The organism is Laceyella putida, assembly GCF_042665195.1.
Taxonomy (GTDB): domain Bacteria; phylum Bacillota; class Bacilli; order Thermoactinomycetales; family Thermoactinomycetaceae; genus Laceyella; species Laceyella putida.
Genome location: NZ_JBHTBW010000080.1, coordinates 1 through 57671 on the forward strand (window position 1 = coordinate 1; position 57671 = coordinate 57671).

Annotated in this window: 37 protein-coding genes (1 of these 37 running past the window's edge); 9 read left to right on the top strand and 28 right to left on the bottom strand. The window is 49.3% G+C overall.

The annotated features are described in order from the left end of the window. Positions 1-131 precede the first annotated feature (131 nt). From ACFQNG_RS18715 to ACFQNG_RS18725, 3 genes are read left to right on the top strand one after another with little or no spacing between them, the layout of a single operon-like run. Entirely contained in the window at positions 132-419 is a 288-nt protein-coding gene (locus ACFQNG_RS18715; protein ID WP_379867432.1) for a transposase, read from the top strand. 11 nt (positions 420-430) lie between these two features. Then, complete coding sequence (locus ACFQNG_RS18720; RefSeq protein WP_379867433.1) at positions 431-1114, top strand: transposase; 684 nt, start codon at positions 431-433, stop codon at positions 1112-1114. Next, the gene (locus ACFQNG_RS18725) at positions 1090-1275 is read left to right on the top strand and encodes an integrase core domain-containing protein (protein WP_379867471.1); all 186 of its coding nucleotides are present in this window, start codon (positions 1090-1092) and stop codon (positions 1273-1275) included. The genes ACFQNG_RS18720 and ACFQNG_RS18725 overlap by 25 nt, the downstream gene beginning before the upstream one ends. A 719-nt stretch (positions 1276-1994) precedes the next feature. Here ACFQNG_RS18725 and ACFQNG_RS18730 read toward each other — a convergent pair. The 13 genes from ACFQNG_RS18730 to ACFQNG_RS18790 form a co-directional block, all read right to left on the bottom strand. Further along, positions 1995-2219: a hypothetical protein gene (locus ACFQNG_RS18730; RefSeq protein WP_379867434.1), complete on the bottom strand. Its 225-nt coding sequence runs from the start codon at positions 2217-2219 to the stop codon at positions 1995-1997. Between the two features lie 1306 nt (positions 2220-3525). Continuing rightward, positions 3526-6099 (bottom strand): FtsX-like permease family protein, encoded by a 2574-nt coding sequence (locus ACFQNG_RS18735; RefSeq protein WP_379867435.1) that lies wholly within the window; start codon positions 6097-6099, stop codon positions 3526-3528. 13 nt (positions 6100-6112) lie between these two features. Continuing rightward, positions 6113-6859, bottom strand: coding sequence for an ABC transporter ATP-binding protein (locus ACFQNG_RS18740; protein ID WP_379867436.1), 747 nt, complete (start codon positions 6857-6859; stop codon positions 6113-6115). Positions 6860-7100: 241 nt separating this feature from the next. Next, complete coding sequence (locus ACFQNG_RS18745) at positions 7101-7472, bottom strand: ATP-binding cassette domain-containing protein (protein WP_379867437.1); 372 nt, start codon at positions 7470-7472, stop codon at positions 7101-7103. 542 nt (positions 7473-8014) lie between these two features. Beyond that, positions 8015-8215, bottom strand: coding sequence for a YlzJ-like family protein (locus tag ACFQNG_RS18750; RefSeq protein ID WP_379867438.1), 201 nt, complete (start codon positions 8213-8215; stop codon positions 8015-8017). Continuing rightward, a complete protein-coding gene (locus ACFQNG_RS18755; protein ID WP_379867439.1) occupies positions 8212-8976 on the bottom strand; it encodes a ClpP family protease in 765 nt (254 codons plus the stop codon). Before ACFQNG_RS18755 ends, ACFQNG_RS18750 begins: the two co-directional genes overlap by 4 nt. Positions 8977-9309: 333 nt before the next feature. Further along, positions 9310-9444, bottom strand: a complete 135-nt coding sequence (locus tag ACFQNG_RS18760) for a hypothetical protein (RefSeq protein WP_379867440.1) — start codon at positions 9442-9444, stop codon at positions 9310-9312. A gap of 107 nt (positions 9445-9551) precedes the next feature. Continuing rightward, a complete protein-coding gene (gene dhaM, locus ACFQNG_RS18765) occupies positions 9552-9944 on the bottom strand; it encodes a dihydroxyacetone kinase phosphoryl donor subunit DhaM (RefSeq protein WP_379867472.1) in 393 nt (130 codons plus the stop codon). 5 nt (positions 9945-9949) lie between these two features. Further along, positions 9950-10576 (bottom strand): dihydroxyacetone kinase subunit DhaL, encoded by a 627-nt coding sequence (gene dhaL, locus ACFQNG_RS18770; RefSeq protein ID WP_379867441.1) that lies wholly within the window; start codon positions 10574-10576, stop codon positions 9950-9952. Between the two features lie 68 nt (positions 10577-10644). Beyond that, complete coding sequence (gene dhaK / locus ACFQNG_RS18775) at positions 10645-11640, bottom strand: dihydroxyacetone kinase subunit DhaK (protein WP_379867442.1); 996 nt, start codon at positions 11638-11640, stop codon at positions 10645-10647. Positions 11641-12170: 530 nt separating this feature from the next. Continuing rightward, positions 12171-13334: a Ger(x)C family spore germination protein gene (locus tag ACFQNG_RS18780; RefSeq protein WP_379867443.1), complete on the bottom strand. Its 1164-nt coding sequence runs from the start codon at positions 13332-13334 to the stop codon at positions 12171-12173. Next, positions 13318-14424, bottom strand: a complete 1107-nt coding sequence (locus ACFQNG_RS18785; protein WP_379867444.1) for a GerAB/ArcD/ProY family transporter — start codon at positions 14422-14424, stop codon at positions 13318-13320. The genes ACFQNG_RS18780 and ACFQNG_RS18785 overlap by 17 nt, the downstream gene beginning before the upstream one ends. Before the next feature lie 8 nt (positions 14425-14432). Further along, positions 14433-16058, bottom strand: a complete 1626-nt coding sequence (locus ACFQNG_RS18790; RefSeq protein WP_379867445.1) for a spore germination protein — start codon at positions 16056-16058, stop codon at positions 14433-14435. A 485-nt stretch (positions 16059-16543) separates the two neighbouring features. Here ACFQNG_RS18790 and ACFQNG_RS18795 point away from each other — a divergent pair, with 485 nt between their 5' ends. Then, positions 16544-17020 (top strand): GNAT family N-acetyltransferase, encoded by a 477-nt coding sequence (locus ACFQNG_RS18795; protein WP_379867446.1) that lies wholly within the window; start codon positions 16544-16546, stop codon positions 17018-17020. Between the two features lie 92 nt (positions 17021-17112). On the opposite strand, the gene asnB is transcribed toward ACFQNG_RS18795, so the two are convergent. Further along, positions 17113-18939 (bottom strand): asparagine synthase (glutamine-hydrolyzing), encoded by a 1827-nt coding sequence (gene asnB, locus ACFQNG_RS18800; protein WP_379867447.1) that lies wholly within the window; start codon positions 18937-18939, stop codon positions 17113-17115. A 178-nt stretch (positions 18940-19117) separates the two neighbouring features. Between asnB and ACFQNG_RS18805 the strand changes: the two genes are divergently transcribed. Further along, positions 19118-19714: a TetR/AcrR family transcriptional regulator gene (locus tag ACFQNG_RS18805; protein ID WP_379867448.1), complete on the top strand. Its 597-nt coding sequence runs from the start codon at positions 19118-19120 to the stop codon at positions 19712-19714. A gap of 251 nt (positions 19715-19965) precedes the next feature. Here the strand turns inward: ACFQNG_RS18805 and thrS are convergent, their stop codons facing one another. The 8 genes from thrS to ACFQNG_RS18845 form a co-directional block, all read right to left on the bottom strand. Then, positions 19966-21912 (bottom strand): threonine--tRNA ligase, encoded by a 1947-nt coding sequence (thrS, locus tag ACFQNG_RS18810; protein WP_379867449.1) that lies wholly within the window; start codon positions 21910-21912, stop codon positions 19966-19968. A gap of 461 nt (positions 21913-22373) precedes the next feature. Beyond that, positions 22374-23606 carry an MFS transporter gene (locus ACFQNG_RS18815; protein WP_379867450.1) on the bottom strand — a complete coding sequence of 411 codons (1233 nt, stop codon included), beginning with the start codon at positions 23604-23606 and terminating at the stop codon, positions 22374-22376. Positions 23607-23681: 75 nt separating this feature from the next. After that, positions 23682-24668 carry an acetylxylan esterase gene (locus ACFQNG_RS18820; protein ID WP_379867451.1) on the bottom strand — a complete coding sequence of 329 codons (987 nt, stop codon included), beginning with the start codon at positions 24666-24668 and terminating at the stop codon, positions 23682-23684. Positions 24669-24826: 158 nt separating this feature from the next. Further along, positions 24827-35422 (bottom strand): non-ribosomal peptide synthetase, encoded by a 10596-nt coding sequence (locus ACFQNG_RS18825; RefSeq protein WP_379867452.1) that lies wholly within the window; start codon positions 35420-35422, stop codon positions 24827-24829. A 108-nt stretch (positions 35423-35530) separates the two neighbouring features. Continuing rightward, positions 35531-45640, bottom strand: a complete 10110-nt coding sequence (locus tag ACFQNG_RS18830) for a non-ribosomal peptide synthetase (protein ID WP_379867453.1) — start codon at positions 45638-45640, stop codon at positions 35531-35533. Positions 45641-46301: 661 nt separating this feature from the next. After that, positions 46302-47528: an aminopeptidase gene (locus tag ACFQNG_RS18835; RefSeq protein WP_379867454.1), complete on the bottom strand. Its 1227-nt coding sequence runs from the start codon at positions 47526-47528 to the stop codon at positions 46302-46304. A 159-nt stretch (positions 47529-47687) separates the two neighbouring features. Continuing rightward, positions 47688-48494, bottom strand: a complete 807-nt coding sequence (locus ACFQNG_RS18840) for an SPFH domain-containing protein (RefSeq protein ID WP_379867455.1) — start codon at positions 48492-48494, stop codon at positions 47688-47690. A 475-nt stretch (positions 48495-48969) separates the two neighbouring features. Further along, positions 48970-49146: a hypothetical protein gene (locus ACFQNG_RS18845; protein WP_379867456.1), complete on the bottom strand. Its 177-nt coding sequence runs from the start codon at positions 49144-49146 to the stop codon at positions 48970-48972. 113 nt (positions 49147-49259) lie between these two features. On the opposite strand from ACFQNG_RS18845, the gene ACFQNG_RS18850 reads away from it, so the two are divergent. Beyond that, positions 49260-50057, top strand: a complete 798-nt coding sequence (locus ACFQNG_RS18850; protein ID WP_379867457.1) for an alpha/beta fold hydrolase — start codon at positions 49260-49262, stop codon at positions 50055-50057. A 369-nt stretch (positions 50058-50426) separates the two neighbouring features. After that, positions 50427-51203 (top strand): enoyl-ACP reductase FabI, encoded by a 777-nt coding sequence (gene fabI / locus ACFQNG_RS18855; RefSeq protein WP_379867458.1) that lies wholly within the window; start codon positions 50427-50429, stop codon positions 51201-51203. Positions 51204-51517: 314 nt separating this feature from the next. Here fabI and ACFQNG_RS18860 read toward each other — a convergent pair whose 3' ends face one another. The 6 genes from ACFQNG_RS18860 to ACFQNG_RS18885 form a co-directional block, all read right to left on the bottom strand. After that, positions 51518-52357, bottom strand: coding sequence for a hypothetical protein (locus tag ACFQNG_RS18860; protein WP_379867459.1), 840 nt, complete (start codon positions 52355-52357; stop codon positions 51518-51520). 13 nt (positions 52358-52370) lie between these two features. Beyond that, positions 52371-52622 (bottom strand): glutaredoxin family protein, encoded by a 252-nt coding sequence (locus ACFQNG_RS18865; RefSeq protein ID WP_379867460.1) that lies wholly within the window; start codon positions 52620-52622, stop codon positions 52371-52373. Positions 52623-52647: 25 nt separating this feature from the next. Beyond that, positions 52648-55053: a heavy metal translocating P-type ATPase gene (locus tag ACFQNG_RS18870; protein ID WP_379867461.1), complete on the bottom strand. Its 2406-nt coding sequence runs from the start codon at positions 55051-55053 to the stop codon at positions 52648-52650. Positions 55054-55141: 88 nt separating this feature from the next. After that, entirely contained in the window at positions 55142-55342 is a 201-nt protein-coding gene (locus ACFQNG_RS18875; RefSeq protein WP_379867462.1) for a cation transporter, read from the bottom strand. Between the two features lie 15 nt (positions 55343-55357). Then, on the bottom strand, positions 55358-55687 hold the full coding sequence (locus ACFQNG_RS18880) for a metal-sensitive transcriptional regulator (protein ID WP_379867473.1): 330 nt from the start codon (positions 55685-55687) through the stop codon (positions 55358-55360). A 313-nt stretch (positions 55688-56000) separates the two neighbouring features. Continuing rightward, positions 56001-56222 (bottom strand): hypothetical protein, encoded by a 222-nt coding sequence (locus ACFQNG_RS18885; RefSeq protein WP_379867463.1) that lies wholly within the window; start codon positions 56220-56222, stop codon positions 56001-56003. Positions 56223-56347: 125 nt separating this feature from the next. Here ACFQNG_RS18885 and ACFQNG_RS18890 point away from each other — a divergent pair, with 125 nt between their 5' ends. Both ACFQNG_RS18890 and ACFQNG_RS18895 read left to right on the top strand, forming a co-directional pair. Then, the gene (locus ACFQNG_RS18890; RefSeq protein ID WP_379867464.1) at positions 56348-57358 is read left to right on the top strand and encodes a Gfo/Idh/MocA family protein; all 1011 of its coding nucleotides are present in this window, start codon (positions 56348-56350) and stop codon (positions 57356-57358) included. 13 nt (positions 57359-57371) lie between these two features. Continuing rightward, positions 57372-57671, top strand: partial view of an aldo/keto reductase gene (locus ACFQNG_RS18895; RefSeq protein ID WP_379867465.1) — the beginning only. Its footprint extends 630 nt past the window's final position; only the first 300 of its 930 coding nucleotides appear in the window; its start codon is at positions 57372-57374; its stop codon lies beyond the right edge, outside the window.

The following is a 57671-nucleotide window of genomic DNA, read 5'->3' on the forward strand; positions in this document are numbered from 1 at the left end:
TTTTTTCAGCAAGTGAGGGTTTTTCTTTTTTACTAGGTCACGCAAAATAGCTAGTTCTAAAGCCTATACTGAACCCCTGAGACCCCAGACAAAAGCTAAGTTATAATTAGGGGGCGAAAGGGGCGTTTTTTATGGGGAGAAGAAAGTGGACGGCCGAACAGAAGATGGAGATTGTATTGGCTGGCATGGCATCTGGAGCTAACATCTCTGCTGTATGCAGAGAATATGGAATATTGCAACCTCAGTATTACAAATGGAAAGAGGCGTTTCTTCAAGGAGGGCTTTCAGCCCTGGCAACAAGTCCATCTAAGCGGGAACAAGAATTAGAGAAAGAATTGAAAGAAGCCAAGGCATTGCTTGATGAACAAGCAATGCAGATTGAGATCCTTAGAAAAAAGACCAATTGGGGCCGAAGGTAAGTTTAAGAGAGTTGGCACGGACCTTGGTGGATGAAGGGTATTCGGTCCCACAAATTACAAATGCCCTTCAAATCAACCGTACCTATGGATATGCCTTACTTAAGAAAGAAAAACCAAAGAAACGAGAAAAGGCAGACGAAGCATCGCTTCGTCAAAAGATTTTAGAGTTGTGTGGCGAGTTTCCTACGAATGGATATCGCCGTATTCGAGTATGGATAAAAAAGCGATTTCAACTCCAGGTTAATGGCAAACGTGTTTACCGAATGATGAAGGAGTTGAATGTACTAGTTAAGACCAAGCGTTTTGAAGCCAAACGAAAAAAGCAACCAGGAAAGATTCCCGTCACTCGCTCCAATGAGCATTTTCAAGTAGATATGACAAAAGTCTGGTGTGGCAGAGATGGCTGGGGGTATTTGTTTGCGGTGATCGATGCATTTGACAGAGAAATCGTAGGCTATTCTTTCTCTCGGTTCTGCAGAACCGAGGATCTTCTTATGGCTGTAAACCAATCTTTGAATTACCGTTTTCCTGAAGGGGTAAAAGGCAAAGGGCTAAGCATACGGAGTGATAACGGCTGTCAAATGACCAGCCGACGTTATGTAAAAGCGCTGAAAGATGCTGGAATTAAGCAAGAAAGAACGGGTTACAAAATCCTGACGCTGATGCTTACATTGAGCGTTGGTTTCGTACGCTAAAAGAGGAAACGGTTTGGCTCCAAGAATATGGATCATTCCTGGAAGCTAAACAGGACATTGATCATTACATAGCCTTTTACAATGATGAAAGACCTCACTCTGCGCTTGGATATCTGTCGCCGCGAGAATTTCGTCAATCTGTAACTTCAACCGTTGCATAATTGTCTGGACATATGGGGTTCATTAAGAGCCTGCTCTCCGAGCAGCTTTTTAAGTTGTTCATTCTCTTGAGCTAGGGTTTTGGCCTCTAAAGAGCTGACAGAATCTAGAGAAACTTCACCAAACTGACCTTCGTTATATTCACGACAGCGCCTCTTTTATGACTTGTAATTTAAACTCCTGAGAGTACCGATTTCTTTTCATTTTTCTCATCCCCCATCACTAGTAGTGTAATCCACTTACACTCTTAGTGTCCAAAGTCATTAGAGGGCTAAAGAGAATGCTCTTTAAAAGAGATATTATCTGGGGATAGTTCAATGGCTCTTTTCGCATGGTAACAGTCCTACATTGTAAGCCCCATCAATATGGCAAAGAGGTAAACACATCAGATGCGAAGCGTTACAATAAAAATATGATCCTTCATTATTAACCATTAAACTAGATATAAAAGCATAATATTCTATACTGTTTGTGTCAAATGTTAGTTCAAAAATCACATCTAGAAATTCTTCTTGATCTATTTCTTTTATTAATCCATACGCTTCGCTATATTTTCCAATCCAATTAAATGACTAAACTTATCCTTCATAAATTTCTTTTCCTTTCCTTATGAACGAGCAACCTAAAAAATATAAAATCCATTCAATAAAAAAGAACACTCCCATCAAAAATAAACTGGTTATAATAATGAGCCGGATTGCGTTGTTGATGATGTCACCCATTAAAGACGGGAGTCTGTTTTCCTGTAAGGGGAATCAGTATTCCTAAAAATAAGAACTACTTGATTATCTGTAGAATTACCATTGTATCCCCAACTAAAACTTTCATTTTCAATATCCAATAATTCCAGCCTGTTAATCATTTCGATAATGTCATCGGAAGATAATTCCACTTCGATTATTTCCTGTTCATTGAACTGAAAAGCCGACCCTGTAACTTCTCTCAATCTACTTCCTCCTTAGGTTTATCTGATTAATGAAAAAGGGAGACAATTGTTTTGATAAGATAAATCCCACCAAGAATCGTGAAGAGCATAAGGATAACGTCAATGATCTTGACCGACGTTTTTATCCGTTTTTTCTGATGTGGTCTTTGTTTAAGAAAATTATTCTAACCGCTTTTTTGTTTTTTCCGGAGTGGAGTTCAAACGATTTTTCTCCCAAACGAAGGTCATAAAAAAGATTAAGGATTTTTTTTATGTCTTCCGTTTTCAAATCGAGATGGATGATTTTTAGGTTTTTCTCTTCACTTGTTTTTATGTTGCAGATCGCAGTTTCCCCTCCCTCTCCTTATACATTTCATTTGAATCCAACAAAATTACAATTTCTAATTAAAAGCAGTTTTTGTATTTAATATGGGTTGGGCTCTTCATTATATTCCTTAGATTAGATCATGTCTAAGCGAAAGGACCACTCACGCTTCTTTTATAAAGGGAGTGGCCCAACCTGTTAAATCCCGTTTTTTTATGAATGACAACAAAAGCAAAGCTATGATAATGATGAAATCCTTAAGGGCGGTTTTCCAAAGCCAAGCAGTTCCCTGAATGTTTGGTCAAATAGATAATCAAATACGGGTAATAATAAAATGAAGAGGATTATCAAAACTCTTTTCATCTTCATTTATATCCGCTCCATTTCCAACTGATTCAATGATAGGGGCTCAATCCATCGGATCGTGCCCTAATACAAAACGAATGATAAATAGGGAACATCATTTGATTATCTTCTTCTGAACCAACGCAAAACTCCCCAATTGATGTGACGAATGTACAAGATCCTTAAAGAGTTAATATTCAAACTAAGTTTATTCAACAAACATGTTCTAATGTTATTTTATCAGATGAATATGACAACATTTGAAAACACAAATAAAATGACAGAAAATGCAACCAAACAATTAGCTTAAATGAGAACGGGCAAGAAGCAACTCAGCTTCCTGCCCGTTTTACGGTTTTCAATACCCTCAATATCCTTTGTGTCATCCTTTGATACCAAGGGGGCTGATTTGCTTCGACTGTTAACACACTTGCTGCTCAAAAATGTTGATGTTACTGCCTGTTATCTCATGTTCAGAAACTCCTATCTTTATGGACACGAGTCATAAACCCTTATCATTACTGGTGTTTACATTTTTTCTATCGTGCTGCTTTTGGCCGTATCTCGAATATCCCCCCTTATAGTCCGATATTACATCGAAGTGACCCGATTTATTCGACCGTCTCGCCCCTGATTTAAGTCATCAATAGATCTTTATCACACAATCTCTTTGATAACCTGCACACTCAGTAATCGTTTCGCCCACAGGTTGGCAATCCCCGCGGCAACGATTCCCAATGTAATGGACGAAAGGAAAATGACCAACAAAACGGCCCAAGGAATAACCAAACGACTGAACTCCATTGTGTTTAAAAGTATGTAGGCCAGAAGGATCCCTCCACTGATTCCCATAACCCCACTGCCAATCCCCAAATACATGCCTTCCATGCAAGTAATTCCAAACAGTTGACTAGGTGTAGTTCCAATGGCCTTTAAAATCCCCATTTCCACCCGGCGGTCATATAGACTGGAGAGAATAGCATTCACCAATCCGATTCCAGATATCCCCATGATAATGGCGATTAGCGCTTTAATCAGTAAAAGTTGTTGCCGGAACATATTCTTCTGTTCATTAAGTGCTTTAGTAAAACTCAAGTATTCCGCACCCGGTTGCTTGCTCAAAATATGTTTGACCTGATCCTCCACCTTTACCGAGGAGGGGGTGGAATCCAAATCGATATGGAACTCATTGTACCCTTTTGCTCCAGTCAAACGCATGCCCCAATCGTGATCTACAAGAACGAAAGGAACCCCTACGCTTTTGGGATATTTTTCCAAAATCCCTATGATTTTTATTTCAGCTTTATACCCGCTCAATCGGCTTTGAACCTGAATCAAATCCCCCGCTTTGAGCCCTAGGTATCCTGCCATTTCCTTTGTCATAATGCCTTGACCAGGCCTTAGATTCGGCATTGGTTGACCGGAATCTTTCAGCTTTAAGCCAAGTAAGCGGGTCAAAGGTTTCTCATCAATCGGCCAAATTTCGATACTGTCAATCGTGACCGGATCATCTTTCCGTTGATCGACAAATTGAATCCAAATGGGGTCCATCTTGTTTTTATTATAGTTTATGAGCTTGGCTGGAGTCTGGGACACACGCGCAAGCTGATCCACTCCAGGAAATTGTTTAATCTGTTCTCCCACTTTTTGCGGCAAAAGCGTGCTTTCATCACTTCCGGACAGTCGAACGAGCAAATCGGAGGGGAATTGCTCCTTCATTTTGCTCTCCAGGGTAGACATGGAAGATTGGATAAAAACATAGGCCGCCACCCCAATTGCCAGTCCAAGGGCTAGAGTCATGACAGCAAAACCGGATCGATCTCGATAACGGATAATGTTTCGTGCGGCGATCCTGGTCAGGATGATTGGCTTTGTGATAAGGGAAAGGAACTGAGTGGACAGGCTGACCAGATTGGAAATGGACAATAAAAAGCCAACACTCATCAGTATCGAACTAGTTCCACTGACAATCAGCCCCATACTTTCTGATCTTGGAACAAACTGACTACTCATTCCCAAAAGGATTCCCAATCCCAGCAAAAGGAATCCAAACAAATTTTTCTTTTGTTTGGCGAGAATAGTCCCATTTGTCTCTGGTCGCAACACTTGCGCCGGTGGAACATTTTTGGCCTTTAACGCAGGAAAAATAGAACCCATCACGGACAAAAGCATTCCAAAAACTCCTACAGCAACCAGCGTAGCTCCCTGGATTTCCACTTGCGTCTGTTTTATTTCCAGCCATCGATTGATGACAGCCAAAGCTTGGGAACTGAGCAAACATCCCACCACAAGGCCGGCAACTGTTCCAAGAAGGCCAATCATTAGTGCCTCGTTGATAATGATGGAAAAAATAGAACCGGAATTCATTCCAATTGCACGAAGCGAAGCCCACTGCTTCATTCGCGTGCGAACCGACAAGTTAAAACTTCCCAAAACCAGCACCGAACTCACCAGAAGGGCAATAAACCCTAACCCGTAAGTGAGCGGGCGAAACACATTCATTTTTTCATAGGATTTATCTACGTAAGTGCGGGCATCCACTCTCACCTTTGGAAAATCGTTTTTTAGTTCGGTCAACAAGTACGATTTGTAAAGCGGATCTTTGTTTAGTAAGGTTACCTGGATCAAATTGGATTGTCCCTGATGATGAAACACCTCTTGCAACCATTCGAGCGGAAAAAAAGACATGTTTCCGCTACGGCTGACGGGTGTTCCCAAAATCCCCACCACTCGCACGGTCTTGTTTCCATAGGGAGGAAACGAAAATGATATGAGATTTCCAACTCCGATTTTTTTACGGGTCGCATAAGCGGAAGAAAGGGCGACCTCCGCACCTTGCTTGGGATATCTTCCTTGTTCGAGCGGATATAGCTTCATCTCAGGTGAATTCTCTTCCACTCCCCAACTAGTTGGCTGATTCAGCACTTCTTTTGGGATCTCTTTGAGATAAGGAATATACACTTTGGAATAAACGGCCTGATTCGCTTTTTGTTTAAAACTTTCAAGTTTTTCATTACTAATATAACTTCCGTTGCTTGTATAACCGAATTGGATGTCATATTTCCCATATCTTTTCTCTATTTGTACGGTTAAAGATTGCTGGGCCGAATGGTTCGCGACCAAAAGGGCGGTAGCCAGCGCCACACCCAACGCTACACCCATGCTGGTCAATAAATTGCGACCGGTATGGCTCTTGAGGTATTTCCAAGCGATAGACAGAGCCAGTTTCATCAAATCATCTCCTCTAACGTAAACGATGAACCAAAATTCGTTGCAGTTGCTCTACATTTTTTTCGATGTCCGAGTGGGAATCTAAATGAATTTCATTTTGAATCATCCCGTCCGCGAGAATGATTACCCGATCGGAATAGGCAGCAATGAACGGGTCATGGGTGACCACAATGCAAGTCTGTTCCAAATCGCCGCACATTTTTTTGAGCAGTTGAATCACATCCCGACTCGTCTCAGAGTCCAACGCCCCTGTTGGCTCATCTGCTAACAGGATCGAAGGTTCCGTAATCAAGGCACGAGCAATGGCAACCCGTTGCTGCTGTCCCCCAGAAAGCTGGGAAGGAAAGTGATGCCTTCTCTCCTTCAGCCCCACCAATTCAAGGAGTGATTGTGCTTTCTGCTGAGCGATCCGCGCGTTTTTTTTGTCAATTAACAGGGGCAAGGTAACATTTTCTTCTGCTGTCAGTACCGGAATCAAGTTGAACTGCTGAAAAACAAACCCAATTTTTTTCCTTCGGTAAATTGCCAACTCTTTTTCCTTCATTTTTGTTATGTTCGTCCCGCTCACAAGGATTTCTCCCGAGGTGGGTTGATCCAACCCGCCCAATAATTGAAGCAATGTAGTTTTTCCAGACCCGCTCGCTCCCATAATCGAGACAAATTCTCCCTTATTCATTTCCAAATTCACTCTGTTAAGTGCCACCACCTGATTTTCCCCTTGTCCAAACACAACGGTGACATCTTTTGCTTTCAGTACCACATCACTCACCCCTCACACAAAAAGTTTCATCTAATACGCGCCGCTTTTGCCCCCGTTTTTAGAGAAGACTGCACTTGCTCCTGATACAGCCGGTTGAAAAAACCACCTTCGTTCAGAAGGGTTTGAAAATCCCCTTCCTCCACAATCTTGCCTTTGCGTAAGACATAAATGCGATCGGCCTCAGTGATGGTGGATAGCCGATGGGCGATCACGATGGAGGTTTTATTTTTTAAAAAAGCTGTTAAAGCACTTTTAACAGCGGACCAGAAATGGCATCCAACGCAGATGTCACTTCATCTAGTATAACAATTTTACTGTCTATTATAAATAATCCATCAAGTGCCACTCTTTGTTTTTCGCCAGTTGATAACTTATACCCTCTTTCCCCGACAACAGTATCATATTGTTTTGGCATTTTCATAATCACATGATGAATTTGTGCCTTCTTTGCTGCTTGGACAATTTCTTCCATTGTTGCGTGGCTTTTTCCGTAAGCGATATTCTCCCTGATGGTGGCGTGAAACAGGTAGGGTTCCTGGGAGATAAATGAAACATGGCGGTGAATCCATTGCAAATCATACTTTCTTTGGTAAGGACAAGGTTTGTTTTCCACTCAAAAGCACTAAAACTCTTCACAACATCGATCACGTGGTGGGCAACAATTACCAAATCCGCAGGCTCTCGAACCTCTAGGACAACAACGAAACCCATTACACTCTTCATCTGGAGGACAACATTGCGCGTCCCGTCTTCCAACAACTTAATTTACTTAGACAGAATAGTTTGTTTACTGCTTCAGACGGGGCGTTTTTTCGTTCTGTGAAAAATCGGGAAAAACAAGTTCGCACTTCACGGCGTCTTTCACTATTTACACAACTCCATACAAATCAAAAGCCTTATCACTTACATGCATAGAACGTATCAATTGGCTAATCTTATTTTTCAGCACACCAAAGAAGAGCCCCGTACTTTTCCACGCTTATAGGTTTGTACTGTTTGTTTGAAGGCACCGTAGCCGACAAGAGGAATATGATAACGACTCCCAACAAATGCGCAACTATATAAAAGCTGACCGCAAGTTGAAAGCCGATTTCCCCATCCTTTAGCGTTTGGGAAAATCGGCTTTCCGAATTAAAGCTCTCATATCGAGATTTTTTACGTAACCCGTTGTCCGGGTTGAAAGCGGGGATCGAGATAGTGGGCGGGATCTGCGCTGAGAAGGCGAACGATGATCTTTTCTTGTTCATTTTCTTTGCGCACCAACATCGTCACGCCATCCACGACCATTTCCTCCAATGGCCTTTGGGACTCGTCCAAAAAAGCGAGTTCCATCGGCATGACAGAATAATAAATCATTGCAGCATCTCCCCTTTGCGCTCGTTGATCATCCGATTCAGCTCCGCCAACGCGTCGGAGATCCCCCCCACCCGGTCAATCAGACCATATTTCACCGCGTCTTTGCCAATGACATTGGTTCCGATATCCCGGGCCAACTCCCCGGTGCGAAACATCAGTTCACGAAACTTTTCTTCCGTGATATTGGAATGATGGGAGACAAAGCGAATCACGCGATCTTGCATCTTCTCCAAATACTCAAACGTCTGCGGCACCCCGATCACCAAGCCGGTCAACCGAACTGGATGCACGGTCATCGTTGCCGTTTCCGCGATAAAAGAGGTGTCAGCTGCCACCGCTATGGGCACGCCAATGCTATGCCCCCCGCCCAATACGATCGAGACGGTCGGTTTGCTCATCGATGCGATCATTTCCGCAATCGCCAACCCCGCCTCCACGTCACCGCCAACCGTATTGAGAATGATGACCATTCCTTCGATCTTCGGATTTTGTTCCACGGCGATGATTTGCGGAATGACGTGCTCATATTTGGTCGTTTTGTTTTGGGGCGGCATGACGAGATGCCCTTCCACTTGCCCGATGATGCTCATGCAAAATACGTTGGATTCCAACTGCGGGACATTGGTTTGTCCCAATTGTTGAATCGCATGAAGCGTAGCATCCCTTTTCTTCTCTTCCACTCCGTCCGCCTGCCGGTCCGGGTTCGGTTCAGGCTGCGGTTCTGCTTGGTCATTCCGTATAAAAATACGATCTTCAGACATGTTTCATCCCTCCAACCTCGTGTCCCTGTTAGTATGGACGAAAGGAAGGGTTCTTATAGCGAACCGAGTTTGAGACTCCACACGGCTGAAGCCGTGGGATTCTTGGATAGTTAATGTCCTCAATCCATTTCTGCTTTGGACAACTTCCAAGTTCAGGGCTGTCTCATCAGCCCATCCCATACAGTTCTACAACATCGTTGCATGTACCCATATGGGCGGCGTACCTATGACCAATACGCTAGGCGGCGTTCGATCCGCAAACTGCAACATCAAAAGATAAAAAATAGTTGCTCTAAGCATCCCCTTTATGGGGATACCGAGCAACGCCGTCTTTCATCCCACGATTGAAACCGTGCTTTCAGCCAGCAAAAATCTGTAATTTTCGGTTCTCTCTAAAAGCTCACCTTCCCATTCATAATGAAGGATATTGGGATATTTCATCGCCTTCAATTTAATCATGTTTAACATCGGCGCCCCCTTCTGAAGATCCTTTTCAGATTGGGCCATCGTTTTCCATTCAATGCGGAACATCTCCCCCTGTGTTCAACAAGCAGGAGACATTCCCCACATCCTCCTTATTCATCTCGGATGACCTTCTGCCATTGCTTCGCCTTTTCCGCCGAGTTTCGCACTTTGTCCAACCCGCTTCCGCATCCCGCCTCCACCACCGCGGCATAAGCCCCTTCAATTAATGGCGCGTCCGCGAATTGGATGCCTTCCCGCTCCGCCAACAATTCCAGCGCCATCTCCGCATGAAGAAGGGCGCTGCCCAAATCAAACAACACCAACACACCTTTGTCAGAGTAGACGGATTCGATGGCTTCCTTTATTTTAAACGCACTCGTCCCCAACTCTCCTTCATCCGTGCCCCCCGCCACGGCAATCGGCACATTCGGCTGAAATTGGCGCAAAAACTGTTTCAGTCCCCGCACGATGTCCGCACTATGGGAGACCAACACAATGCCCACATGGCTCAAACGTCCCCACCTTCTTCCATCACCTGACATAGTGCGTCAAACAAGTGGTAGGAAGAAGCGGCGCCGGGGTCCAGATGGCCAACGGAACGGGCGCCCAAGTAGGACGCGCGCCCCCGTTTCGCTTCCAGCTCTTTGGTGCGCGACAGGGCGTCTTCCGCCTGCCGCCGCACTTCCGCCCACGAGCAGTTCGCTTGCTGCTCCATCTGTCGCGTGACGGGTTCCCATACATCGATCATCGTTTTATCCCCCAGCTGCGCTTTGCCTCTCATTTTCATCCCTTCCGTGGCCTCGCGGAACCCCTGCGCCAACTCAGCCGGGAGTAATCGCTTTTTCCCTTTCCACACTTGGGCCATCTTTAAAAAGGCGGTGCTGTACAGGGGCCCAGAAGCGCCTCCCACTTTAGCGAGCAAAGACATCGCCACCAACTGGCACGTTGCCCCGATATCGGCGGGGGTTGACGCATCGAGCTTCCGCACAACTTCCAACAGCCCGCGCGCCATATTTATGCCATGATCTCCATCGCCAATCGCTTGATCCAACTCTGACAGCTCCAACCGCTTCTCCTGCAACCTCTCACCATATAAGCGAAGCCAAGCGATGAACCGTTCGTGGGTCAACTCCATGTTTTGTTCCCCTTTCCATCTCATCTACACGAACTTGTAGGTTCCCATCAGCCATTGCCTTTTTGTCCTTATCTTTTCCAACCGACTGTATCGGCGGCAGCAGACAACAGTTTCTCCAGCTCGTCATCCAGTTTAAGCAGGGTAACGGAACAACCCGCCATTTCCAATGACGTCATATATTCGCCGACAATCGTATCCACTACCACCAGTTGTTTGTCTTGTAAGAGTGTGGTCACTTTGCGGTTTAAAATATATAGTTCCATCAGCGGAGTGGCTCCCAAACCGTTGATCAAGACCGCAACACGCTCTCCTGCCGTGCACGGCATGTCTTGCAGGATATGGTCAACCAACACGGTGGCCACTTCATCGGCGGAGGCCAAGGGCGATCGCCTAATCCCGGGCTCACCATGAATCCCCATTCCGATTTCCATCTCGCCCTCACCCAAATGAAACCCGGGTTTCCCTACAGCCGGCACGGTACACGGCGTCAACGCCATGCCCATGCTCCGCACTCTTTGGATCACTTTTCGGGCTACGCGTTCCACTTCATCCAATGTCGCACCTGTTTCCGCCATCGCTCCCGCAATCTTGTGCACAAAGACCGTCCCGGCAATGCCGCGTCGCCCTGTGGTATAGGTGCTATTCTCCACGGCGACATCATCATTGACGATCACTTGCCTCACATCAATTCCTTCCATCTCTGCAAGTTCTGCCGCCATCTCAAAGTTCATTACATCGCCAGAATAGTTTTTGATGATCAGGAGGACCCCTTGCCCACTATCCACCGCTTTGATCGCTGCCAGAATCTGATCCGGCGTCGGTGATGTAAACACTTCACCCGCCACAGCCCCATCCAGCAACCCGGGTCCCACAAATCCGGCATGAGCCGGCTCATGCCCGCTCCCCCCGCCGCTGATCAACCCCACTTTGCCGGCAACGGGCGCATCCTTGCGCACCAGCACCCGCGTCTCAGGCACACGGCGCAACCGCATGGGATGGGCCAACACCATGCCTTCGATCATCTCTTCCACCACTTGTTCCGGATGATTGATGATTTTTTTCATCTTCATCTCTCCCCCATAACCATAGATGACTGTATCTTCCCCATTTTCAGGTTATCACACAAATCGCTATTTTAATATATTTTGCAAGCAAGATTCACCCATACCCATTTATCAGATATAAAATCGCCTCCCCAAGTTTCCACTTGAAGAGGCGATTTTATTTCCATTCCTATTCTTCTGCATCAGGTTCGAATCACATCTCTTGCATCAGGCGTTGGATTGCCCTCTCCATTCCCTCATCTAAAATGAGTTTAAGATCATGGGCAATCACATGCGGGCAGAAAATGGGGCACTCTGCATTGGGAAGCAAACAAGATCCCAGACCTCGATCTGGACTCTTGTTTGCTTCATATCCGTTAGGGCGTGTCTGGCAAATCAAGTTGACCAATGGGAGGAGGCGAAAAACCTTTTCCCGATGAGCGCCGATGGACAAGTGAAGCGAATGGGAAAACGGTTTTGGTGCCGCCGACATATTTATCAGACACGCCCTGGTGGGGACCATGCAGGTGTTGATGACGCCGTGGTGCCCTTCACTTTTTCTTCGTCCCTTTCGTCCGATAATCCTTGATGTTGACGTTCACATCCACTTTCACCGCAGCCTTGCTAAACTCCTGGTCCCAATTCTCTTTCACCTTATGCCACACCTCTGGGTATTCGATTCTGAGCCGTTTGCCAAAACCGGCCACATCCGCCTGGTACCGGTGCTGGATTTTTTCCAGCGCCTGGCTGATCATCCGGGAGACTGTCTGTTCCGCCGCCCGCTCCGCCCTTTGCAACACATCCCCCTCAAAGGCGTCCCCCGGCAACAGCCAGTCCTCTTCCAATTGTCCTTCCGCTTTAATCTGGACGTCAAACGAAATGCGCTCCCCCTGCACATGGGGTTGAATCCGGCTCTGAACCCCTGACAAAGCCACCGTAATCACTTGGCCTGTCTTGCGGTCGTTTCCCCGCACCAAATCGGAGGTGACATCGCCCGCCAACCAGTTTACCCCGCCCAATTCATCTTGGTTTAACGTGCCGATCAGTTTGTTTGCCTTGCCCTTGATCACCGCGGCGCCAACGAATTGCATCTGCCCATTCCTCGCACCCACTTCCTGCAACAGAAAACTGGATTCTGCCGCCATGCGGGCGGACGCTTTCTGCAAACTCACCTCGGGCAGGATACTGCTCGTCCGTTCCCTGTTTTTCACCATTTGCACAAGGTGAAAGGCGGGCACCTCTTTCCCCGATTCCAAGATCTCTCGGGCTTTTCCCTTGGCGATGAAAAGCTGGCAACTGTACCTGACTTGCGTATCCCGCAGATAATCCATGAGTATTTGGTGCAAATTCAGCCGACGCGCCAAATCATCACTGACAATCACCACTTTTAGATGGGGAGGTATGGGAATGTGAACTTCCCGCACCAATAGCTGATGCCAAGCCTTATATACCGATTCATTTGTGCTGGACATATTTTCGTACGGTTTTTGCTGCAAACCGTCATCCTTTTGGCCGGCCACCGCTTTCGGTACCACATGTTGCGCCGTCACTGTGATGAGCGGTTTGCCATCCTTCCCTTCCCCTTCCGCCAAATCAAGCGCTTCGCCCACCTGAAGGTGCCTTTCTTCAATATCCGTGTAATCCCAGCAACCGCTCAGGAAAAGACAGAGGCATCCCAAGCAGGAGAGACCGATCCATCTACTGTTTATTCCCAAGCAACATCCCCCTTACTTTGGCGATGAAGCACAAGATAATGGGAACCGCAATCACCATCACCATACCCATGTAACCAAGCAGCTCCCCCAAAGCGAACACATCATTGATCGTTTTTAGCTTCCATGCCAGCACATAGATCACGGGCAATAATCCAATAATGAAAGATTGAAACTTCCCCTTTTGAAACAATTGGGCCAAGCCCAATCCCGCCAGGTAATGGCACAGGCTGAGCGTGGTGTAGATCTGCAAGATCCACACAGCCAACAGAAACGATTCATACCGCTCAAAAAGCACTCCCTCAAGTTCGAACGACCGGACCAGCTCAATGGTGGGAAAGGTTAACGTCACCACGTCATCGATGGTTAACGCCCCAATGACGACAATCACGGTCATTACGTAAAAAATCACGGGAATCCCGATCCCAGCAAGCACGGCCTTCAACGCTTGGCGGGGTTCTGACATAAAAGCGGGCAAAAACAACATCGTCTCCAAGCCCAGATAGGAAAGGGTAGTCGTTTCCAACCCTTTGATCACGGGCATCCAACCCCGTTCCAACACCGGCCGCAAATTGTCCAATTCAAAATTCTTAAAGCCCATAAACAACACCAGAAAAAACAAGAGGATCGTGATGGGGAGAATCACCTCACACAGGCGGGCGATCGGATTGATGCCGCCGACCACCAGGTAAGCGCTGGCAAACAAAAGGAGGCCCATCGTCACTTCGATGGGAGTAGCCGGAAGCAAGAAAAAATTGGTCACTTCCCCCATGGCCCGGATTTCAAATGCCGCCAATAAAGTAAAGTACCCGACCGCATAAAGGTTGATCAGGAGCCCCATCCACTGCCCAACGATTTCCTGACTGTACTGATAGAGCGTTTTGCCGGGAAAAAGCTGGCTCAGTTTCACCAAAAGCACACCCAGCAGCATCGCGACCAAACCGCCCAAAAGGACGGCGATCCAACCGTCCGCCGTGCCCACCTTTTCCGTGACGGTCCTGGGAAGCGTCAGAATGCCCACGCCCAGGATAAAGGAGGTCACCAATACGGCGGCTTGGGTAGAAGTGATATGATCTTTCGGATTGGTCAACAACGGTTCGTTCACTTCCTTTTTGTGGGTGAGGTTTGCCGCATGCGCACTTGGTCTTTGGGAAACAACATCTGGGGCCGCTTGTCGGATATGCCCTGCGGCAAGCGGATTAAGAAGTCCTTCCAGTCAGACCAGCGGATGGGGGCGGCGGGAGCGATATAGGGGACACCAAAACTCTTTAACTTGACCAGATGAATCAAGATGATGAGAAAGAAAAAGATCACGCCGAACAGTCCCAACACGGCGGCGCAAACCATGGCGCCAAACCGGAGCAAGCGCAGGCTGATGCCGCCGGCGTATTCCGGGATGGCAAAAGAAGAGATGGCCGTGAGTGAAACCACCATCACCATGATCGGGCTGACAATCCCCGCCTGCACTGCCGCTTCGCCGATCACCAATCCCCCCACCAACCCCACTGTCTGCCCCACCGGCCTGGGCAAACGAAGTCCCGCTTCACGCAAGATTTCGATGGCAATCTCCATAATCAACGATTCGATGATCGAGGGAAACGGAACCCCTTCGCGCGTCGCCGCAATGGAGATCGCCAAGGTGGTGGGAATCAATCCTTGATGAAACGACACAAAGGAAATGTAAATGGACGGAAGATACAGCGAGACAAATGCGGAAAAATACCGCAACAGGCGAATCAACGAGCCCGGAATCCATCTTTGGTAGTAATCCTCCGGCGATTGCAGAAACATGGCAAAGGTTACGGGAGCGATCAGGGTAAATGGGGTGCCATCCAGCAAGATCCCCACCCGCCCTTCCATCAGCGCGGCGATGAGCCGGTCCGGACGCTCCGTGTTTTGCAGTTGCGGGAAAGGGGTCAAGTAATTATCTTGAATCAGTAGTTCAATATAACCCGTCTCCGGAACATCATCGATGTCGATGCGGGCGATCCGGTTTTGCACCTCCTGCACCAGCTCATCGTTGGCGATTCCTTCAAAATAGACAATGGCCAATTCCTTTTTTGTGCGCCGCCCCACTTGGTAGGGCAAGATCTTCAAATCGGGATTTCCCACTAGCTGACGCAAAATGGCGAGATTATCCTGCAAATTTTCATTGAATCCAAGCCGCGGTCCCCTTACCAGCGCCTCGGTTAGCGGTTCCTCGATATTGCGGGCCTTTTTCTGTTTGGCCTCAATCACCAGCGCTTCGGCAACCCCATCGATGAATAAGGCCGTGTTCCCTCGAAAAACATGTGTCACCACTTCGGTTGACGTCGCAACCCTTTTCACGCCGTTCACGGTCAAATAGCGGTCTTTAACCAAATCCATGACATCGGGACGGTTTTCTGTTTCCAACGCATGAACCGCTGGGGAGAAGTTCAGCATCAATGGTTTCATTACGTTTTCATTCAGGAAATCCAAATCCGTCAATCCGTCCAAATAAACCAGCGCCGCGCGAATGTCGGTGTCCCGCAAGTAAAACTCCCTCGTCCTCACATCCGCATTGGCGCCGATTTGCTCTTGCATGCGCTGTAAATGGGCGGTGATCCCATGGTCCGCCATTGGATGGGCGGACGAGTCATCCACCGGGTCATCCGGCATGGACAAGCTGGGAACCGAAAGCTTTTTGGGGGTAAGCAGCCGTGTTTTTCTTTTTCTCGATGGTCTTGGCTTCAGCTCATCACTCATCCGATTTCGCCCTTTCATCTGCACAATCGACTTTGCTATGCAACATGACTGTTCATTCTCTCATCATTTTGGGCATAACCGTTTGGCTTCATACGGGATGAGTTGGAAACGAAACATAACAACCCCATTATTTACCATTGAGACAATCCATTCCAATAACATCCACTTTCTGCACATTCAACATATCCCATATAATAGAAGGGAGATAGCACCCTTCCACTGTTACTCCTTGACACTTTCTTTTTTGCTATCTCAATATGCGGTTTTATATTCCCCGAATCATATTGGGCGCTTATGAGAGCGCCTTTTTTATCTATCAACTCACCACTCGGCTCCACTTCCATGGCTCGGATCGCAGTCTTGGCTACCCGCACTTTCATACTTGGTTGCCGTTTTTTTCAGTCCACTTGGAATTTTCCCATTCATCAATTAAAATAATTGATATGACTGTTGCCTACCAATGTCATCGAAAGAAGTGAACACCCATGATTCAAGCCCCTTTTCAAATTCGCTTGGCCACTTCCGCCGATCATGATTTCATCATGGATTTGTCCCTTCGTTTCAATGATTTTCCACTGATGGCTTGGCGTGACCGCGACAAAATGGATACAGCGCAAATTCGCCTGACAAAAGAAGCGCTCGAGAACCCCCGGCCACACAGCGAGCTGTTTGTTATCGAAGATGCCCGTCATATTCCCTGCGGATATATTTATCTGGCCGAAACGGAAGACTTTTTCACTAAAGAGAAACTCGCCTTTATCCTGGCCATTGCCGTAAAAAAAGAGGCGGAAGGGCATGGCCTGGGACGCAAACTGATGGACCATGCAGAAGAATGGGCCCATGGCAGGGGATGCAGGCAACTGGGCTTGCAAGTGTTTGCGGCAAACGAACGCGCCCGTCGATTATATGAATCATGTGGGTTTGAACCGGAATCGATACGGATGATAAAAGATTTGTCATAGCAAGCGGATATGAAGAAAGGACTCCATCATCGCAAATAAGAAAAGGGAACCAATCGGTGATTGATTCCCTTTTGCTAATCAGAAAGCTTGTGTTAATGAATCGTAATACGATATTCCTTGAGCCAATGATTCACTTGTACCAGATATTCATATAACTTATTTACCATGCCAGCGTCAAACTGCGACTGCTCCAGCGTCATCAATTGCTCCAGTTGTGGTTTGCTGATGAGCGGCAAGATCGGCGCATTCGGATCAGCGAGAACCTCTTGCATCATCCGCTTCACCGCTTCATAATAAGCCGGATTTTGCGCGGTGGGATATGCGCTCTTTTTGCGGTACAATACATCATGCGGTAAAACATGGTTAAAGGCGCGGCGCAAAATGCCCTTCTCAATCTGATCTACCGATTTGACATCCCACGGCACGTTCCATAAGTATTCTACCAAGCGATAATCACAGAACGGCACACGCACCTCAAAGCCGACATAACTGCTGGTGCGGTCTTTGCGATCCAACATAAAGGGCAAGAATCGGGTGATAAAGAGATACGACATTTCCCGTTGCCGCGCGGCCAACTCTGACTCTCCGGCCAGCGCCGGCACTTCGGCAATCGCTTCCCGGTAACGGGCATCCACATATTCTTCCAACCGCGTTTCCTTTATCATCTCGGGATTTAAAACCGCTGAGATATATTGAATATTGCTTTTCCGCCATGGGAACGTGCCCGCTTGCAAATACTCTGCCTGATGGAACCATGGATAGCCGCTGAACACTTCATCCGCCGATTCCCCTGAGATCGCCACGGTCGCCTCTTTTTTCATCTCCCTGAACAAGAGGTAGAGCGAAGTCTCCATTTCTCCGATCCCCGGCAAGTCCCGAGCGCGCATAGGCACAAGCAAATGCTCAATCAGCTCATCCGCATCTTGCAAGATCGTATGATGTTCGGACCCCACATGTTCAGACACCCGCTTCACCCATGGCGCATCTAAGCTTACATGAAGCAAGTCTTGATTAAAGTGTTGTTCACTGCCTACAAAATCAAGTGAGTACGTATGTAGGGTTTTGCCTTCCCGGTTCCGCTCGCGTGCCGCCAAAGCAGTTAACCCGCTCGAATCAAGTCCTCCTGATAACATGGTTACCAACGGCATATCAGAGATCATTTGCCTTTTCACGGCATCTTCTAAGATCGCCCGAATGCGTTCCACCGTTGTCTCTATATCATCTGTGTGCGGCGCACTTTCCAGTGTCCAATAGCGCGTAACCAGCTTGCGCCCTTCACGAAACAGAATCGTATGTCCCGCGCGAACCTCTTGCACATCTTTGAACACTCCCACACCGGGTGTGCGCATCGGTCCATTGCCAAACACTTCCGCCAAGCCCTGCGCATCAATCTCCGCTTTCACCAGTGGATGCACCAATAATGCCTTCAGCTCTGAGCCAAATAAAACGCTACTGCCCCGCTCGGCAAAGAAGAGTGGCTTCACGCCCAAATGATCCCGGGCCAAAAAGAGTTGTTGCCGCTGTTCATCCCACACGGCAAAAGCAAAAATGCCATTCAAACGCTTAACACAGTCTTCGCCCCATTCTATATAAGAATGAAGCAACACTTCAGTATCTGATTGCGTCTTAAAAGTATGGCCAAGAATCTCCAGCTCTTGCCGCAATTCACGATAATTGTAGATCTCCCCGTTGTATGTAAGAGCATAGGTATGATCTCCTTGACGGAAAATCATCGGCTGCACTCCACCTTCAGGATCTATCACGATTAAGCGGCGATGTCCAAAGGCGACTTTATCTGCACACCAATACCCTTCAGCATCGGGTCCGCGATGTTGAATCGCATCGGCCATTTGTTTGAGCCAATATTGTTGTTCTGGAAAACGGTTTTGCCAATCAATCCAACCTACAATCCCACACATGTTGACCCGCCCCTTCTGTTATATAAGAATTGTCTACCAAGCGACAACCTGTGTATTATTATAAGAATGTACGGGATAAAGGAGCAACGAACACACTCCTCCTCATTGTCGATTAATAGACATAACGAGGTCACATGTCGAGATTCTCCAACATCTTAGACATAGAAAGGGGATTCTGTTGACGAAAAAAATTGATCCACGCGTCAAAAGAACAAAAGAAATGTTGCGCCAAGCCTTACTTGAATTGATTGCCGAAAAAGGATACGAATCGATCTCGGTCAGTGATATCACTAAACGCGCAGGTCTCAATCGCACCACGTTTTATCTGCATTATCGCGATAAAGAGGATCTACTGTTCTCAAGCATCAAAGAGATACTTAGTAAGCTGGATTCCGGGATTGCCGAGCGAAAAATGAGTCCCGCCCACTATACGGAAACACAATGGAAAGGCGAGGAACCGTTTCCGGATCTGGAGTATCTCTTTAAGCATGTGGCTGAACACCAACACTTCTATCAAGTGATGTTTGCCAACAACGAACGGACACACTTTCTCCTTCAGTTGCTCAATATCTTGCTTAAAGCATTTGGTACCCCGCAAGAACAAGCACACACACTGCAACTGATCACACAAGAAGAGATCTTATACCATTACGCCTCTTCCGCTTATTTGGGCATCATCTATTGGTGGTTAAAAAACCACCTTCCTTATTCACCCAGATATATGGCCATACAGTTAAGCCGTTTACGATTGCAACATATCAAGTTACATAATTGAACCATACAAGCCCAAAAATTCATGTTATCTATTCAAAAGGCGCCAGTTATGAACTTGGCGCCTTTCGTCCTCATGGTTTCATCCCCTTCTACCGCCAGCAAGTACATTGTCTGTAATTTTGCCTCTGTCTTGATCCATGTCCGATACTACCGTTTCACTAACGATCCTTAATATCCTTTCGGGCACACGGAAGCCTGTGTTTCTCAGCAAAAAAGTCACGGCCTTTTTTCCAGAACCGTGACTTTCATTCATTATTTCTTCACTAACTGCTCTTTGTTTTTCACTTCATCACTGAGACGGTTGGCAAACGCTTCGATCGTCATCGCGCCGAGGTCCCCTTCACCATAACGGCGAACTGCGACGGAGCGCGCCTCTTGTTCTTTCTCCCCGATCACGAGGGTGTACGGGATTTTCTCCGTTTGCGATTTTCTGATCTTGTAGCCCAGTTTTTCGTCACTGTTGTCAAATTCAACGCGCAGACCTGCGTTATTCAAAACCTCAGTCACCTCTTGGGCATACGCATCAAACACTTTGCTCACAGTCAGCACACGCGCTTGCACCGGCGCCAACCACGCTGGGAAGGCCCCTTTGTATTGCTCGATGAGGAAGGCGACAAAACGTTCCATGGTGCCCACAATGCCGCGATGAAGAACGACCGGGCGATGCATCTTGCCATCTTCCCCCATGTACTCCAGCTCGAAACGCATTGGCAATTGGAAGTCCAACTGTACGGTGGAAAGGGTTTCGTCTTTGCCCAACGCCGTTTTCACCTGTACGTCCAACTTGGGTCCATAGAAAGCGGCCTCACCAGGAGCGATGACATAGTCCAATCCCATTTCATCCATGGTCTCTTTAAGCATGCCTTGCGCCAATTCCCACATCTCATCGTTTTGAATGTATTTCTCTTTATCCTCCGGATCGCGGAAGGAGAGGCGATGGTAATAATCGGTGATGCCAAAATCCTTGTACACTTGCTCGATGAGACGCACCACGCGGGTGAATTCTTCTTTGATCTGGTCCGGACGGCAGAAGATATGCGCATCGTTCAAGGTCATCACCCGGACGCGTTGCAATCCGGCCAGGGCTCCGGACATCTCATAGCGGTGCATCATTCCCAGCTCAGCGATGCGGATCGGCAGATCGCGATAGCTATGCAGGCGGGATTTGTACACCATCATATGATGTGGACAATTCATCGGCCGCAAGACCAACTCTTCTTGGTCAATCTTCATCACCGGATACATGTCTTCGTGGTAATGCTCCCAGTGACCCGAAGTTTTGTAAAGATCCACATTGGCGAGGTGTGGGGTGTACACATGCTCATAACCGAGGCGCTCTTCCAAGTCCACAATGTAACGTTCAATGATGCGGCGGATCTTCGCCCCTTTTGGCAACCAAATCGGCAAACCTTGGCCCACATCTTTGGAAAGGGTAAACAGCTCCAGCTCTTTGCCCAGTTTGCGATGGTCGCGTTGCTTGGCCTCTTCCAGCAGTTGCAAATGCGCATCCAATTCTTCCTTTTTATTGAAGGCCACTGCATAAATGCGGGTCAGCATCTCCCGGTCAGAATCCCCGCGCCAGTATGCGCCGGAAATGGACATCAGCTTAAACGCCTTTACTTTCCCAGTCGAAGGCAAGTGCGGGCCGCGGCATAAGTCAACAAATTCACCCTGGCGATAAATCGTGATCACTTCATCCTCCGGCAGGTCTTGAATCAATTCAACTTTAAACCGGTCTTCCCGCTCGGCAAAAAACTTGAGTGCTTCGTCGCGATCCAGCACTTCGCGCTCAATCGGCAAGTTTTCTTTGATGATCTTTTTCATCTCCGCTTCAATCCGGGGCAGATCTTCCGGATTGAAGGTGTGGTCGGCAAAGTCGTAGTAAAACCCGTTTTCGATGACCGGGCCAATGGCAAACTTCACGCCCGGGAACAAACGCGCGACCGCTTGCGCCATGACATGAGCCGCGGTATGACGCATCACATCAACACCCTCGGCGTCTTTCAACGTCAAGAGCTCCAGTTCGCCGCTCTCTTCCAACGGACGCTTCAAATCTAAAACTTTTCCGTTCAATTTGGCTGCCACCGCATCCTTGGCCAAACTGCGTGAAATCGACGCGGCGATGTCATAAAACGTGGTTCCAGCTGCATATTCTCTCTCTGAACCGTCTTTTAATCTAATCTTCAGCTGTTCTGCCACTGTCAACACCTCTTTTTAGGTAAAATAAAAAACGCCCCCGCCGCCTCAATCATTGAGGGACGAGAACGTTGCTCCCGTGGTTCCACCCTGCATTTGACGTGCTTGCCTTAACATAAAGGCAAACGCCATCCTCGTTGGTGTGTAACGTACACCCCGACCATCATTTCATAAGTTTCCTTACTCCCTGACGGTAGCTTGGAAAGTGGTATCCGCTCAAGTCCTATGGGCGCGCTTTCAGCCAAGGCGCCGCCTCTCTGCCGACATAGGGCATCTTAAGGGCATGTCTTTCCTCATCGCTATCAGTATGAAAATGAATTTGCTTATGATTATATTCTCCCAATAAAAAGTTGTCAACCAAATTTGTTCATCATTTTTAGAAAGCGTTCCGATTGATCCCGAGCCACGGGCCAAGCAGCGACCCGTCCACCTTCATCCCAGATCAGCGATTCAGTCGCATCATGTTAATCACATTTTCGAATCGGTGAAAATAGAGCGATCATCACTTCGACTGCTTTCGTCCCAGCGATGAGCGCAAAGATCCAGACCGGTTCGTACGAGACGATTGCCGTCCCCACCATCGCTCCAAGCGGCATGGAGATGCGGGTCAATACACGAGAGAACGCAAGCACACGCCCCAGCATCTGCGACGGCACCGTCTCTTGCCGGATTGAGGCGACAATGGTATTCCAAGCCACATTGCAGAGGGTCACCAATCCGCCAGATATCCCCGGCATAAGCCAATAAATGCTCACATACGGCAACATCGCGCAAATCGTGCCCAGCACCAGCAGGCCGACAATTAGCGTCCCGCGCTGAAAACGCCTGTCCAGCGGAATGGCCACCAGACTACCCAACAGTCCCCCTATGCCGAATAAGGCATACGTCATCCCACTTTGCTCTTCCGTCAGGTGAAGGACCGAAAGCAAATAATACATTAAAACGGCTAACACCGCACTGGTTCCAAAATTTCCCACCATGGCCTGCAATGATAAGGATAGGTTCAAACGGTTTTGTTGGAGCCAGCGAAAACCTTCCATCATATCTCCCCACAATGAACGCCATTCCTCCAGCCACCCCCCTCTTGAGGCACGTGGCTGTCGCGTCAACGGAAGCAACCAAACCGCCCCCAACGTGAAGAGAAACGATCCCGCATCCAACCATAAAACGGTATAGCCGTTCAGCAGCGCCAGCAATAAGCCAGCCAACATCGGCCCCACGATAAGCGATGCTTGGAGCGCAAACTGGTATCCAGCGTTCGCCTTGGTCAATTGTGACCCTGCTAATTGAGGAATGATACTCAGCGTCGTCACTTCAAACACCAAAGAAAAAACCGATAAGAGAAAGGAGATGGCATAGAGGTGCCACAGTTGCAACAGTTCCGCGAAATGCAAAGCAGGAATGAGGCCAACCAATATCATCGCCGCAACATCCGCGATCATGAGCAGCCGTTTCCGATCCAATCGGTCGATCACAATCCCTGCTACCGGACCAAAAGCGACAACCGGCAACACTTGAATGGCAAACAACGAACCCATCACAACAGCCGAGCCTGTCAACTGGTATGAAATCCACGGAATGGTCAGTGTGAACAGGCTATCCCCCAACTTGGATAGAAACAAAGCCATCAAAAAAACGACGTACTGCATGGGCAGACGTTGTTTTTCCACATGTATACGCCTTGGTGTCGGTATCATTTTTGTCCCTTTCTGGCAAGCCGCCCGATCCTTGCGTGAGAGTCACCTGAAATGAAAAAGGCGAATGATTTCAAATCATTCCAATACCCGGGCCGCTCCGCTATGTTGCAAATGCTCCATCAAGACACTTAATCTTCGCTCCACCGCTCCCGGGATATATTCATGGCCAAAATAACGTGCCACGTACAGATCCTTGGGACAAGATAAGTGATTATACACGGCAAACACGGTGGAAGGAGGCGTAATCAGATCGACGATCCCCACGCTCATCCAGGTAAAAGCGGCAACGCGTGGCGCCAAGTTCATCACGTCAAAATAAGAGAGAGTCCGTTTGGCGTTTTCTTCCACCCGCGGGTCGGGATAGCGGCGGAAATATTCATTCAACTCCAGATAAGGCCCCTCCGGCGTAATGTCGATGGCCCGCTCAAAATGGGAGAGAAACGGATAATCGCTCGCAACCACTTTGGGCAGCGGGGATAAGGCGGCAGCAGCAATCGCGAGGGCGCCCCCTTGGCTTCCGCCCACGGTTCCCAGCCGTGTCTCATTCACTTCCGGCAAATTGGCCAACACCTCCAGTGCCCTTACCGCATCCATATATACCGCCCGATAATAATACGTTTCCGGCGACCGTATGCCCTTGGTTAACCAACCCTTCGGCCCACCGTGCGGACTCACGACATTGTCCTCACTCTCCCCTTGTTGGCCGCGCACGAGCATCTGCAACGCGGCATACCCTCTTAATGCCCATACCACCGTATCGTGGATGTTTCCGTCATAAGCCGAATTATAACCGTGGTACAGCACGATGCCCGGATGCGGCCCTTCCCGGTCGGGCATGGCCAGTCTCCCTTCAATCTGCGCATGGTTCAATCTTTTGTACAAAATTCGGTACACTTTCACCCCTTTGGTGGGATAAGCCATCGGCTCCAACGTATAATCAGGGGACACTTCACGCAATTCCGATAATGTCCGCTCCCAAAACGCTTCAAAATCCGGTTGTTTCGTTAGCCCCGGTTGATATTGGCGCAACTGCTCCAAAGGCAAATCATATGGTTGGGCCATTCTCATCTCCCCTATCTCTTATTTTTCGAACCTATGTCAAATGTATCACAACGCATAGCCTGATTTAAGCTTTTCTAAACAAAAGGCGGACACCGTTGTTCCTTCCATGTAAAAAAACCTGACATCCACATCGGTAGATGTCAGGGTTTCTTTGCTCCTTATCTTACTAACACTTTGGTGCGGCAGTGTTCAATCATCGCTTCCAAGTTCCGTTTATACTGTTCAGCAAATCGTTCAATGGTTTCGTAATGGTAGAACGTGCGTTGATAACGGATCAACATCAGCAGTTCGTTATTTTCGACAAAGATGTTGAAATCCAGTTTGTACGGCCATTTGGTGAGCGGATTGATCCCCTGTCCGATCGGCATGTTGGTCAAACGGTACTCCGCTTTCTCCACATCTTGCACAAATTCCCCTTGATAGTTGAAGTTGATCTCCGGTCGTAAGGCAAAAGCCATTTTCTCTTTGTGCTCAGGCGCCGTAAGGTATTTCATGATGCCATAGCCCACTCCCTTATGGGGAACTTGACGCAATGTTTCTTTCACTTTTTGAATGGTCAGACCGAGATGATGGCGATCCGCTTCCAATACCACGGGATAGATGGAAGTGAACCAACCCACAGTACGTGTGATATCCACGTCTTCGATGATTTCCTCGCGACCATGCCCTTCCAGTTCGACCGCCACCTTGCCCCCCACCCATTCCCATGTCGTTTGGGCCAAGGCGGCCAATAAGATGTCATTCATTTCGGTTTGATAAGCCCGATGCACATGGGTAAGCAAATCTTTCGTATCTTGTTGGGACAACCGCAATTCAATTGTTTCTAAGTCCTGATACAAATAAGTTTCCGCACCACACTTGTCAACAGGCAACTTGCGCACCCGCTCTTTTCCTATCTGCTGCCAATATGCGCGCTCCCTTAGAAACCCTGGTGAGTTGGCATACTGGGACAACTTGCGGCTCCATTCTTTAAACGAAGTCGTTTTCGGCGGCAAATTGATTTCTTCGCCCGATAACGCCTGTTGATAGGCCGTATCCAAATCCTCTGAGATGATCCGCCACGATACCGCATCGATGACAAGGTGGTGGATGATCAAGAGCAAGAAATCCCCTTCTTTGGTATGGAATACGGCGAGACGGACCAAGGGCCCCTCCGCAAGCTTGATGGAGCGATGGAGACGGTTGGCCTCTTGCTCAATCCGCGCCGCAATCGCGATCTCGCCAGTCAGGTCATACTCTTCCAGCGTGAACCGTTCCCCATCAAGGCCGCGATTGATTAGGCGGATCCGTTCACCTTCCCGCCGACAAACCATCCTTAACGCATCATGATGTTCGGTCATCTTGGCAAAAGCCTTGCGCAAGGCTTCCGTTTGCCAACCTTCCTTTCGTTGCAGAACGATCGCCATGTTCCAATGATCAACCTCTTCATTCAACTCAAAAATCCAGTGTTGAATCGGAGTTAACGGAACTTCCCCCGTGACAATCCCTTGTTCCGTGACCGTCTCTTCCCTTTGCAGGACGGCGGCCAACTCCGCGATGGTTGGATGCTGGAAGAGGTCTTTCAGCCGCAACTTCCATTGATAAGGAGTGAGTCGAGCCGCAATCTGCATTGCTTTAATCGAATCGCCACCCAACTCAAAAAATGGATCATGGATGCCAACGCGTTCGAGATGGAGCACCTCTTGCCAAACTTGGGCTAAGATGCGTTCCGTCTGGGTTCGGGGTGCCACATACTCCCGTGTTTCCGTCCCGGCTTCCGGAACAGGCAAAGCCCGTTTATCCACTTTTCCATTGGCCGTGAGCGGGAATTGCTTCAACTCCATAAAGTGCGCCGGAACCATGTAATCAGGCAGTTCTTGAGCCAAATGAACCCGCAGTTCCGCTATCGTACAAGCATCGTTCGCCGTATAGTAAGCGCACAATTCCAGCTGTTCATCGGCCATGGGTCGGGCCAGCACGAGCGCTTCCTTCACCGCCGGATGTTGCAACAGGCGAGTGCTGATTTCCCCCAACTCGATCCGATACCCACGAATTTTGACTTGGTCATCGACACGGCCCAAGAATTCCAGGTTCCCATCTGGCAACCAGCGCACCAAATCCCCCGTTTTGTAAAGGCGCGTGCCGGAATCAAACGGATTCGCAACAAATTTCTCCGCCGTGAGTTCCGGGCGATTCAAATAGCCCCGGGCCAAACTTGCCCCGCTGATGCAAAGTTCGCCTGGCACGCCAACCGGTTGCAATTGTTGATGTCGATTCAAAACATAGATGCGGTTATTGGCGATCGGTTTCCCGATCAAGATCGGTTGATCCGGTTTCAGCTCATAACTCGTGGCCACCACGGCATTCTCAGTTGGGCCATAGTTATTGATGACCGCATACGTTTGCGGCACCATCCGCTGCAAGCGATCTCCACCCACGAGCAACGTTCTCAGGCTGCGGTTGGTCCGTTGCATAAATTGCTCCGCCACTTGAGTCGGCAAGAAGCTCATCGTCACCCCCTGTTCCTCCATATAACGATTGAGTGCTTCGATATCGTAGCGCATCTCATCCTCAATGATGATGAGGGTCGCCCCAGCCAAGAGGGTGGGGAAAATCTCCCATACTGAGGCATCAAAGCCAACGCCAGCATACTTGGTCATCCGATCCTGTGCGGTTACCTGAAACTGGCGATTATGCCACGTGGCCAGATTTACCAGCGCTTTATGCTCCACCATCACTCCTTTGGGTTTGCCGGTTGAGCCGGACGTGTAGATCACATATGCCAAATCGTCCGGCGCATTGATCTGCGCCTCGTCAGCATCGGCTGCCTGGCTGAAGTCGATCGCACCTATGTCTATCCGCACTTGCCCTTCCGGGGCAAATGGGACATCGGCATGCGTCAACACTATCTCCGCTCCACTGTCATCGAGCATATAGCGAATGCGCTCTTCGGGGTATTGCGGATCGATTGGCAAATAGGCGGCTCCTGCCTTCAAAATGCCCCAGATTCCCACAACCATCTCAATCGAAGGGGTCACGAGCAGCCCCACGATCTGTTCCCTGGTCACTCCTCGTTCGCGAAGAATCGCGGCCACTTGATTCGCCCGCCGATCCAGCTCCCGGTAAGTGATCCGTTCTTCACCATGGATCACCGCTGTGTGTTCGGGAATCATGGCCACACGCTCGGCAAATAGCTGATTTACAGTAAGTCGGCGCGGATAGGGCGCTTCCGTTTGATTAAATGCGTGCAACAACTGGGCTTTCTCCGTTCCCGTGGCCAACTCCACTTGGCAGATCCGGAGATCGGGTTGCTCCACGATCTGCTCCAGGATATGAATGAAATGCCGCGTCATTCTTTTCATGGTCGTTTCCGTAAACAAATGGGTGCTGTACTCTACGCTTCCTTCCAGCCCTTCCCCTTCCGTAATCGCCCAGCTCAGGTCAAACTTGGTCTTTTGCCACTCCCACTCAAATGGCCGCACTTCCAAGCCCGGCAATGTCAGGAGGGGAGCATCCAAGTTCTGTACGGCAAACACTGTATCAAAGAGCGGGTTGCGGCTCATCTCCCGTTTCAGTCCCAACTTTTCAACCAATTCTTCAACGGGGTAACTTTGATGTTCCATCACATTGAGCACTCGTTCTTTCACTTTTTGCAACAGTTGGCGGAACGACTGTTGTTCTTGCACATGATTGCGAATCGCCAGGGTGTTGGTGAACATCCCGATGAGGGGTTCCATATCGGAATGAGCGCGTCCCGCCAACGGCGTACCGACGATGAAATCGGTTTGACCCGTATATTTGTTGAGCAACACCTGATAAGCGGCCAACAATACCATATACAGGGTCGTTTGATTGTGATCCGCCAGTTGATGGAGCTTCCGCGTGATGTCTGCATCAATCCGGAAGGATAGGCGTGCTCCTTCGAAGCGTTGCACTGGAGGTCGCGGGAAATCGGTCGGCAAGTCCAGGACAGGGAGCTCATCCGAGAACATCTCCAGCCAAAAGGCTTCTTGACGTTGGCGTTCGGCCTGGACCGCTTCGCTTTCTTGCCAGACGGCGATGTCTTTGCATTGCACCGCAAGCGCGGGCAGCGTTTCCCCTTGATACAGCCGCAAGAGATCACGGAACAAAATATTGACCGACATCCCATCAGCGATAATATGATGCAGGTCCAGGACAAGCACATGTTGGTCCGATTTCAGTCGGATCAAGCCCATTCGGAATAAAGGAGCTTCATCCAAAGCAAACGGTCGAATGAATTGTTGGATTTGCGCCAGAGCTTCCGCTTCGTCCCGCGCTTCTATCCATTCCATCGCCAAGGGAACATGTGAGTGAACCTTCTGTTTCAATTCACCCTCAACCAAGTGGAAGGAGGTGCGCAAGCTTTCATGTCTCTCCACCAATTGTTGGCTTGCTCGTTGTAAACGGGACACATCCAGCTCACCATGCAGACGGAACGCCAACGGCATGTTGTAACCCGTGCCCACCCCTTCCAACTGACTCACTACATACAGGCGCTTTTGCACGGAAGTGACGGGATAATGTTCCTGCACTGGTGCGGGCGGAATTTCCATTTTCGTTTTGGCCTGCGCTTGGATGAATTTCGCCAGTTCTTTAACCGTCGGATGCGCGAAAAGATCCCGCAACGAGAGATCCACCTGCCACTCTTGTTGCAGTCTCGCCGTTAAAGTCATCGCTTTGAGCGAATGCCCCCCCAAGGCGAAGAAATGATCGGTACGACCGACAGGCTCCACTTGCAAAACCTCTTGCCATATGGCCGCCAGTCTCTCTTCCGTTGGGTTGGCTGGCGGCACGTACTCTTGCCCCTCCTTGCCCATGCCCTCCGGTTCCGGCAAGGCTTTTTTATCCACTTTTCCATTGGGGGTGAGCGGCAACCGTTCCAACGGAACCAAATGGGCTGGAATCATATAATCAGGCAACTCTTGCGCCAGATGCGCCCGTAGCTCGGCGGAGTCGCATGTACCCTCCGTGGTAAAGTAAGCGCACAAGGCGCTTTGCCCCCCCTGATCTTGGCGCACGAGTGCCACCGCTTCCCTTACCGCCGGATGTTGCAACAATCTTGCTGTGATCTCTCCCGGTTCAATCCGGTATCCCCGAATCTTCACTTGGTCGTCCACACGACCGATAAACTCGAGTCTGCCATCGGGCAACCACCGCACCAAGTCTCCCGTCTTATAGATTCTTTCCCCCGACGCAAACGGGTTTTCAACGAATCTTTCCGCCGTCAAGTCGGGACGATGCAGATAACCGCGGGCTAAGCTTTCACCCCCAACGCATAGCTCGCCGGGCACACCGACAGGCTGCAACTGGCCATCACGATTGATGACATACACCCGATTATTGGAAATCGGCTTGCCGATGGTCAACGGCTCGCCCGGTTTGACCACGCCACTCGTCGTCACCACCGTATTTTCCGTGGGCCCATAGTTATTGATGATCGCATAAGGCCGCGGTTCCACCTGTTGTAAGCGATCCCCCCCCACCAGCAACGTTTTTAAGGTGCGGTTTTCCAAGCGCATGAATTGCTCCGCCACCTGGGTGGGCAAGAAGCTGATGGTAATCCCGTTCTCCTCCATGTAGCGGTTTAAGCCCTGCATATCATAGCGCAACGATTCCGGAATCACATGGATGGTGGCTCCCACAATCAGGCTGGGGAAGATCTCCCATACCGAGGCGTCAAATCCGAGCCCCGCATATTTGGTGGAACGGTCACGCTCGGTCATCGCAAACTCCCGCACGTGCCAAGTGGCAAGGTTGACCAGCGAACGATGCTGTACCATCACCCCTTTTGGCTTCCCGGTCGATCCGGAGGTGTAAATCACATATGCCAAGTCCGTCGCTTCATTGACAAGAGCCACGGCAGGGGGCGCAGGCTCATCCCAACGAATCCCATCCAGAACCAAGGCCGGCAGGTCCAGTTCCGGTCCCTTGATCCCCGTATGAGTCAATACCAGCTGAACCTGACTGTCCTCCAACATATACTTAATCCGTTCTTCCGGATACCCTGGATCAATTGGCAGATATGCGGCACCCGCTTTCAACACACCCAAAATGCCGACGAACAGCTCAAGCGACGGAGGAACGATCAAACCAATGATCTGCTCACGCCCTGCACCCCGCTCGCGCAGCAACTGCGCCAGCTGATTGGAACGCGCATCAAGTTCCCGATAGGTGAGCGACTGGCCTTGATACACGACCGCCTCTTGATCCGGGGTGCACCGGGCCTGTTCCGCAAACAATTCATGAATCGGTTTGTCTTTTGGATAAGGTTGTGCCGTTTGGTTAAACTGCTCCAGCAATTGTTGTCTCTCCGCCTCAGTCACCAGCGCAATCTCGCGCAAAAGCATCTGCGGCTGTTCCACAACTTGCTCAATGATATGGATAAAATGCTGAATCATGCGCTGAATCGTTGTTTCCGTAAACAGATGGGTACTGTATTCAACACTGCCTTGCACGGTCTCCCCTTCCGCCACTACCCAGCTCATGTCAAACTTGGCTTGCTTCCATTCCATCTCCAGCGGCGTCAGGGTCAACCCAGGTAAAGTGAAGGACGGCAACTCCATGTTCTGCACGGCGAACAGCGTGTCAAACAGTGAATTGCGACTCATGTCACGAGCCAAATCCAGCTTCTCCACCAACTCTTCAAACGGATAATCTTGATGTTGCATCATCTTTAAAACACGCTCTTTGACTTGAGCCAAAAATTGCGCAAAAGTCTGTTCCGGTTTCTGCACATTGCGCACAGCCAAGGTATTGACAAACATCCCGACCACCGATTGCATATCGGCATGGGAGCGGCCCGCGATGGGCGACCCGACAATGATATCCTCTTGTCCCGTATACTTGGACAGCATCACATTATATATAGCCAGCAAGACCATATAGAGCGTGACGTTGTGCTCTTCCATCAACCGCTTTACCTTTTGCGTCAAAGTCGGATCAAGCGAAAACGTCACATACGCCCCGTCAAATCGCTGGACGGGCGGTCGCGGGAAGTCCGTCGGCAACTCCAATACGGGTAACTCTCCCGCCAATTCCCGCAGCCAAAACGCTTCATGTTGCTTCCACCGCGCTTGCACGGGTTCGCTTTGTTGCCATACAGCAATATCCTTGCACTGCAACGGCAACGGAGGCAAATCTTCCTCTTGATACAACCGCAACAAGTCCTGGAATAGGAGATTCATTGACACTCCGTCCGCGATGATGTGATGCATATCCATCATCAGCACCGACCGATCCGGATTCAGGCGAATCAACCCCACACGGAACAGCGGGGCTTGGTCCAAAGCAAAAGGCCGGATAAACGAACGCATCCGTTCCTCCATCTCTTCTTCTGAAGTCGCTGTGACCTGTTGCAAGGACAAGTCCACATCCGCATGCACTTTTTGCTTCAGTTCCCCATCCACGAGATGGAAAGAAGTGCGTAAACTCTCATGACGGGCGATTAACCGGTTCAACGCCCGCTCCAACCGCTCAGGCTGGCATTGCCCCTTCATTTCGAAAGCCATCGGCATATGATAGCTAGTGCCCATTCCTTCAAGCTGACTGACCACATATAACCGCTTTTGTTGTGAAGAAGCGGGATAAAACTCCTGTACCGGGGCCGGTTTGATTTGCACTTGTTCCGTTTCTTCCCTTTCTTGAATGTAGCGGGCCAAGTCCCTCACCGTTGAACGCACAAACACTTCTTGAATAGGCAGGTCGACATGGAGTTGCTTATAAACTTGCGAAACAAGCATCATCGCTTTGAGCGAGTGTCCACCCAATTGGAAGAAATTATCCATCACACTGACCCGCTCGACGTTCAAGATTTCTTGGAAAATCTCCTTCAACTGAGCTTCCAGCGCGTTCGCCGGAGCGACATACTCCGCCGTTGACCGCAGGCTGGCCGTCGGTTTCGGCAAGGCTCGCTTGTCGATTTTGCCATTTGGGGTAAGCGGCAAGTCCTCAATCTCCACAAAGTAATCCGGCACCATGTATTCCGGCAATTCTTTCATCACGTGCTGGCGCAACGCCGACATTTCACAAGGTTGGTCCAGCACGACATAAGCGTTTAAGAAAGAATGCCCGTGTTCATCTCTATCCGCGATCACCACCGCTTTTTGCACGGCGGGATGCTCAAACAGCTTGATTTCAATTTCACTCAGCTCAATGCGATGCCCGCGGATTTTCACTTGCCCATCCATCCGATCGAGATACTCGATATTTCCGTCAGGCAACCAACGCACCAAGTCTCCTGTACGGTACATCGTCGCACCTGGTTCAAAGGGATCCGGCACGAATCGCTCCGCAGTGAGTTCAGGGCGGTTGAGGTATCCCTTGGCCACCCCATCCCCACTGATGCACAGCTCACCCGGCACACCGATGGGTTGCAATTGATTCCATTTGTTAAGAACATAGAGCCGAGTTTGGTTGATCGGCTTGCCGATCGGGATGATTTGCCGTTCCATCCATGACGGTTCACAGGGATACATTGTCGCATAAACCGTCGTCTCCGTCGGGCCATACGCATTGACAAGGCGACCATTCCCCAAAACCGCCAGCGCTTTGCGCACATGTTTGAGCGAAGCCTTTTCCCCGCCGAAGAACAGCTTGCGAATGTTGCGCAACGAAGTGGCGTCCAAATCCACCAATGTGTTAAACAAGGCGGTTGGCATTAAGCACAGGGTGATCTTCTCTTCATGAATCAGCGACGTTAACCGATTCAAATCGAGCATGACTTCTTTGGGCACCAACACAAGTTTGGCGCCGTGGAGCAACGCGCCGAAAATGTCAAACACCGAGCCGTCGAACGCGTAGTTGGACAATTGCAGTACCGAATCTTCTTCGGTGATGTCAACATATCCCGCCTGAATAACCGTACGGACGACATTGTAATGGCGAGAGATGCTTCCCTTCGGCTTTCCGGTAGAACCCGAAGTGTAAATGACATAGATCATGTCATCTGGCGCATTCATCAACGGAAGGTTGGTGCCATCTTCTTCCGCCCACGTTTCTTCGGCAAGGGTGACCACATCCCCCATAAAGGAAGGCGGCAAGCAAAAGTGCGGTTGCTTTACCACCAGTGAAACTTGGCAGTCCTCCAACATAAACTGGATGCGCTCTTGCGGGTAAGTGGGATCAATCGGTACATAGGCGGCACCCGATTTCACAATCGCCAGCATCCCGATAATCATCTCGGGGGAACGATCTGCCATCAGGCCGACCATCCGGCCAGGCAAAGCGCCACGCTTACGGAGAACGCGTGCCAAACGGTTGGCATGGGCATTGAGTTCGCGATACGTCAGCTCGCGTGTTCCCCATTTCACCGCAATGCGGTCCGGTGTCTTGTCCACCTGTTCTTCAAATAATTGTTGGACAGGCTTGTGTTTGGGATAGTCCCTTGCCGGCGGGTTAAAGTCAACCAACAATGTGCGTCTCTCCGCCTCGGTCACCACTTCGATCTCGGCCACGGGACGTTCAGGGCATTCGACCACTTGCTCGGCAATATGCGTAAAGTGCCGAAAGATACTTTCGACGAACTCGGGAGTATAGCACATCCCGTTATAATGAAACATGATCTGGCACTCGATGCCCGGAACCACGATCACATTAAAATCATAATTGGTTTTCTCAAATGTGCTTTTCGCCTCACATATGTCAAAACCTATGTGTTCCCGATATTTATTGAAAACCGAACGGTCAAAATCATAGTTTTCAAAAACTAAAATATGGTCAAACAACTTGTCTCTTAGCGCCGTTTGCTCTTGCACTTCCGCCAAGGAGAGATAATCATAAGCCTCTTTGGCCATGGACGCCTGTTGGACTTCTTTTGCCAACTCAATGAAGCTTTGCCGCCCCACCCCTTTGACCCGGACAGGGATCGTATTGATAAACAAGCCAACGATCTGTTGAATATCATAAATTTCCTTATTGCGGCCCGATACGACCGTTCCAAAAACGGCATCCTCCGTATTGTTGTATTTTTGCAACAATACTCCCCAGATCGTTTGGAACAGATTATTCAAGGTGACATGCGAAGTGCGCGCCAAATCATGCAACCCCTCGGCCAACGCCGGCTTCAGCACATAGGAAGCCTTTTCCAAACGGTATTCCAGCGCTTTCTCCTGTCCCTGCCGGGGAAGTCCCGTCAGTTGGTCCACTCCGTCCAAATAATTCTTCCAATAATCCAAGGCCTTTTCTTTGCTTTGCTTTTCCAACCAGCGAATGTACTCCCGATAAGGCGTGACGCGCTTAGGAGGAATGGCTTGCTGTTTCCGCAAACGTCCATATGTCTCAAACAAGTCTTCCAAAATGATGCCCATGCACCAGCCGTCAGTCAAAATATGGTGACTGCTGAAAATAATGTGGTATCTCTCGCTATCCATCTTGGCAATCGTGATGCGCCACAAGATATCCTTGGACAGGTCGAACGGCTTTTGCTGATCTTGCCGCGCCAATTGTGCGAATTCACCTGCGCGCTCCGTTTCCGGCAGATGTGTGAAATCATGCACTTCTACCTTGAGTTGCCGTTCTCGCAAGACAACTTGGCGGGGCTTTTTCACTTTTTTGTATAGAAAAACGGTGCGAAACACTTCATATCGTTGAATGAGCACATTCATGCTTTGTTCCAATAAACCGGGATCCAATTCACCCTCCACCTTCATGACCATCTGCATAAAGTACGAGTTCCCTTGATCGTACAAGGAATGGAACAGCATGGCCTCTTGCATGGGAGATAGGGAATAGATATCCACTATTTTTTTCTTATCCATCGATATCACCTACGCTGTCGCATAAAATGTTTTTTGTTACTGGCGGCCGGAGCTTTCCGGAAACCGCCAGTAACGGGTCATTCGTTCATTTGCCCAGGCGTTCTGCCTTTATTCATCAAGATCCAGCTCGGCCAGCAACTCCGAGATCTCCTCCACTTCTTCAAATGTCAAATCATTGGAACTGAAGTCACTAGGTGTCATTTCAGCCTCTTCTTTGCCCAGGCAGTGACGAATGATCTCTTGCAGCCATTGCTTCACTTGTTCGGCAAGATTGGCGATGGTTTCATGCCGGTGCACGCTTGTGTGGTAGTGAAAGTGCAGTTCCAACCGCTGATTCAACACGATTCCCACGATATTCAACAGATGCGGAGTAGTGGATGATGGACTCAACTCATCTCCCTTTGGCATTGCCGATTGGCTAAATGCCCCTGTCGATACCTCTTGGTCAAACTGGCCCAGATAGTTGAAACTTAATTCCGGTTCCGCAAGAAAGGAACAGCCTTGTTTATGCGCCAGATCTGTCAGGTATTTCAAAATGCCGTAACCGATCCCCTTATTCGGAATCTTGCGCAATTGCTCTTTGACCAATTTGATCGCATCCGATATTTGCTCCGTCTCCAATTCGATCACAACGGGGTATGTAGAGGTAAACCAACCCACTGTTCGCATCAAATCAAGTTCCTCGATAATTTCTTCCCGTCCATGTCCCTCCATATTGACCGCCAGGGCATGGCTGTGTCCCCATCGGTTGACGGCCAAAGCGAGGGCTGTCAATAACACATCATTCATTTCTGTATGATATGCGGCATGCACATCGGTCAGAAGTTGCCTTGTCTCCATTTCCGACAGCGTGACCGTCACCGTCTTGCATCCCGCTGTCGTGAGCGGCGCTTCTCCCGGCAAATCTTTCGGAATGGCAGGGATGGGCTTCGCCTCAATTCGCCGCCAATAATCCAGTTCCTTCAACAGCTCAGGACTGTTGGCATATTCCCTCAGTTTACGGCTCCACGCTTGGAAGGAACTCGTTTTGGGCGGAAGTTGGATGGGCTTGCCGCGCATCACTTGTTCATACGCAGTGGCAAAGTCCTCCAGCAGAATCCGCCAAGACACCCCGTCAATCACCAAGTGGTGAATACTGAAGAGGAGATGGTCCCCTGTCGCGGTCCGGAACAAGCCTACTTGAAGCAGTGGACCTTCAGCAAGGCGATGTTGCCTTTGCAATCGTCCGGCTTCCCGTTCGATTCGCCCGCGCACATCCGGCTCCGCCGACAGATCAAAAACTTCAAAGGCAAAACATGTCCCCTCCAAACCGCGATTGAACTGTTTCACCTGTTCTCCTTCTTGGCGATAAACCATTCGCAACGCATCATGATGGGTGATCAAAGCATGCAACACCCGCTCAACCGCATGCGCTTCCCAGCCCGTCTCCCGGTACAGCATCATCGCTTGGTTCCAGTGGTGGGCTTCCGCAAATTTTTTGTCAAAAAACCAAGATTGAATGGGCGTGAGCGGCACCTCTCCTGTGACGAGCCCTTGCTCCGCCTGTGGCTCCGATGTCTGAACGCGGGTAGCCAAGCCGGCGATCGTTGGATATTGGAACAAGTCGTTGATTTTCACCTTATAATCATGTTGTTTCAAGTGGGCGACCACTTGAATCGCTTTAATGGAGTCCCCGCCCAGTTCCAGGAAGTGATCGTGAATCCCGACCCGTTCAAGTCCCAACACTTTTCGCCAACTCTCCGCCAGCAACCGCTCCATCTCAGTGGTTGGGGCAACATATTCGACCCCCGTCTCCACCGCTCCCACCGGTTCCGGCAATGCGCGCTTATCCACTTTGCCGTGCGGCGTGAGCGGAATCCGATCCAGTTCGATAAAATGGCTCGGAATCATGTAGTCCGGCAATTCTTTCGCCAAATGCCGACGCAATTCCGCGATACTCCATGGTCCCGCCACCGTGAAATACGCGCAGAGGGCGGATTGGCCGCGCTCATCTTTCCGTGCGGTGACCACCGCTTCTTTGATGACGGGATGATCCAGCAAGCGTGCGGTAACTTCGCCCAATTCGATACGGTGCCCCCGGATTTTCACTTGGTCATCGACCCGTCCCAAATATTCGATGCTGCCATCAGGGAGCCAACGGGCCAAGTCCCCGGTTTTATACATGCGTTCACCCGGGACAAACGGATTGTGAACAAACTTCTCAGCCGTAAGATCGGGGCGATTCCAGTATCCGCGGGCCAATCCCGCTCCGCCGATGCAGAGTTCCCCCACAACCCCCACCGGTTGCAATTGATGTTGGCGGTTCACGATGTAGACCTGTTGGTTTTTGATCGGCTTTCCAATCGGCACCATCGCCATATCAGGGGTGAGGCGCGCCAGTGTCGCGCATACGGTCCCCTCGGTTGGGCCGTATTCATTGATGAACGTCCGCCCTTGTCCCCACACCTGGACCAAATCCAACGTACAGGCTTCCCCCGCGCTGATCACCGTCTTCAAGTCCGGCAACTCTTCGTACGGAACCGAGCGCAGAACCGAAGGGGGCAAGGCGGCCGTGGTGATGCGGTTCTGCTTCAGGTACTGCGTCAACTCGCTCAACAAGAGTTCCCGATCCTCCAAATAGAGGGTCGCCCCCATGAATAAGGCCGGGAAAATCTCCGCCACAGAAGAGTCAAAACTGATCGAAGCAAATTGCATCACCCTGCTGTGCGGCTCAATCTCGCGTAACGGACCGAGCAAACTGAGGTTGCACAAGCTACGATGCTGAATCATCACCCCTTTGGGTTTGCCGGTCGAGCCGGAGGTGTAAATCATGTACACCAAATGCTCCGGTTCATTCACTGGCACCAAATTGGAACGATCCTCAGTGGCATAAGTGGCCTCATCCACCACAATGACAATGCCGCGGTAGCTTACAGGCACCTCCGTCTCCCGAGTGACCAAGAGCCATTTCGCTTGGCTATCTTCAAGCAAATAGTTGATCCGGCTTTCCGGATATTCCGGGTCTATCGGCAAATAAGCGCCTCCCGCTTTCATGACGGCCAACATCGCAATGATGCATTCATGGGAGCGTTTCATCATCAAGCCGACGATCTGATCGCTCGTCACCCCTTGCGCACGCAACACCCTGGCCAGTTGATTGGCGCGGGCGTTTACTTCCCGGTAAGTTAAGGCCACATCTTTATAAACGACGGCCAATTGTTCCGGTGAACGTTCCACTTGTTCTTCAAATAATTGATGAGCCAACGCCTGATCCGGGTAAGGCGCTTCTGTCGCATTAAAAACAGTGAGAATTTGCGTTTTTTCCGCTTCCGTCGCCAGTTCTACCTCCGCCAATCGCTTGGCGGGATCTTCCACAATCTGTTCCAAAATGCGCAAATAGTGAGCAATCATCCGCTGAACGGTCGCTTCGGTAAACAAGCTTGTGCTGTACTCAACCATTCCCGTCAGGGACGAACCCTCCACGAGAATCCAGCTCAGATCAAACTTCGCGCGATTCCATTCCAACTCTCCCGGTGTGAGCGTCAAACCTGGCAACAACCGAAGCACAGGCGGCTCCATGTTTTGCATGCCAAAAGTGGTGTCAAACAGCGGCGTCCGGCTCATATCGCGGTGCCCGCCCAGTTTTTCAATCAATTCCTCCAACGGATAATCTTGATGTTCGTTTGCCGCCAACACCCGATCCTTCATTTGCGCCAAAAACTCCAAAAAGGTTTGTTCTTCCTTTGGATGACTGCGAAGCGCCAATGTATTGACAAACATCCCCACAATCTCTTGCAGATCCGCGTGGGAACGGCCCGCCACCGGTGTTCCCACAATGATGTCTTCCTGTCCTGAATACTTGGACAACAAGACCGTGTATGCCGCCAACAAGATCATATAAGGCGTGGCTTCCTGCTTTTCCGCTAACTGCTTTAATTTGCCGCTCAATCGTTCATCGATGGTGAACGTGAGATAAGCTCCTTCATAGCGCTGCACCGGAGGCCGCGGAAAGTCTGTCGGCAGCTCCAAGACAGGCAATTCACCTGCCAATTCCCGCAACCAATACGTTTCATGCACCCGTTTGGCCGTTTGAACCGGTTCAGACTGTTGCCACGCCGCCACATCTTTATACTGCAGTGGTAACTCGGGCAATGCCCCCCCTTGATAAAACCGGGCAAAATCCCGGAACAAAATCGACATCGATATACCATCCGCCACAATATGGTGCAAATCCCACATCAATATCGCTTCCCCCGTGCCGACATCAATCACCCCGACGCGGAATAAGGGCGCTCGCTCCAGATCAAACGGACGGATAAAGGCCCGCATAATCCGTTTGGCTTCCTCCTGGTCGGCGGCCTGTTCATATTGAATGGAAACGGTGACTTTTGCTTGAACCTGTTGCATCAACTCTCCCTCGACCAGATGGAACGAGGTACGCAAGCTTTCATGCCGCTCCACCAACTTGCCTATCGCTTCTTCCAACCGACCGGGGTCAAGCGTTCCCTGCACTCGGAAAAAATAAGGCATGTGGTAACTCGTGCCGACTCCGTCCATCTGCTGGATCACATAAAGCCGTTTCTGTGCGGATGTGACCGGATAATAGACCTGCGGCGGCGCGGGCTCAATTCTGCCAAACGCTTTTTTGTCCATCCCTGCCAAGTAAGCGGCCATTTCCCGTACCGTCGGATGGACAAAGATTTCACGCAACGGGATCTCCATGTCCAACTCTTTATGAATCTGGGACGATAACATCATTGCTTTAAGCGAATGGCCTCCCAGTTCAAAAAACCGATCATTGATGCCCACTCGTTCAACCTGCAACACATTCTGCCAGATTTTGGCCAAGGCCGCCTCCAGCTCCGTCGTCGGCGCCACATACGCGCTCCCCGTCCCCTCGCTTACCTCCGGCTCCGGAAGCGCCCTTTTGTCCACTTTGCCATTCGCGTTGAGCGGCAAAGACTCGAGCTTGATGAAATGGGCCGGAATCATGTAATCCGGCAACTCCTGCGCCAAGTGTTGGCGCAACCCGGCTGTTGTCCACCCGCCTTCCGCGGTGAAGTAAGCGCACAGAACCGCTTCCCCCGCTTCATCCCGCCGGGCGATGACGACTGCTTCCCGCACCGCGGGATGCTTCAGGAGCCGATTCGTCACTTCACCCAACTCAATGCGAAATCCACGCACCTTCACTTGGTCATCCAACCGACCCAAAAACTCGATGCTGCCATCAGGCAACCAGCGCACCCGGTCTCCCGTCTTGTACATCCGCTCACCGGAAACAAACGGGTTGGGCACAAATTTTTCCGCCGTCAACTCGGGGCGATGCAGATACCCCCGCGCCAAGCTTTCACCGCTGACACACAGCTCTCCCGGCACTCCGATCGGAACCAACTGCCCATCTGCCCCCAAGACAACCACCCGGTTATTGGCAATCGGCTTCCCAATCGGCAAAACCTCCATCTCCGGCGACAACTCCCCACTGGTGGTGACGACCGTGTTTTCCGTCGGCCCATAGTTATTTACGACGCGGTAAGTCTGCGGCTGTAGCTGCTGCAAACGATCCCCGCCAACCAAGAGCGTCTTCAAGCTCTTGTTCTCCAACTGCATAAACTGTTCGGCCAATTGCGTCGGCAAGAAGCTGATGGTGATGCCCTGTTCCTCCATGTACCGGTTCAACCCGCCCACATCTAAGCGCAATTCCTCCGGGATGACATAAAGGGTGGCGCCGGTTAGCAGATACGGATAGATTTCCCAAACCGAGGCGTCAAACCCGAAACCGGCGTATTTGGTCGCCCGATCCTCCGCCGTCACCGCAAACTCGCGGATATGCCATGCAGCCAGGTTCAGCACCGAACGATGTTCCACCATCACGCCTTTGGGCTTGCCCGTCGAACCGGAGGTGTAAATGACATAAGCCAAATCATTCGGTTGACTGTCCACCTCCACTTCACTTCCGTCACCCGCCATCCAGTCAAGCTCATCCAGCCACAGCACGCGATCCAGCCACTCCGCCGGCACTTCCACCCCTCGCTCGGCCAACAGGAGCCTTGCTTGGGAATCCTCCAGCATGTACATAATCCGCTCCGTCGGGTAGTCGACGTCAATCGGCAAGTAAGCCGCCCCCGACTTCAACACCCCAAGGACGCTCACCACCATCTCCAACGACGGGCGGACCATGATCCCGATGATCTGTTCACGCTCCGCTCCCCGGTCCCGCAACCGTCGAGCCAACCGATTGGCGCGCGCGTCCAACTCCCGGTAAGTCAACGTCTCCGTCCGATACACCACCGCCGGCAGGTCGGGGGTTTGCTTCACCTGTTCCGCAAAACACTGATGTAAGGTCTTATCCCGCGGATACTCCGCCTCCGTCGCGTTGAACGTGGTCAGCAACCGCTCTTTCTCCGCTTCCGGCACGATATCAAATTCACCGAGGCTCCGTTCCGGATCGGCCACCACTTGACGCAATAAATGCGAATAATATCCAATCAGCCGCTCGATGGTTGCCCGACTGAACAGGGCCGTGTTGTACTCCACCGCAAAGTGGATCGTTTCCTGTTCCTCCGCTTCCCAGGTCATATCAAACATGGATTGCTTCCATTCCCAATTCGAATACGCCTTCACCGCAATCCCGGGCAGATCAAGCGAGGCCGCTTCCACATTTTGCAACACAAACACCGTATCGAACAACGGATTGCGGCTACGATCCCTTGCAATCCCTCGCTTTTCCACGATCTCTTCCAATGGGTAATCCCCATGGCTATACGCCGACAGGACTTTATCTTTTACTTCAGCAAGATATTGGCTAAACGATCGCTCTGAAATGGGTTGCGTTCTAAGCGGCAATGTATTGACAAACATCCCAAAAATCTGCTCCGCTTCCGCTTGTGACCGCCCCGCAATGGGAAAGCCGACGACAAGATCGTCTTGACCCGACAGCTTGGCCAACATCAGCTTATAGGTTGCAAGCAAGACCATAAACAGCGTCGCTTCTTCTTGTTCACTTATGCGCTTCAACCTTTCCGCCAATTCCACATCCAGGCTGAATCGCACTTTTCCACCGGAAAACTGCTGGATATTGGGACGCGGATAATCGGTCGGCATGTCCAGAACCGGCCACTCATCGGCGAATTGCTTTGACCAATATTCCCCTTGCTTTTGGCAATCCACCGTCTGTTTCCAAGCTTCGTGCCATACCGCAACCTCTTTGTATTGCCAAGCGGGTGCAGGCAAAGTTTCGCCCCGGTACAGACAGCCCAGTTCGTGGTACAAAATCGACTCAATGGAGACTGCATCCGAAACGATATGGTGGATATCCAACACCAACACATGGCGCTCTGTTTCCAATTGAAGCAACCCCGCCCGGATCAGAGGCGCTCGGCTCAGATCAAACGGTCGAATAAGCTGTTGAATCCGCTCTCTGGCCTCAGCCTCGTTTTTCACCTCAAACTGTTCCCATGGCAAAGCCGCCTCCGATTCCACTTTTTGCATCAACTCTCCGTCCACCAGATGAAAAGAGGTTCGCAACGCTTCATGTCGGTCAACCACGGCCTGCAGGCTTTGACGCAGTCGCTGGCCGTCCAGCTCGCCCGCCAACTCCAAAACAACGGGGTTATGATAGGTCACGCCGATATTTTCAAGTTGCTCCACCGCATACAAGCGCCGTTGCACGGAAGTGACGGGATAGTATGCTTGTTCTGCCACCGGTTGGAGGGAACCGGTGGTGGTACTATCCGCAGCTTGAACGAGCGAAGCCATCTCACTTAAGGTAGGATGATGAAACAGACGAACAAAGTCCACCTCCACACCAAATTCAGCGCGGATCCTTGTAGCCAGCATCATCAGCTTCAACGAATGTCCACCCAGCGCGAAAAAGTGATCATGCAACCCGACATGATCCACTTGCAACACTTCTTGCCATAGCTGGGCCAGTTTCACCTCAACCGGGTGAACCGGGGCAAGAAACCGATCAGGCCGCGCTTTCTCTGCAACCGGCTCAGGCAATACTTTTTTGTCCACTTTTCCGTTGGGTGTGAGCGGCAACCGATCAAGCAAGACAAAATGCGTCGGAATCATGTATTCAGGCAAATCCCTTGCCAAGTGAGCGCGCAACTCCTTTTCATTCACTCGCTCCCCAGCCACCACGTAAGCGCATAGCACGGGTTGGCCTGAATGGTCTGTTCGCGTGATCACCACGGCATCTTCTATGGACGGGTGCCGCAACAGGACACTGCCAATCTCCCCCAATTCAACCCGATAACCTCGGATTTTAACTTGATCATCGATTCGCCCCAGGAATTCCAAGTTACCGTCGGGCAACCATCGAACCAAATCCCCGGTTTTATACATGCGCTCCCCCGGCACAAAGGGATTGGGCACAAATCTGTCGAGGGTAAGTTCTTTTTGGTGCAAATAACCGCGGGCTAAGCTGTCTCCTGCCAAACAGAGCTCCCCCGGCACACCGATGGGCTGCAGCGACCCCTCTTCACTCACCACATACGCCTGGTTGTTCGCTATCGGCTTGCCAATCAAAATCGGCTCTCCCGGTTTCACTTCAAAACAAGTGGCCACGACCGCGTTTTCGGTCGGACCGTAGTTGTTAAACAACCGGTAAGTTTGCGGGCGTACCTGTTGCAATCGATCGCCACCCGTTAAGAGCCTGGTTAGGGAACGGTTTTCCAAACGCATAAACTGTTCCGCGACCGGCGTAGGCAAGAAACAGATCGTCACCCCTTCCTCCTCCATGTAACGATTCAACGCTTCCACATCCAAACGGATCTCTTCCGGAATAACAACCAATGTCGCTCCTGCAATCAAGTACGGGAAAACCTCCCAGACGGAAGCGTCAAAACCGAAGCCGGCATACTTCATGGCGCGGTCTTGCGCCGTCACCTCAAACCGCCGCACGTGCCAAGAGGCTAAATTCACCAGCGCCCGATGCTCAACCATCACACCTTTGGGCTTGCCGGTCGATCCCGACGTGTAGATCACATACGCCAAGTGGTTGGGCGTGCTTTCAACGCCTTCCACGGCGATTCCTCCCTCTTCCCAAGCGATTCGATCCAAATACAGCTTCCGCTCTCTCCACTCAACCGGAACAGTTAAGCCGGTCTGCGTCAATAACATGGCGGCGCGGCTATCTTGCAACATGTAATCGATTCGTTCCAAAGGATACTGCGGATCAATCGGCAGATAGGCGGCACCCGCTTTCAGCACACCCAAGACGCCAATGATCATTTCCAGCGAAGGTCTCACCAGAATCCCCACGATCTGCTCCCGCCCCACTCCGCGCCGACGCAAGGCATGTGCCAGTTGGTTCGCACGTTCATCCAATTGGCGATAGGTTAATTCTTCATCTTTGAACACCACAGCCACTTGATCCGGCGTGCGCTGGACCTGTTGTTCAAATAGAGCATGGATGGTCTGATCGCCGGGATAGGCGGCCTTGGTATCATTAAATCCGTATAACAATTTTTCTTTCTCCGCATCTGCCATCAGTTCAAGCTCATGAAGCACCAATTCCGGGCAATAAACAAAGGATTGGACGACCCTTGCAAAATGATGGCCGACCCGCTCGATCCAGTCCGGATGAAAGCGAGTTTCATCAAATTTGAAGCGCATAGTCAACTGTCCGCCGAGTGTGACCAGCACATGGAGAACCAGATGGGAATCCTTCCATCCCGCCAACCATCGGTCATATTCAGACTCTGCTTTATGTTCGGTATCTTCTGAATCCTCTCTGCCCGTTTCCATCACGCAAAAGAGATGTTGAAGCGAAGACGGCGCGATTCCTGTCAACTCTTCCAATTGCGAGAGCGGGATCGCTGTCATTTCAGGATGTCCCATATTTTTCGCGACCAAATCATAAATGGTTTCTCCGCTTGCACATTGAACCCGGCGCAACTGAACGGCCAACTCCTCATCTCCATCATGGGAACCGGGTGAAATCGACGCAAATACCACGTCATTCGTATTATTGTATTTCTGCAATAAGACACCCCACATCAAACTGAGCAATGTGGAAACCGTTACGTTCATTTTATCTGCCAAAGCGATAATTTCATTTGTTAAGTGGGAATCCAAATAAAAAGTGACTTCTTCAGGGCGCATGGTCGCTCGTACTTGCAAATTGCCTGATTTCAGCTCAGGTATGATCTGAATGCCTTCGTTATATCCACGTAAATACTCCCTGTAATATGCCCGACCTTTCCGCCATGGATGAACCAACTCATTGTAGGACATAATTACCCTCCGACATATTTGATGTAAGATTTATATTATTTTTAAATTGTACTTCAGAGTTTATCTGAATTTTCTATGCATGTCAACGATTTGCGAATTGATTCGCCACAACAACAAATAATTCATTTTAATTTTTAAAAAATAAATACATCCATTTATGAACAATAGAGTTAATCTACTTAAGTGTATCTATATTTATGTTGATTAAAATTGAATTATCAGTGATCCCTTATCGGCTATCCAACCCTCCTCAAAAAAACCATAATCCCCAACAAACAAAGGACTATGGCTATTCTGTAATTTTTGTAAATATTAGCCTATGTGTCAGTCTATCCTATCATTCTACCTAAATCAAATTTCCCCTTCTTTACTTTCCTTTTACTTCAATGGACAAATCAATCATTCGCTTTTTTGTCAAAATTGAACAAAAGAGAACAGGTACGACATTCTATTTTGATAGAAAAAATCCGCATGATAAAACCTTATGTTATCACCTGAAATAATGATCCCAAAGCAATCCGTCCCCCGGATCGTTTTTCAAAACCATCCACCTCACGCATATCTTTGCGCGGATAAGACACCTAACGACAGATAAGATCGCGCCCCATCTCTGATAAAAATAAAAACAGCCCTTGCTATAAGCAAAAGCTGCTTCACCATTTCAAGCCCAGTTGCCACCGCGAAACAGCGGAATCACTTGGCCATCTTCCGTTACGCCATCAATGTCGAGCTCCCCTGCGCCAATCATGAAATCCACATGGATCAAACTCGCATTCAACCCTTTTTCCAGCCTTTCTTCCTTAGATAAGAAGGCTCCATCTTCGACGCAAAACGGATACGCCGAACCCAGTGCGAAATGGCAGGAGGCATTTTCATCAAATAATGTATTTTGGAAAATCACACCCAAGTTGGATAACGGTGAGTCGTTTGGCACCAAGGCCACCTCCCCGAGATACGAAGCCCCCTGATCCATTTCCAACAGCGTCTGGAGCAAGGTCTCCCCCGTCTCCGCTTCCGCTTTCACCACTTGCCCATTTTGAAAGGTTAATGTAAACCCATCAACGACCTGCCCGTTGTACACCAATGGTTTGCTGTTTCGCACATATCCATTTACCCCTTCTCTAAGAGGTGCCGTAAACACTTCTTCCGTGGGGATATTGGGCAAAAAGAAGACACCTTGCCCATTCTTTAATCCCCCTCCCAACCAACGGTGCGCTTTGGGCAATTCCACGGAAAGGTTCGTTCCGGGCGCGCGATATTCCAGCCGGGCAAATCGATGGTCATTCAACCAAGAAGTGCGCTCTTCCAGCTGTCGCACATGATCTCTCCAGTTTTCCACCGGATCTTGTTCATTTAGACGGATCGCCACTTTTATGCTTTCCCACAATTTGGCCAACGCCTTTTCTTCCTCCAAGTCCGGAAATACCAATCTGGCCCATTCCGGCGTGGGAATTACTCCGATGCTCCAACTCACCTTCCCGCCTTGCGCCAATTCATGATATCTCTGCAACGCTTGGCCCATCACTTTCGTTACGGTCGCGATGCGTGACGCGTCCACTCCTTTTAACAGTTCCGGTTTGGGAGTCAAAATCGAAATGACCGCCGCTCCTTCTTCCATCAACTGAATGAGATCACGCACTTTGCCTTCAGATACCCAAGTAAGCGTTTCTTCCGGGGCATGGCTCATACGGATGCGGTTCACCTCATCATCCGACCAATCGACCATCACGTTTGATGCGCCCGCTTGATAAGCCACTTCAACCACTTTGCGCACCATCGGCACCGCATCAGTGGAAGCGCGAATCACCAAACTCTGACCTGGTTGCAAGTTGACACCGAGTTGGACTAGCATGGTGGCATATGTGGTCAATTCACTGGGTTTGAACATCATCTCAACCTCATTCCGCCTCAAATATTACGAATCAAAGTAAAATCATATTGTTTGGAGATATTAGTTTGTATTATATAGCCTGATCGATCAGGCTCACAAGGAGGAATGGTTGCTCAACAGCGAAAAAATTTACTTCCGTCCCGGTTTCTCTGTGTGTTATTTATTACGCAACAGCTTTTGATATCGCATAAATTCCGGCGTTAACGATTGGTTTACCAAACGGTTGGCTTCCGCTTCGCCTTTGGCTTGGATCAGCATAGCCTCCCGGCGCGATTCCGCTTCCAATCTCCGCTGGCTGGCCAATTGCTTCTTGTTTTCGGTCTCACGCAAGATGGATTGATGACGAATGTTAGACTCGACTAATGTTTGCATGAGTTGTTGTGTCCGCGCATCCACGCGCAAATCAACCAAGGCCAACCCTTCTACATGAATCCCCTCTTTTTTCAATTCACGCGTCACTTCCGTTTCAATCTCCGCGGCGGCGGTTCGTCTCTTTGCAACATACAGGTCAACCGCTGAATGCTTTAGTACCACGGATTGGATGGCCATGGCCAACCGCATTCGCAAATACTCCGTCCCCATCTCTGCCCAGTCCCGCTGACGAAAACGCACCATCAACCCAGGTAGCTTCGCTGCTTCCAAATGATAGCTCATCAAGACATCCATTTGCACCTTTTTGCCATCGGCAGTCAAAACGGACAGGGCCTGCCCTTTCGCAAAAGATACCGTTTCGGTAGAGACCGGGTACAATGTTACCCATTCCCATGGCCAATGAACATGCAATCCTTCATCCAGCACTTGTGGATGAACGCCGCTAAAAAGATTGAACACCACACCTTGATAGCCCGCCTCCACCATGGTCAGGCAACTTCCAACCAACAAAAATACAAACGCGTAGCATATCACGACAGCGATAAAACCGATCCATCTTTTCCTCTGCTTGCTATATGTTTTCACTGGCATCCTTGCGCTTATTGCTCCTCCTTTTGCTTTTGCTCCGGCTTTTGCCTTTTTTGGCTGATTCACACCGAATCAACAAATATTCCCCGATTCGCTCATACCATGGAAACAATCCGACGAATAAGACCGCACACAAAAAAATGACGAGAAAAATAGCCACCGTTCTCCCCTTTTCTTCAAATATTAAAATGTTCCATTATGTAAAAAAACAATAAGGGTTAACATTTATTATAAGGGAAATAAGCTGATGGTTAAATCCTTACTAAGGGGCATGATGCCAAAAATTTTTCCACTGCATTTCATATTACAAAAAATGCGCCAAACTCCAACCAATGATAAATTATCCAGAATTCGTCTCCGTCCATCTATCGGTCTTACACCCATTCACCTTGTCGAAACAACGCGATCCGTTTTTCTTCCGCCGTTTCCGCACCAATCTCCAACTCAGCTGCCATTCACCGGGACAACATTTTCCACACTACCCGTACGCTTGGACCGCCAAGGCAAAATATTGGGCTTTCATCGGTGGATTCGTCCCGCGCAACACCAGATGAACTTCTTCTTCGGAGAAATCCCAACCCAACCGCTTGGATAAACGAACGACACCAGCGATATCACCATGGGTTAATCGTTCACAAGTGGTCAACCCTTTCATGTTTTGCCCTCCCTTTCAACAATTGCATGATGATCCTCCGCCCCCATTGTCTCATACTTTTCCAGTTAGCGACCAACACTAACAGTATACGATGTTAAGAAGGAGCAAAATGTATGCCATTCATCGAAACAAACGGAACTCAACTTCATTATCATCTGGCCGGTCAAGGACCGACACTGGTCTTTATTCATCCCCCCCTGATCACCAGTGCGGTCTTTCGATACCAGATGTCCGAATTGGCGACCTCCTGTCGTATCCTTACGTTTGACATTCGAGGTCATGGACAAAGCGCGCCTTCTTCAGCGCCCCTGACTTTTCCGCTGATTGTGGAGGATATGAGGCAACTGCTTGATACGCTGCAAATCAAACAAGCCTATTTGTGTGGCTATTCCACGGGAGGAAGCATCGTGCTTGAAGCTTTGCTGTCCCATCCAGACCGCTTTGTGGGAGGCATTTTAATCAGTGCGATGTCGGAAGTAAGTACTCCCCTTCTCTACGCAGCGATTGCGATCGCGACGGGCTTATGCAAATCCGGTTGTTTTCTTCCTTTGGCCACGCTCTTGTCATGGAGTAACGCCGACTCGCCCACGACATTTGCCAACCTATACCGTTCGGCGCGGCAAGGCCACCCGGAAAACATCAAACAATATTTCGCTTTCAGTCAGCAATACAACTGCACCAACCGTCTGATTGAAATCAAGCAGCCGATGTTGCTTCTTTATGGCAACAAGGATCGAATGTTCCACAAATACGCGAAACTGCTTAAATTCCAGCTGTCCCGGGTCACTGTCAAGCCAATCGATAACAAACGCCACCAACTCCCCACTAAAGCGGGACAACAATGCAACCGGCTCATTCAGGATTGGCTCCATCAGCAAATTGACAAAAAAACACTTAGTCCTCAGGGATAAGTGTTTTTCAACTCCAATAAAACAAACATAAAGATACAATCAACCCTACTGTGCCAAAGAGCAGGAATCTCATGCCAAGCCTGGCTCCCTGCTCTTTTTCTTCGGCGGAACGATGTTGTTGGATCCAAGCATCGACCGCATTCCCATCCCGATTCCCCAATTCACCTTGGCCATGACAATAATGCTCTGGAATCTCTATACGCATATCTTTTCGCACACGAATTTAATCCGTGTGGATGCTACCCTTTCAAGGATGATGAGTCATTATCATACAAATTGGTTTGTATCCTATCCAAAATACGAACTAATTTATTTGGAAAAAGATTATAATGTACAAGGGGAGGTCAAGCTCTTCCAAGGAGGGAACTAATGAATAACTTGATGTCAGGAAAGAATGTTGTAGTTATGGGCGTGGCGAACGAGAGAAGCCTAGCGTGGGGAATCACCAAATCACTACATGCCGCAGGTGCAAACTTAATATTTACATATAGGAAAGAACGTTCTTTTCAGAAGCTTTCTGCTCTATTGTTTGAGGCTGAAATCACTCCCCTTCTTGTAGTTTCGTGTGACGTTTCCGATGATGCAAGTATTGAAAACGCCTTTCTTGAGATTAAACAAAAAGTGGGGAAGATCCATGGTCTTGTTCATTCCGTTGCATTTGCAGAAAAGGATGAACTACATGGCGAGTATGTGGACACTTCACGCGAAGGATATCTTTTAGCCCAGAATGCCAGTGCTTATTCGCTTGTTGCGGTTGCCAGGGAAGCGAAAAAAATAATGACTGATGGCGGAAGCATTGTTACGCAGTCATATCTCGGTGCCGAGCGTGTCGTGAAAAACTATAATGTGATGGGCGTTGCAAAGGCGGCATTGGAGGCGAGTGTAAGGTACTTAGCAGAGGATCTTGGCAAATATAACATTCGGGTTAATGCTGTTTCTTCTGGCCCGATTCGAACCCTTTCCGCAAAAGGCGTTTCAGGATTTAACGATATTTTAGGTACCATTGCGGAAAAAGCCCCACTTAGACGGAACGTGGATCAAAGTGAAGTAGGGGACGCCACATTGTTTTTGTTAAGCTCTTTGTCAAGAGGAATAACAGGTGAAGTACTTCACGTAGATGCAGGATATCATATAATGGGGATGTAGAGAAAAAGAGAGCTTCCCATAAAAGGGTAGCTCCAGGGAGCGTTGACAAACCCTGTGAATCAACGATGTTGATCGCAGGGTTTTTGTATATAAAAGGGATATAAACCAAACTTTAAACCACCTCCCTTACCGGCTTGGGAGAGCGGCGTAGCCAAGCGAGGAGCTTTTCTGAAGATTTAATCGTTCTAAAATAGAAAAAAAATCCTTAGAGTGTTTTTCTATTGATTCGACAAAAAAGGCTGCTGACCCTGCCTTTGAAGGCAGTTTGTCAGCAGCCTCCCTCCATCAGTTAAAACTGATGGAAGTATTTTATACTAAGAAACGTTTACGACAAACGGAACGGTAAATACTTTGCCTTGATGTTGGAATTGACCCCAAATCTTATAAACTCCCGCTTTCGGAAAGGTAGTGTGGAACATCGCATCTGGACCTGTTGCATTTTCATCCGCCGGATGCACATGCAGATACTGCTCGGCATCACTGCTAATGATCACGACATGCCCTACCGCCCCAAGATATTTTTCTAATTTGGTAATGGGTTGTTTTGTTTTCGCGTCTTTAATATGAAACGTTAGCATCGTTTCTTGGTTTGCTTGGGGAGTGGAGTCAAATTTCAGGGAAACTTCTTTGCCATCAACGGTTTTGACCAAGATTGCATCAGGTTGAAGCGGCTGTTTTTGCGAAGTGGCGCCTTTCACTTCAACCCATTTGGGCTCTGTCGCTTCATTGCCGCCTTGAGGGATAAAGTCAGCATACAATTTGTATTTTCCGCCCTGTGGGAAATTCGTTTCCACCTTAAACTTGCCATTCCCTTGATAGTTGGGATGCAAATGATCAAAATGGCTCAGGTCCTCGCTTACAATAATTAAGTGCATTTTTTTCTCATGATTGATTTCAAACTCGTTCACTGGTTTACCCGTTTGGTCGTTAACCTGAATGGTCAAACCCTTCGGTTGATTGGCTGTCGGTTGACTATCAAAAGTCCAGTTCACCTGAACCTTTTGTGCGGGCTTTTCCGTTGCTTGTTGATGCTGTTCATGGCCTTGTTGCTGATTGCCGTGCCCGTTATGGTCTTGTTCTTGCGCAGCTCCGCAACCAGCCAGAATGAGGGAAGCAACCACTGGAATCGTGAATAGGAATGGTTTCTTTTTCATTAGATATCACCTCTTATGCGTTTGCCTTCAATGGTTTTTTTATAACCTCAACATCGGCAGAAAAACCGACAAAAATGTGATCATCGATTTTAATGGTCGGAATGATTTGCTTCCCGGTTAACTTCTGGACTTCTTCGGCATATTTCGGATCTTCCTCACAGTTATAGTCCTTGTAAGGAATATGATGCTCCTGGAAAAATCTTTTTGCTTCATTGCAATCACTGCAAGTGGGCATCGAATCTATCTCAACCGTTGGGAGACTCATATTATCTTCTACTTTTTAGTAAGCTTTATGGCTTCACTCTTTGCAACCGCAATGCGTTCAACACAACCGAGACGGAGCTCAGAGCCATGGCGGCACCTGCAACCCAAGGAGCAAGGAAACCTAACGCGGCCACCGGAATTCCGATCACATTATAGGCAAAGGCCCAGAACAGGTTTTGTTTAATATTCCTCATCGTTTTCCGGCTCATTAAAATGGCATCGGCAATACTGTTTAAATCTCCGCGGATCAGCGTAATGTCTGCCGCTTCCATCGCCACATCCGTACCCGTTCCCATTGCCATTCCGATATCAGCCGTGGCAAGGGCGGGGGCATCATTTATTCCGTCTCCCACCATGGCCACTTTCTTCCCGCTTTGCCGCAATTTCTTCACTTCCTCCGCTTTCCCTTCGGGCAACACTTCCGCCAACACCCGGTCAACCCCGACTTCCTTGCCGATCGCCAGAGCCGTTCGTTCGTTGTCTCCCGTGATCATAATCACTTCGATCCCCAATTCTTTTAAGCGGTGAATGGCTTCTTTCGAGGTTTTTTTGACTGTATCGGCGACGGCCAACAGACCGGCATACTGTTTGTCGATAGCGACTAACATCGCTGTTTTTCCGGTTGTTTCAAGTTCGGACATCTGAGTTAAAATCTCGTCTATCCCCACTTGATGCTTCGCCATCAGTTTCCTGGTACCAATCAAAATCTCTTTACCCTGAACCATGGCACGTACACCATAGCCGGGAATGGCTTCAAACACCTCGGCATCCGGAAGGGAAATCCCCTTGGCTTGAATGCCTTCCACTATCGCTTCTGCCAAAGGATGCTCCGAATTTTTCTCTGTTGCGCCAACCCATGCCAGAAAATTGCTTTCATCCACATCCTTGGCTAAGATGACATCAGTCAATTGCGGTTTCCCTATGGTGATCGTCCCCGTCTTATCAAGAACGACCGTATCAATCTGCTGGGTCAACTCAAGATGTTCTCCGCCTTTAAATAAAATGCCCAGCTCAGCGGCGCGTCCCGAACCGGCCATAATCGATGTGGGGGTGGCCAACCCCAAAGCACATGGGCAAGCAATCACAAGTACGGCAATCGCTTTTTCGAGAGCTTTTGCAAATTGTCCCGGGTCAACAATCAAAAACCAAACCAGAAAAGCAACCACCGCAATCCCAACGACAACAGGAACAAACACACCTGAAATTTGATCGGCAATTCTCTGGATCGGCGCTTTTGATCCTTGCGCTTCTTCAACCACTTTAATGATTTGCGCCAATGACGTGTCTTGCCCCACACGGGTCGCCTTTATGACCAGTCGTCCATGCTTGTTGATCGTGGCACCGATAACCGGATCACCGACCCGTTTTTCGACCGGGATGCTTTCCCCCGTCAACATGGATTCATCCACAGTGGATGCTCCTTCCACCACTTCCCCGTCAACCGGAATTTTTTCCCCCGGCTTCACAATGAGCAGATCGCCTACACCCACTTGTTCGATCGGAACATTTAGCTCCTGACCGCCACGGATCACGAGAGCTGTTTTCGCTTGCAATCCCATCAACTTTTTGATGGCTTCCGAAGATCGCCCTTTGGCGCGCGCTTCAAACAACTTGCCAAGGATGATAAGTGTGATCAGGATCGCGCTGGTTTCGTAATACAATTCCATCTTGTGGGCGCCATGGCCGATCGATATAAAAGTGAGATAAACACTATAAAAATAGGCCGCCGACGTGCCAAGCGCCACAAGCACATCCATATTGGCGCTCTTATTGCGCAAAGCTTTAAAGGCTCCAACGTAGAAATGCCCTCCAATGATAAACTGAACAGGCGTGGCGAGCGCAAGCTGAAACCATGAATTCATAAAGAGGTCGGGGAACCAAATCCAAGAAGTGAAAGGTAAGTGGCTCACCATGGCCCACAATAGCGGAAATGAGAGAATAACCGAGAAAAGAAACATGCGTTGTTGTTTTTGGAATTCCTTCTGTCTGTGATCCTCTTGTTTTTCTTCCCCTTTTAACTTCGCTTGGTAACCCAACTGCTCTACTTTGTTAATCAAATCCTGTACATTTGCTTCACCGGGATCATACTCTACTCTTGCTGTCTCCAAAGCGAAGTTTACTGTGGCTTTGGTAACACCCGGCACCTTAGTTAAGCCCTTTTCTATTCGATTCGCACAAGCTGCGCACGTCATGCCCACTAATTGGAGTTCAACCGTTTCCTTAACCGTTCCATAGCCCAAAGACGCTATCTTTTCCTCCAATGTATGAATGCCGATTTTGTCAGGGTCATATAAAACGGATGCCTTTTCCAATGCAAAATTCACATTGGCTTCAGTCACACCCTCTATTTTTTTCAACCCTTTTTCGATTCGATTAGCACAGGAAGCGCACATCATGCCTGTAATGCGTATATTCGCTTGTTTGGTGGACATGATTGAAGCTCCTTTCTTAGGTTGCCAATATACTGGATAGGAGTATATTAGCAGCCTAAAAATAAATAGCCTGGCAGGTGATTAAAGGTTAAACGACATTGTACCCTTGATCCTCAATCGCCTCTTTAATCTGCTCAATGCTTACGTGATTCTCATCATATTCCACCGTTACCGTTTTTCCGGCCAAGTCCACTGTCGCTTGCACATTCATGTTCTTTAAAGCTCCTTCAATGGCATTGACACAATGACCACAGGACATTCCTTCCACACGCAATACCTCTTTTTTCATTTTGGTTTCTCTCCTTTATTTCATCAATTTTTTAAAGGTGTTCATCATCTCATCGATAACCTCAGTATCCCCTTCTTGCAAACGTTCCACTACGCAACTTTTCATATGGGCTTCCAGAAGGAGCCTGCCGACACTATTCAATGCCGACTGAATCGCGGAGATTTGGTTGAGCACATCATCACAGTAAGCATCTTTTTCGATAAGATTTTTAATCCCGCGCACTTGTCCTTCGATTCGATTAAGACGGGCAGTGAGATTATGCTTGGTCTTGTCTGGATGATGACTTTTTCTGTCACTGATGCAATTGGTTTCATCAATGATAGCATCATTTAACTGTTCGTTTATACCAACCACCTCCCACTAAAATATACTATACCCCACCAGCGTATGTAAAGGGGCGTTTCTAATATTTTCTGATATAAAAGAGATAAAAACGACAACCTTTGCCCAAATGCAGTAAGTTGCCGTTTTTTTGACTAACTATTTGATTGATTGACCATCTTTCACGATTTGGATTCACTTATGCCCACCATCTGAACTCAAATACATTTGCTTCTTAAATGTTACTAAGGTCATTTGTTTGAGATTATTCAGTTGTGATTGCGTTTCCTCAACATACTTAAGAAAAATTCACCTAGCCTTCAAGGATAAGTGATTTTCAACTCCAATAAAACAAACATAAGGATAGAATAAACCCAAGTATGCCAAAGAGCAGAAATCTCATGCCAAGCCTGGCTCCCTGCTCTTTTTCTTCGGCGGAACGATGTTGTTGGATCCAGGCATCCACCGTATTGCCATCCCGATTTCCCAATTCCACCTTGGCCATGACCAGCATCAGCAAACTCAGGCACATCAAAATCCCCGCCACCGTTTCCATCAATAACTCACCCTCCTTTTATACTTTATACCCATATATCCATTGTCTTATATGCAGAAAATTTTATCAAAAATATACTTTCGATTTATTAAAATAATTAATATACTAAAGGTAAAGGAGCTGATTTCATGACGGCTACCAACAAATTGCGATGGGGAATCTTGGGTTGCGCCAACATCGCCATTCATTCCGTTATTCCCGGAATTCAACAATCGGCTTTGGGCGAAGTGGCGGCCATTGCCAGCCGAAATGGCGAGAAAGCCAAAGAAACGGCGGAAAAGTGCGGCATCCCCCGCTCTTATGACACTTATGAAGCCTTACTTGCTGATCCTTCCATCGACGCCGTATATATTCCGCTACCCAACCATCTGCATAAAGAGTGGACCGTTCGTGCCGCAGAAGCAGGCAAACATGTCCTGTGCGAAAAGCCCCTCGCTTTAACCGCGCAAGAAGCGGCGGAAATGGTAAGCGCTTGCGATCATGCGGGCGTCAAACTGGCCGAAGCGTTCATGTATCGTCATCATCCCCGCTACACCCAGATCAAAGAAGTGATCAACTCAGGTGAAATCGGGATCATTCGTGGGATTCATAGCACTTTTACCTTCAATAACGCTGGGGACAGAGGCAATATCCGATACAAACGGGAGTGGGGCGGTGGCTCTCTGTACGATGTCGGCTGTTATCCGCTCAGTGTCGCCCGTTTGCTCTTGGAAGAAGAGCCCCAAGCGGTCACCGTACACGCCTTTTTCTCTCCCGAGCATGACCAGGTAGACATGATGGCTTCTGGTTTGGTGGAATTTTCCGACGGTGTCGGCCTTACCTTTGATTGTGGCATGTGGGCAGCATTTCGCAATACATTGGAGATTGTGGGCACAGAAGGCAACATCATGGTTCCTTCGGCATTTGTGAGTCAAGCCGATGCTTCTTCCCATTTCTTTGTCACCACTGCCAAGGGACACCGCGAAGTGGAAGTGCCCCATGTAAACCAATACAGCTTGCAAGCCGATGACTTTGCGCGTAGCGTGCTTGAAGGAACTTCGCTGCTCTTCCCCGCTTCTGACGCCATCAACAACATGGCTTTGCTGGACGCCTGCCTCAAATCCGCGCGCACTCGGGCGCGTATCGCCTTATCAGAATGAAGGGGGAATGGGTATGAACACGATAACGATTCAAGGCTTGGCCAAACCCTGCTCCAAATTGATCATGGGCTCTGATTTCTTTTCACCTGATCACACCGACACCGTCAGTGAATTGCTTCACGCCTATGTCTCTCTCGGCGGCAACGCCATCGACACCGCGCGCATCTATGGGCACAGCGAAAGAACGATTGGCTTATGGTTGCAACAAGTCAAGCGCGAAGACATCATCATCTTGACCAAAGGCGCCCATCATGACCACAACGGCCCCCGCGTCACTCCCGAAGACATTGATTATGACCTCAACGTCAGCCTG

Bases quoted from the DNA above. Each gene is read 5' to 3' on its own strand.
- ACFQNG_RS18850 (WP_379867457.1), top strand. From the start codon at position 49,260: ATGCCATTCATCGAAACAAACGGAACTCAACTTCATTATCATCTGGCC.
- ACFQNG_RS18890 (WP_379867464.1), top strand. From the start codon at position 56,348: ATGACGGCTACCAACAAATTGCGATGGGGAATCTTGGGTTGCGCCAAC.
- ACFQNG_RS18870 (WP_379867461.1), bottom strand. From the start codon at position 55,053: ATGTCCACCAAACAAGCGAATATACGCATTACAGGCATGATGTGCGCT.
- ACFQNG_RS18795 (WP_379867446.1), top strand. From the start codon at position 16,544: ATGATTCAAGCCCCTTTTCAAATTCGCTTGGCCACTTCCGCCGATCAT.
- ACFQNG_RS18845 (WP_379867456.1), bottom strand. From the start codon at position 49,146: ATGAAAGGGTTGACCACTTGTGAACGATTAACCCATGGTGATATCGCT.
- ACFQNG_RS18835 (WP_379867454.1), bottom strand. From the start codon at position 47,528: ATGTTCAAACCCAGTGAATTGACCACATATGCCACCATGCTAGTCCAA.
- ACFQNG_RS18750 (WP_379867438.1), bottom strand. From the start codon at position 8,215: ATGATTTATTATTCTGTCATGCCGATGGAACTCGCTTTTTTGGACGAG.
- dhaL (WP_379867441.1), bottom strand. From the start codon at position 10,576: ATGGAGTTGACCCACGAACGGTTCATCGCTTGGCTTCGCTTATATGGT.
- ACFQNG_RS18735 (WP_379867435.1), bottom strand. From the start codon at position 6,099: ATGAAACTGGCTCTGTCTATCGCTTGGAAATACCTCAAGAGCCATACC.
- ACFQNG_RS18860 (WP_379867459.1), bottom strand. From the start codon at position 52,357: ATGAAAAAGAAACCATTCCTATTCACGATTCCAGTGGTTGCTTCCCTC.
- ACFQNG_RS18760 (WP_379867440.1), bottom strand. From the start codon at position 9,444: ATGTTAAACATGATTAAATTGAAGGCGATGAAATATCCCAATATCCTT.
- asnB (WP_379867447.1), bottom strand. From the start codon at position 18,939: ATGTGTGGGATTGTAGGTTGGATTGATTGGCAAAACCGTTTTCCAGAA.
- ACFQNG_RS18875 (WP_379867462.1), bottom strand. From the start codon at position 55,342: ATGAAAAAAGAGGTATTGCGTGTGGAAGGAATGTCCTGTGGTCATTGT.
- ACFQNG_RS18790 (WP_379867445.1), bottom strand. From the start codon at position 16,058: ATGAGTGATGAGCTGAAGCCAAGACCATCGAGAAAAAGAAAAACACGG.
- ACFQNG_RS18715 (WP_379867432.1), top strand. From the start codon at position 132: ATGGGGAGAAGAAAGTGGACGGCCGAACAGAAGATGGAGATTGTATTG.
- ACFQNG_RS18865 (WP_379867460.1), bottom strand. From the start codon at position 52,622: ATGAGTCTCCCAACGGTTGAGATAGATTCGATGCCCACTTGCAGTGAT.
- ACFQNG_RS18825 (WP_379867452.1), bottom strand. From the start codon at position 35,422: ATGGATAAGAAAAAAATAGTGGATATCTATTCCCTATCTCCCATGCAA.
- ACFQNG_RS18815 (WP_379867450.1), bottom strand. From the start codon at position 23,606: ATGATACCGACACCAAGGCGTATACATGTGGAAAAACAACGTCTGCCC.
- fabI (WP_379867458.1), top strand. From the start codon at position 50,427: ATGAATAACTTGATGTCAGGAAAGAATGTTGTAGTTATGGGCGTGGCG.
- ACFQNG_RS18755 (WP_379867439.1), bottom strand. From the start codon at position 8,976: ATGTCTGAAGATCGTATTTTTATACGGAATGACCAAGCAGAACCGCAG.
- ACFQNG_RS18830 (WP_379867453.1), bottom strand. From the start codon at position 45,640: ATGTCCTACAATGAGTTGGTTCATCCATGGCGGAAAGGTCGGGCATAT.
- ACFQNG_RS18840 (WP_379867455.1), bottom strand. From the start codon at position 48,494: ATGCCAGTGAAAACATATAGCAAGCAGAGGAAAAGATGGATCGGTTTT.
- ACFQNG_RS18820 (WP_379867451.1), bottom strand. From the start codon at position 24,668: ATGGCCCAACCATATGATTTGCCTTTGGAGCAGTTGCGCCAATATCAA.
- dhaK (WP_379867442.1), bottom strand. From the start codon at position 11,640: ATGAAAAAAATCATCAATCATCCGGAACAAGTGGTGGAAGAGATGATC.